Genomic DNA, 57671 nt, shown 5'->3' with positions numbered 1-57671 from the left:
GTAGGCACGCATGGTGGCGGCCGTCTTCAGCAGCATCTCCTCGTACTCATCGGCCGGATCGGAGTCGAGCACGATGGCGCCGCCCGCGCCGATGTGCATCCGGCCGCCGGTGAACACGGCCGTGCGGATGACGATGTTGAGGTCCGCCGCGCCGTTGCAGCTGAGGTAGCCGAGCGCCCCGGAGTAGACACCGCGGGCCTCGGTCTCCAGCGAGTCGATGATCTCCAGCGTGCGCGGCTTGGGGGCGCCGGTCATGGAGCCGCCCGGGAAGCAGGCCCGGACGCAGTCGATGGAGGTCGACTCCTGGCGCAGCCGGCCGCGCACGGTGGAGACCAGCTGGTGGACGGTGGCGTAGGTCTCGGTGTTCATCAGGCGCGGCACATACACGCTGCCCGGTGCGCACACCCGCCCCAGGTCGTTGCGGAGCAGGTCCACGATCATCAGGTTCTCGGCGCGGGCCTTGGGGCTGGAGGCGAGGGCCGCGAGCGCCCGCGCATCCGTCTCCGGGTCCCGGCCGCGCGCGGCGGTGCCCTTGATCGGTTTGGCCTCGGCGGTGCCGTCGGGGGTGATGCGCAGAAAGCGCTCGGGGGAGGCGCAGGCCACATCGGTGCCGTCGAACCGCAGATAGGCGGCGTACGGCGCGGGGTTGAACCGCCGCAGGGCCCGGTAGAAGGCGTAGCTGTCGCCGGGGGCGGGCAGCCAGGCGGAGTTGGTCAGGCAGATCTCATAGCTGACCCCGGCGCGCAGCTCCCGCTGACACGCCTCGATCGAGGCCAGGTACCGCTCCCGGTCCCGCGTCAGCCAGGGCTCCACGGCGGCCGTGGTGGCGAGCGCGGGCGGCGGCGGGGTGGGCCCGGTGACCGTCGGCACCCCGCTGAGCACGGTCACCGTGGTGTCCAGCCAGTCCTTCGCCGACCGGTGGCCGTCGGGGGTGTCCTCGGCCAGGCAGCAGATGTAGGTGACGCCCTCCTGGTGGTCGACCGCGACGAAGCGATCGGCGAAGAGCCAGCAGGCGTCCGGGGTGGTGGCCCGGTGGCGGTTGGGGGAGCCGCAGTCGGCCTTGAGCTCATAGCCGAAGTAGCCCACATAGCCGCCGGTGAAGTCGAAGGGGAGGCCGGGGGCGTTCACCCGGCGGCGGGTCAGCTCCCGTTCGAGGTAGTCGAAGACGCCGCCCTCGACCCGGAGGGCCGGTCGTCCCGGCCGCTCGACCTCGCAGACGCCGGTGTCGGTGTCGTAGCGGACGAACTCGGCGAGCGGGCCCGTGCCGTCCCCGAGGAAGGAGAAGCGAGCCTCGCCGGACTCGGTGCGCGAGCTGTCGAGCCAGAACGCGTGTGGCGCCTTCGCGTACAGCCGGGTGAAGGCCGCCTCGGTGTCGGTGGCGTCGGCCAGCCATCGGGCGTGCAGCCGGTAGACGGGGCCGTCCGGGGGCGTCGGCGGCGGGACGCCGTCCTCGGGGGCGAGCCGCGCCGGTGCGGCTCGGGGGTCCGCTTCCGGGGCGCGAGGGGGAACCACCTCCGCGGTCGGCCGGGGCGCAGTACGGCGGGCGCGGCGCGGCTGCTCGGCGGGCGGGGCCGCGGTGGAGGCCGGGGCCGCGGTGGCGGCGGGCGGGGCCACGGTGGAGGTCACCGACTCGCCGTTGGCGTGCTCGATGGTCAGATCGCGGAAGTTGCCGAGCATACGGTGGCCGTATCCGGTCAGCACCGACTCCGGATGGAACTGGACGCCCCACAGCGGACGGGCCCGGTGCCGCAGCCCCATCAGCACCCCGTCCTCGGACCAGGCGATGCCCTGGAGCCCCAGCGGCAGCGGCTCGGCCACGCACAGCGAGTGATAGCGCACGGCCGTGAAGTCCTGCGGAAGACCACGGAACAGCCCGCGCCCGCCGTGTTTGATCCGGGACAGATGCCCGTGCCTGGCCTCGGGCGCGGCCACCACCCGCGCCTGGGCGCCGAGCGCGATCCCCTGGTGCCCCAGGCACACCCCCAGCACCGGAATATGCGATCGCTCGATCAGCCGGGCGGTGGCGCCGAAGTCCCGTGGATCGGCCGGATGCCCGGGGCCGGGGGAGAGCACGATGTTGTCGAACGCGGAGAGATCGATGTCCACGCATTCCGGCGCGTCATGGAGAAGCACCTCCGGTTCCTCGCCGTTGACCTCGGTCAGCAGATGAAAGAGGTTGTACGTATACGAGTCGTGATGATCGACGAGGAGTGTCCTCAGCGATTCCATCCGGATTTGCCTCCTTGCGATGAGAAAACCCGGCCGGATATCACCCGCCCGGGTCGTCGGGGCGCGAGGTCGCGCCCACCTATCGGCGAGCGCGCGGACCGTCGGTTGCCTCGAACCGGATCCCATCACCCCGCCTCCGACGGCAAGATGACAGGAAGTGTTCCACAGCGTGCGATCGGGAACAGTGGAATGCTCATCAACGTACATAAAAACCCGGAAAGGCGGTCGTGACCTGGGCGTTATCTACGCTTCGCAGTTCTGGCGGGCCGCGAGGAGGGTGCCGAAAAAGAATCTGGGAGCGGGATTGAACATGATGAAGCGCCGGGCCGTATAAAACGTAATGGCCCGGCGCTCCTCGTCGCTTTCGGTCAGCCGAGCACCTTCTCGAGCGCCGCCAGCGCCCCCTCCAGCTCCTCACGGGTGATGGTCAGCGGCGGTGCCAGCCGGATCGTCGAACCATGGGTGTCCTTGACCAGGATCCCCTCGGCCATCAGCCGCTCGCTCACCTCGCGGCCGGTGCCGAGCGCGGGGTCCACATCGACGCCCGCCCACAGCCCTCGGCAGCGGTAGCCCAGGACGCCCTTGCCGGTCAGCGCGGCCAGCCCGTCCCTCAGCACCTCGCCCAGCTCCGCCGCCCGGCGCTGGAATTCGCCGGTGCTCAGCAGGTCCACCACGGCCGAGCCGACCGCGGCGGCCAGCGGATTGCCGCCGAAGGTGGAGCCGTGCTCACCGGGGCGCAGCACCCCGAGCACCGCCGGGTCGGCCACCACCGCGGACACCGGCACGATGCCGCCGCCCAGCGCCTTGCCGAGCAGCAGCACATCCGGCATCACGGACTCGTGCTCGACGGCCAGGGTGGTGCCGGTGCGGCCCAGACCGGACTGGATCTCATCGGCGATGAACAGCGTCCCGGTGCGCCGGGTCAGCTCGCGTACCCCTCGCAGATAGCCGTCATCGGGGATGATGACGCCCGCCTCGCCCTGGATGGGCTCGATGAGGACCGCCGCCGTGGTCTCGTCGACGGCGGCCTCCAGGGCCGCGAGGTCGTTGTACGGCACGATGCGGAAGCCCGGGGCGAAGGGGCCGAAGCCATCGCGGGCGACGGGGTCGCTGGAGAAGCCGACGATCGTCGTCGTACGGCCGTGGAAGTTGTCGGCCGCCACCACGATGGTGGCCTGGTCGGTGGCGACGCCCTTCACCTCGTACGCCCACTTGCGGGCGACCTTGATGCCGCTCTCCACGGCCTCCGCGCCGGTGTTCATCGGCAGCACCATGGACAGCCCGGTGAGCTCCGCAAGCCCCTCGGCGAACCCGGCCAGCCGGTCGTTGTGGAAGGCCCGCGAGGTCAGCGTGAGCTGGTCGAGCTGGCGGTGGGCGGCCTCGATCAGCGCGGGGTGGCGGTGGCCGAAGTTCAGGGCCGAGTAGCCGGCCAGCATGTCCAGATAGCGGCGCCCCTCGACGTCCCACACCCAGGTGCCCTCGGCGCGGGCGACGACCACGGGCAGCGGGTGGTAGTTGTGCGCGAGCGAGGACTCCTCGGCGTGGATGAGTTCCCGCGACGAGCGGGCGCCGTCGGCCGCGGCGGTCCCGGAGGCGATGGGGGTGGTGGCGGTCATCAGCGGATCTCCTGTGTGCAGCACTTGATGCCCCCGCCGGCCTTGTGCAGTTCCGACAGGTCGACGGGGACGGGGACGTAACCGCGGTCGGTGAGCTGGTCGATCAGCCCGGTGGCCCGGGGGGCGACGAAGACATGGCGGCCGTCGGAGACCGAGTTGAGCCCGAAGGCCATGGCGTCGTCGCGGGTGGCGATCAGCGCGTCGGGGAAGAGCCGCCCGAGCACCTCACGGCTGCCGGGGGAGAACGCCTCCGGGTAGTAGGCGATGTTCTGGTCGTCGAGGACGAACAGCGCGGTGTCCAGGTGGTAGAAGTACGGGTCCACCAGCAGCAGGCTGACGGTGGGCACTCCGAAGAACTCCTGCACCTCCTGGTGGGCCGCCCGGGTGGTGCGGAAGCCGGTGCCCGCCAGGACGAAGGGCCCGGCCGGCACCAGGTCGCCCTCGCCCTCGCACACCGACTCCGGCGGATGGACGTCGAAACCGGCCGCCTTGAACCACCGCTCATAGGCGAGCTGCTCCGGCCGGCGCTGGGGCGCGTGGAACCGTGAGCCGAAGACCCGGCCCTCCAGGACGAGGGCCGAGTTCGCCGCGAACACCATGTCCGGCAGGCCCGGCACCGGCTCGATGTGGTCGACCCGGTGGCCGTGGTCGCGGTAGGTGCGGATCAGCGTCTCCCATTGCGCCTGGGCGAGGTCGGTGTCGACCTCGGTGTCCTCACGCATCCAGGGATTGATGGCGTACCGCACATCGAAATATCTGGGGGCACAGGTCAGGAAGCGCCGGGGGCGCGGCACACGCGTCAGGGGCACGGAGATTATTCCTCTCGCTTCCGCGGGCGACCGGGGGGATGAATCAACGGTAGAAAGCGGAGGAGAGGGGAGACAAGCAAGGAAAACTGCGCATGAGCGCATCGATGGTGCGTGCTCGGGCCGGTTGGCGCCGATTCATTGCGCAGCGGTCGCGGGAGGGGCCGCACCGGCCTCCGCACTGCCCGTGAGCAGGTGGGACAGCACCATGTAGCTGATCGTCTGGCGGACGAAGGGCTCGGCCCGGATGCGCTCCAGCACCTCCTCGAAATGCTCCACATCGGTCGCCATGACATGCAGCAGGGCGTCCGCGCCGCCGGTCACCGTCATGGCCGCGATGATCTCCGGATAGTTGCGCACGACCTCCGCGAGACGCCGGGGTGGTGCGGCGCTGTCGCAGTACACCTCCACATACGCCTCGGTCCGCCAGCCGAGGGCGGCCGGGCGCACGGTGGTGGTGAAGCCGGTGATCACATCGGTCTCCCGCATCCGGTCGACGCGGCGCTTGACCGCGGAGGCGGAGAGTCCGATCGCCGCGCCGATCTCCGTGAAGCTGGTCCTGGCGTTGGCCACCAGCGCCGCAACGATTTTGCGGTCCAGCTCGTCGAACGGTACGGACTGCTGTGTCATGTTTTGCCATCCTTTGCTGCTTTCGCGCCCTACGCGAAGGGCTCTTTCGCGCGCTCAATCCGCCCCGTGCTCCTTGAGTGCCTGAGGCGCCTTTTTCTGTACGCTCTTTCAGAAAGGTTCCACAAGAGGGGGCGTGAACCGGGGTGCGAGCCCCCTTTTCACCAGGGTCGCGCGGTATGGGCTCCGGGGGTACGACAGCGGTGCGCCGAACCGGCCGAATCCACCACGGTGATACGACACCACCTACCGGCCCATGTCCTTCCAGGCGTAGCGTCAGCTAATCCACCCGTCCTTTCCGAACGATGAGCGGCTCCCTCGACGGAGACGGCTCACCATCCAACGGGGAAAGGCTTCGAGTACCTCCAACGCCGCGCCGCATACGCCGAATTCGCCGGTGAACCGAATCCGGCCCACCGGTGCCCCCGCGCATTCGGGCGACTCGCCGTACCGGCGGCTCAGGTACTCCGGTGTGAGCGAAAGGGACCACCGTCATGATTCTCTCCAGCCCCGCCAGGGCGCGATGAAAGCGCCCCGGCCGGCCCCGGGCGGCGCCGGAAACCCGCGCGACGCCGTGGTCACCGGCCTCGGTTTCTGTCTGCCGGGCGGCGCCGAACCCGTCTTCACCGCGGCCCAGGTGTGGGACATCGCCTCCCGGGGCCGCTCCGTCCTCGACCGGCACGACAGCCACTACGGCTCGGTCCACCTGAGCGCCGGGCAGTTCGAGGAACGACTCCCCGACCTCCCCGAATTCTTCTCCCGCCACTACACCAACGCCCACCGCTACGGTCTGGTCTCCCTGGTCGAGGCGTGTGCCGACGCCGAGCTCGACCTGGCCGCCGGAGATCTGTGCGAGGCGGCCGTGCTCGTCGGCCGCGGCAGCGTGGACGCCAATGTGGACAGCTATCTCACCCTGCTCGGCGTCGACCCCGACGCCGCCACCACCCTCGACGCCCTGGAGATGTTCGTCGCCGCCGAACAGGCCGTGTCCCCCTCCGACGTGGCCGTCGTCCAGGGCGCGCTGACCCGCACCGTCGGCCCCTGCTTCACCGTCTCCTGCGGCTGCGCCTCCGCCGCCGTACAGATCGGCAACGCCCGCCGCCTCATCGCGGCCGGCGAGACCGACCTCGCGGTGGTGACCGGCGTCGACGTCTTCAACGTCGGTGTGATCCAGAAGGGGGAGCGGCTGCTGCGCGGCGCCCAGCGCGCCTACGACGCGATGGACGCCGCCGGAATGCCCGATCTGCTGCCGTCCTTCGACTCCCTGATGCGCCCCTACGACCGGCGTGCCGACTGCATCAACCACGGCGAGGGCTCCGCCACCGTGATCATGGAGAGCAGGGAGCACGCCGCGCGCCGCGGCGCCCACCTCTACGGCCAGGTGCTCGCCACCGCCATGACCCGCGACGGGCTGGCCAACCCGCTCGCCGCCGACCACACCGGTGCCCAGCTCACCAGGGCCGTCCGGCTCTGCCTGGGCGACCGATGGCGGATCGGGCAGGTGCCGTACATCAACGGCGCGAGCGACGGCGGCGCCGCCGTCACCGCCATGGAGGCCAACACCGTCCGGGAGCTCTACGGCCCCGACCCCACCGTGCTGATGTCCTCCCAGGAGGGCTGCTTCGGCCACCACGGCTCACCCGCCGGCTGCCTCGGCCTCGCCCTGACCCTGATGATGATGGAGTTCGGCGAGGTGTGCCCCACCGCCAACTGCGAACAGCCCGCGGACGGCCTCCCCTTCGACCCCGTCCCCGGCACCCGCCCCCGTCCCCTCGACTTCGACCACGCGCTCAGCTTCAACTACCAGATCGGTGGCGTGAAGCACGCGATGCTGCTGGGCGGCCCGGACACCATCTGAGTCCATGACCCCCGCGGCGATCTCCACCCACGGCCCCTCACGGCCCCCACCCCGGGCCGGGCACCACCCACGGAGACCCCGATGCGTCAGCACACCCCCGCCCCCGGCCGTCCCCCCGGCCGTATCGCCGTCGTCGGCATGGGCTGCCGGCTTCCCGGCGACACCGACTCACCCGCCGCCCTGTGGCGGCTGCTGGCCGACGGACGCGACGCCGTCGGCGAACCGCCCCCTGAGCGCGCCGCGCTCTGGGCGGCCGACCCCGGCACGACCCTCGGCACGACCCCTGGCCCGCCCCCCGGCGCGACCCTCGGTTCAGCCCCTGGCCCGGTCCCGGGAACGACCGCCCGCCCCGGGGCCGCGCCGCCCGTCCGCGGCGGGTATCTGCGCGATGTGTCCGGTTTCGACGCCGACTTCTTCGGCGTCTCCGGACGCGAGGCCGACATCCTCGACCCCCAGCACCGGCTGCTGCTCGAAGTGGTCTGGGAGGCCCTGGAGCACGCCGGAATGCCACCCGACCGGCTCGGCTCCACCGCCACCGGCGTCTTCGCCGGGCTCAGCTACAACGACTACATGAACCGGCTCGACCGGCACCCCCGCGAGCTGGAGGGCTCCGCCCTGGCCAACGGGCACTGCGTCGCCACCGGCCGGATCTCCTACCTCCTCGGCCTCCACGGCCCCTCCGTGGCCCTGGACACCGCGTGCTCGTCCTCCCTGGTCGCCGTCCACCTGGCCGTCCAGGCGCTGCGCACGGGCGAATGCGATCTGGCCCTGGCCGGCGGGGTCACCCTGATGTTCGAGCCGCGCATCACCCGCTCGTTCGACCGGATGGGCATGCTCTCGCACACCGGCCACTGCCACGCCTTCGACGCCGCCGCCGACGGCTTCGTCCGCGGCGAGGGCTGCGGCATCGTCGTCCTCAAACGCCTCACCGACGCCGTGCGCGACGGGGACCGGGTCCTGGCCGTGCTGCGCGGCTCGGCCGTCAACCAGGACGGCCACTCCGACGGGCTCGCCGCGCCCTCGGCCACCGCCCAGCGCGCCCTGTACGAGGAGGCGCTCGGCCGCGCCGGGGTCGACCCGGCCGACGTCGGGATGGTCGAGGCCCACGGCACCGGCACGCCCGTCGGCGACCCGGTCGAATTCGCCGGCCTCGCCCAGGTCTACGGAACCGGCCGGGACCGCTGCGCCCTCGCCTCGGTCAAGACCAACCTGGGCCATCTGGAGCCCGCCGCCGGTGTCACCGGGCTGATCAAGGCCGTGCTGTGCCTGGGGCGTGGCCTCATCCCGCGCAATCTGCACTTCACCGGCTGGAACCCGGCCATCGACGCCGAGGGGACCCGTTTCTTCATCCCCCGCGAGCTCACCCCGTGGCCGGTGCGGACCGGTCCCCGGCTGGCCGCCGTGTCCTCCTTCGGCTTCTCCGGGACCAACGCCCATGTGGTGCTGGAACAGCCGCCCGCCGCACCCGCGCCCGCCCGCCGTCCCGCACCCGGGCCCCGGTCCGCCACCCGCGCCGTACCGCGGGTGTTCCTCGTCCCCGCGGGGTCCCCGGCCGCGCTGCCCGGCGCCGCGCGGCGGATGGCGGACTGGCTGGAGGGCGACGGCGCGGACACCCCGCTGCGCGATATCGCCCACACCCTGGCGCTGCGCCGCGGCGCAGGCCGCGGGCGGCTCGGTGTCACCACCGCGTCGCGCGCCGAACTCATCGGCGCCCTGCGGGCGTTCGCCGCCGGTCGGGCCCATCCCGCCGTGGTCACCGGCGCGGTGGGCGCCGCGGTCTCGCGCAGGCCGATATGGGTGTTCTCCGGGCAGGGCTCCCAGTGGCCCGGTATGGGACGGCGGCTGCTGGAGACCGAACCGGCCTTCGCCGAGGCGCTCGCCGAGGCCGATGCCCTCATCGCCGCCGAATCCGGATTCTCGGTGCTCGACATCGTCCGCTCCGGCGCCCCGGTGACCGGCTGCGACCGGGTGCAGCCCGTGCTGTTCGCACTCCAGACCGCGCTCGCCGCCACCTGGCGCGCCCACGGCGTGGAGCCCGCCGGGGTCATCGGCCACTCCATGGGCGAGGTGGCCGCCGCCGTGGTGGCCGGGGCGCTCTCCCTCGCCGACGGGGCCACGGTGATCTGCCGCCGCTCCGCACTGCTCACCCGCGTCGCCGGGCACGGCGCCATGGCCACGGTGGGCCTCGGCGCCGACGAGGTGCGGGCCGAACTCGACACCGGCGGCGCCGCGGAAGCCGTCACCGTGGCCGTCATGGCCGCGCCCGGCTCGACCGTGGTGGCCGGGGACACCGCACACATCGAACGGCTCGTGGCCGGCTGGCAGGCCCGCTCCGTCCCCGCCGCGCTGATCGCCGTGGACGTCGCCTCGCACTCGCCCCAGGTGGACCCGCTGCTGGCCGATCTGCGCACCGCACTCGCCGACCTCACCCCCCGCCGCCCGGACGTGCCCTTCTACACCACCGTTCTCGACGATCCGCACACCCCGCCCGCCTTCGACGCCGACTACTGGTGCGCCAATCTGCGCCGCCCGGTCCGGTTCTCGGCGGCGGTGGCCGCCGCGGCGGCCGACCGCCACCTGGTGTACGTCGAGATCTCCCCCCACCCGGTCATCACCCAACCCGTCCTGCGCGGACTCGCCGGTCTGGTGGCGGACCCCGTCGTCCTGCCCACCCTCGTCCGCGACGAGGACGAGCCCGCCACCTTCCGGACCCATCTGGCCGCGCTGCACTGCGCGGGCGTCCCCGTCGACTGGTCGGTGCTGTACGCGGACGCCGCACTCGCCGACGTACCGCCCATCACCTTCGACCGCACCCGCCACTGGGCCGACGGCCCGCTCCCCGCGCACCCCGACGCCACCTCGGCCGCCGGGCTGCCCGGCGCGCACCTCGAAGTGCCCGGCGAACCCGTCCGCCACTCCTGGCGCGCCCGCACCGGCACCGCGGCCCTGCCCTGGCTCGGCGACCACCGGGTGCACGGCGCCCCCGTGCTGCCCGGCGCGGCCTCCTACGCCCTCGCGCTCACCACCGCCTGCGAGGTGTTCGGCACCGGACCCGAGGAGATCGAGGTCACCGATCTGCGCTTCCGCGAACTGCTGCGGCTCGCCGACCGCACCGACCTGTCCACCACGGTGACCCTCGCCGCCGCCGACCGCGCCGAATGCGAGATCTACGGGCGCGACGAGGACGGCGCCTGGGTGCGGCAGGCCACCGCGGTGCTCCGCAGACTCGCCGTACCACCGCGCACCCGCGCCGCCTCCGTGCGCACCCTCGCCCTGCGCCATCCGCTGCCCGTCGATGCCGACGCCCTCTACGCCAATCTGCGGGCCCGGGGCGTGGAGCACGGAGCGGCCTTCCAGGGCATAACCGATGTGTCCGCCTCCCGCCACGGCAACAGCTTCTGGGCCCGGGTGCGGATTCCCGAGGCCGCCCGCGAACCGGGGCACGGTCTGCGTGTCCACCCCGTCCTCGTGGATCTGTGCGCCCAACTCCTCGTCGCCGGGCTGCTCGACGGGGACGACCAGCGGCTGCTGCTGCCCGCGCGGATGCAGAGCGTACGCGTCCTCGGCGACCCCGGGACCGCCGTGTACTGCCACGCCCGCCTCGCCGAGACCACCCCCGGAGCCACCGTCGGGCACGTCCGCCTGCTCGACGCGGACGGGCGGCCGGTCCTGGCCGTCGACGGGCTGCGGATCGTGCACCGGGCCGCCGACCGGGCACCCGAGGCCGACCGGTGGTTCCTCGAACTCGGCTGGCGGCGCACCACCCGGCCCCCGGCCACCAGGCCCCCCGGGCGGTGGCTGGTCGTCGGAGAGGCGGACGGCACCGCCCGCGCGGTGGCCGCAGCGCTGCGCGCCGCCGGTGCCACGGCCCGGGTGTGGGAGGCGCCCCTGGCCGACCAGGGGCTCGACACGTTCCGCGACGCCTTCACCCTCCGGCTCACCCGCCCCGGGGAGCGACCGGGCGCCGTGGTGTTCGTATGCGGCCCGCGCCCCGCCAACGGCGGCGCGGAGGACGGGCTGCGCCGCACCCGCCGACTGCTCGCCGCCGCCCAGGCGCTCACCGCCCGCTTCCCCGAACCGCCCCGCCTCTACGCCGCCACCCGGGGCGCCCGCACCGTGACCCCCGGCGATCTGGCCGACCCCGGACAGAGCGCGCTCCGCGGACTCCTGCGGGTGCTCGCCCTGGAACACCCCGAGCTGCGGGCCACCTCGGTGGACACCGATCCGGCCGCCCCGGACCGGCTCGCGGAAACCCTCGCCGCCGAACTCCTCGCCGACGGCCCCGAGGACGAGATCGCGCTGCGCGACGGAGCCCGCTACACCGCCGAACTGGACTACGCGCCCCTCACCGACGCCGAGCGCACCAGCGCCGCCGCCCGCACCGCGCGCTGCGGCACCGACGGCTTCCGGCTGCGCGCGGGCCGCCTCGGCGACCTCGGCAGTCTGGAGCTCACCACCACGCCCCGCCGCCCGCCAGGACCGGGCGAGGTGGAACTGCGGGTGCTCGCCGCGGGCCTGAACTTCCGGGACGTCCTCACGGCCATGGGCCTGCTCCCCGGCGACGAGGACATCCGCTACCGGCTCGGCTTCGAATGCGCGGGCGTGGTGAGCGCGGTGGGACCAGGCGTCGACCAACTCCGCGCCGGTGACCGGGTGGTGGCGGCCGATGTGCACGGCGGCGCCTTCGGATCGTTCACCGTCGTCCCCGCCGACCACACGGCGCCCCTGCCCGAGGGGCTCGACCCGCACACCGCCGCCGGGCTGCCGATCGCGTTCCTCACCGCCTGGTACGCGCTGCGCCACGTCGGGCAGGTGACCGCGGGGGAGCGGGTGCTGATCCACTCGGCCACCGGCGGCACCGGACTGGCCGCCATCGCGGTCGCCCGGCTGCTGGGCGCCGAGGTGCTGGCCACGGCGGGCAGCGAGGAGAAACGGCGCTTCCTGCGCGGTATGGGCATCTCCCGGGTGATGGACTCCCGGTCGCTGGACTTCCGCGACGAGGTCAAGGAGGCCACCGGGGGCGAGGGCGTCGACGTGGTGCTCAACTCCCTCTCCGGAGCGGCCGTCCGGGCCGGTCTCGAGTGTCTGCGCCCCTTCGGCCGCTTCGTCGAGCTCGGCGTTCGCGACATCCTCTCCGACGCCCCGCTCGGGCTCTCCCCGCTGCGGCACAACATCACCTTCGCCACCGTGGACCTGAGGGAGGTGCAGCTGGCCCGCCCACGGGTCTACGCGGCGCTGCTGCGCGAGGTGCTCGGCGCCATCGGCGAGGGCCGTCTCAAGCCGCTGCGGTGCACCAGCTATCCGCTCGCGGAGGTCACCGACGCGTTCCGGCGGATGGCCGGTGCCCGCCACATCGGCAAACTGGTGCTGACCATCCCGCAGGAGGGCCAGGTCGACGCGGTGCTGCCCGACGGACCGCTGACGATACGCCACGGCGGGACGTACATCGTCACCGGCGGCCTGCGCGGCCTCGGGCTCGCCACCGCCCGCTGGCTGGCCCGCCGGGGCGCGGGCCACCTGGTGCTCAACGGACGGACCGCACCGTCAGGCGCCGCCGCCCGGGCACTCGCCGAACTCTCCGCCGCCGGGACCAGGATCACGGTCGTCCGCGGCGATATCGCCCGCCCGGACACCGCCGCCCGGCTCGTGGCCGCCGCCACCGCGCGCGACGGGGCGTCCCCGCACGGTGTCGTCCACTGCGCGATGGTCCTCGACGACGCGGCCGTGGCCAACATCCGCGAGGACCAGCTGCACCGCGTATGGGCGCCGAAGGCCACCGGGGCGTGGCGGCTGCACCAGGCCACCGAGGGACACCGGCTCGACTGGTTCGCGGTGTACTCCTCCATGGCCTCCCTGCTCGGCAACGCCGGACAGGGCGCCTACGCGGCCGCCAACGCCTGGCTGGACGGCTTCGCCGCCTGGCGCTCGGCGCGCGGCCTGCCCACCCTCGCCGTCAACTGGGGGCCGTGGGGCGAGACCGGAGTGGCCACCGGCTTCGCCGACCGCGGCTATCGGACGATCCCCACCGACCAGGGGCTCCACGCCCTCGGCGACCTGCTGGCCCACCGGCGGGTGCAGACCGGTGTGATCCCCGGCGAACCGGCCACCTGGATCCCCGCCACCGGTCGCCGGTCCCCCCTCTTCGCCCCGCTGCTCGCCGGTGACGACACCCCGGCAGCAGCCCGGGAGCGCACCGACGACATCCGCGACCGGCTGGCGGCGCTTCCCGCCGGTCCGGCCCGCCGCACCGCGCTGGAGTCCTATCTGACCGACCACATCCGTGCCGTGCTGCGGCTCAGCGGCACCACCCTCGATCCGCAGACCCCCTTGAAGGCGCTGGGCTTCGACTCGCTGCTCGCCATGGAGCTGCGGGTGCGCCTGGAGACGGGGCTGAGCATCAAGCTCGCGGGCAACTTCGTCTGGCGGCATCCGACCGTGGCGGCCCTGGCCGCCGGGCTCGCCCAGCAGATGGGGCTCGATCCGGCCGACCGGCCGGAGGAGCGGCTGGGCGCCCCGGGCTGACGGGGCCGGCGGTGGCACGGGACGGCGGTGCCACCGGCCGGCGGCTACGGACCGGTGTCCGCGCCAACCGGGGCCGTGCCACCCGGGACCGGATGACGCGGGGCCGGGCGGTCCGTGGCGGGGCGGGCCCAGGCGCTCACGGCCAGCTTGCCGGTGGTGCCCAGATCGACAAGGTCGGGCACGGTCTGCGCGTCCTTTTCGCCGCCGTTCGGCGCGATCCGCACATAGCGCCCGTCGGCGGCGGGGCGGGCGATGTCCGTGACCAGATTCCGCCACAGCAGCCGCGCCACCGCCCGTTCACCGGGCTTCAGCAGCACCGGTCCGCCGACCGTCCCGAAGTCGTCGACGGTGGCGATGTCCGACGCCCGGTGGCTGATCGTGACCTCCAGCGGTTCCAGGTCCTCGTCGAGGACCTGGACGGAGGGGTGGCCGGTCACCGTGTAGGTGCGCTTGCCGCAGTTCACCAGCTCGATCTCCTGCTCCCGCAGCCCCATCGCCGCGTTGGCCTCCGCGGCCCGCAGCAGCACCCCCGAGTCGGGGCAGACCGGGGGAGCGGTGGGCGCCGCGGTGCTCGGAGCGGTGGCGAGGCCCGACGGGCGGGGCGTGGCCTCGTCCGGCACCGCGGCGACTCCCGACGAGGTCTGCGTACCGCATGCGGAGAGCAGAGCGGCCGCCGCGAGCGAGCCGAGCAGCCGTCTTCGGCGGTGACGAGCGGCGCTCCGGGAAACGGGCGCCTGGGGTGTCGCGATCGTCTGCGTGTTCATGCGGCTCATCCTGCCGCAACCCCGGGCGGGATGAGCCGCGTTGGACCGGCCGCCCGGCTACAGCGTCACGACGTCGGCCGTGGCCACGGGTTTTCCATCGGCGAACGACCGGTTGGCCGCGAGCCCGGTGACCAGCGCGAGCGCCCCGTCCTCCTCGGTGGCCGATCGGCGCGAGGCGTCCGAGGCATCAGAGGTGTCCGGGGTTTCGCGGGTGTCCGGGACATCCGCGCCGTCCACGGCGGTCTTTCCGGTGGCCGCCGGATCCACCGGCCCGTACAGCACATCGAGCATCCGCTCGTCCCCGCCGCCGTGCCCCGCGTGGTCGAACTCCGGCAGCGCCACCTCCCGTGGGGGCTCCCACAGCGGCCGCAGCACCAGCCGCGGACCGCCCGCGTTGGCGAGCGCCTGATCGCCGTGGACGGCGCCGCGGCCGGAGGAGGTGCCCAGCACCGGCGGCTGCCACCTGCTCTCCTCGACCTCCAGCTCCAGCCGCCCCCGGGTGCCGTTGAACATCACCCGGTAGCCCTCCCAGGGGGAGTAGGCGGTCAGGTGGTACGTCATGGTGGCGCCGGTGTCATAGCGGACCAGCAGCGCCATGTCGTCCTCGATGGTTATGCCGTCGCCGAACACATTGCGGTCGCGGTGGTAGCCGTCCACGCCCTCGGCGTCCAGATACAGCGAGCGCAGCGCGTCGTTCCCGGCGAGCTCCAGCGCGAACGGGTCGTCCCGCGCGGCGGTGGCGCCGTGTGCCCGCTCGTACTCGCGCCGGTAACCGCTGCGCTCACCCGCCGTACGGCCGTAGAAGCCGAGCCCGCCGTAGCCGAACACCTCCTCTGGACGTGCCCCCAGCCACCAGTTGACCAGGTCGAAGTGGTGGCTGGACTTGTGCACCATCAGCCCGCCGCTGTGCTGCTTCTCGCGGTGCCAGCGGCGGAAGTAGTCGGCCCCGTGGCGGGTGTCCAGCAGCCATTCGAAGTGCACCGACAGCACCTCGCCGATGGCGCCGCCCGACAGCTGCCGGTGGACCTCCTCGTGCACCGGGTTGAAGCGGTAGTTGAAGGCGACCGTCAGATGGTTGCCGGTCTCGCCGACCGTCTCCAGGATGCGACGGCACTTGGCCGCGTCCGTGGTCATCGGCTTCTCGGTGACCACTCGGCAGCCGGCCCGCAGCGCGGGCACGATATACCCGTCGTGCAGTGCGTCCACGCAGGTCACCACCACTTCCTGGATATCGTCCGCGCGCAGCCGCCGCTCGAATTCCGCCGGGCTCCAGGTGGCCGCCTCCGGTTCGCCCGCCTCCTTCAGCAGCCGCTGGTGGTGGGCGATGCGCACCGGGTTCGGATCGCACAGCGCGGCGACCCTCAGGTGCGGGCGGCGGGCCAGCGCCTCGGTGAACATCTGGGCCCGGGAGCCGGTGCCCACCACCACGGCACGGGACGGGGTGCTGCCGACGGTCATGCGTCCTCCAGCGGGAGCGAAACGATTCAATCTATTCAATCCGAAGTCGATCAACGCGTGCGCAGAATAGGTCGATCGGCGCCCCGCCACCATGGCACCCCGCCGCCACGGGGAGTGGAGGGCAGCGCGGGGGCGGATGTGTGCGGGGGTGCGCCGACGGTCCCTGTGCAACGATGAAACAAGTGGACATGAGCTCCGGAGGCCCGGCGCGGCGGACGTGTCCGATCGACGCCGGCGCCCCTCACAGGTCCTGGGAGGACGACGGGCCATGACCGATATCCAGGAGTCGCTGCGCGAGATGATGGAGTGCGAGGGCGCTCTCGCGGCCTCGCTCGTCGACTATCTGAGCCGGATCACCCTGGGCGTGGCCCAGACCGCGCAGGGGCCGGATCTGGAGAAGGTGGCCTACGGGGACACGGATTTCATGCGGGCCAAGCTGTCCACCCTGGAGATGCTCGGTTACGACCCGGAGCGCCTCGAGGACATCGTCGTCACGCTGGACACCGAATATCACGTGATCCGTCCGCTCAGTCAGCGCACCCGCCAGGGTGTCTTTCTCTATCTGGTGGCCGACCGGACCCGGGTCGACCTGGACGCCGTGCGGGCGACGATGCGCGGTGTGGCCCACCGGCTCGACGTCTAGGGCCTGTCTGGCCCTAGAAGCGGTGCATCCGGGTTTAGGGATGAGGAATCCGGCGAGGAGTCCCATAGCCGACTCTGTGTGTGCGTGGTGCCGCACACCGTCGCGGTTTGTATCGAGGACCGGGACGGCCCGAGATCCTGCGCCATCGGGCTTTACGGGCGAAGGGGGATAAATGGTAGGAAGGGTGCGTGGTCGGAGTTTTCAGTCGATCAAGACTCGCCCCGTACACCTCCTCCCGGAAGCATCTCCGCTCCCTGCTCAGCGTGCGCAGCCTGAGCGTGCGCAGCATCGCCGGGCAGGTTTTCGCTGTCCAGGTACTGCTCGTCTGTCTGCTCATCGTCGCGGCCACGACGGCGCTGGTCCTCCAGGCCCGTAACGACAGCGAGCAGGAGGCCCTCAACCGCGCCACCGCCGTCGCCCAGACCTTCGCCACCTCCCCGGGGATCGTGGCCGCGATGCGCACGGACGATCCGACCGCCCTGCTACAGCCCCGCGCCGAGGACACCCGTCACCGGGCGCATCTGGACTTCGTCGTCGTGGCGAACACCAAGGGCATCCGCTACACCCACCCCAAGCCCCAGTACATCGGCAAGGAGCTCGTCGCCGACTGGCGGCCCGTGGTGAAGGGCAAGATCGTCACCGAGTCCGTGCAGGGGCCACTCGGCCGGGAGGTCCAGGCCACCGTCCCGATCCCCAGCGGCGACGGCAAGGTGGCCGGTGTGGTGTGCGCCGGAATGACCGCCGCCGATGTGAGCAGCCGGGTCGAGCGCCAGCTGCCGCTGGTCTTCGGCTCCGCCGCCGGTGCGCTCGCACTCGCCACCGGTGGGACGGCGCTGGTCGGCGGGCGGCTGCGACGGCAGACCCGGGGGCTCGGCCCCGCCCAGATGACCCGCATGTACGAGCACCACGACGCCGTCCTGCACTCGGTGCGGGAAGGCGTGCTCATCGTCGACTCCCACGGCCGCCTCGTCCTCGCCAACGACGAGGCCGGACGGCTGCTGGAGCTGCCCCCGAAGGCCGAGGGCCGCCCCGTCACCGAGCTCGGCCTCGAGCCGCGCACCGCCGAGCTGCTCGCCTCGGGCCGGTTCGCCACCGACGAGGTGCATCTGGCCGGGGACCGGATGCTCGCCATCAACCAGCGCCCCACGCGGTGGGACGGCGGGATGTCCGGAAGCGTCGCCACCCTCCGCGACTCCACCGAACTGCGCGCGCTGTCCGGCAAGGCGGAGGTGGCGGAGCGGCGGCTGAGGCTGCTCTACGAGTCCGGTGCGAAGATCGGCACCACCCTCGACGTCGAGCGGACCGCCGAGGAGCTGACCCGCTTCGCCGTCCCGTGGTTCGCCGACTTCGCCACCGTCGACCTCGTGGACCCCGTGCTGCGCGGCGACGACCCCGTGGGCAGCGCCATGCGCCGCACCGCCACCTCCGGTGTGCGGGCCGACCATCCGCTGTGGCGGGTCGGCAAGGTGATCACCTACACCGGCACCGTGCCCCAGGCGCTGGGCTTCGGCGGGGGCCGGCCGGTGCTCGAGGCGGATCTGCGGACCTATGCGGGATGGCAGGAGCAGGACCCCGAACAGGCCACGAGGATCATCAGATATGGCATCCACTCGATGATTACCATCCCGCTGCGGGCACGGGACGTCACCCTGGGCATCGCCACGTTCTGGCGCTCCGAGGAGGCCGAACCGTTCGACGAGGACGATGTGGCGCTCATCGAGGAGCTGGTCGCCCGCGCCGCGGTCGCCATCGACAACGCCCGCCGCTACACCCGCGAACACGCCATGGCGGCCACCCTCCAGCGCAGTCTGCTGCCCCAGGGCCTGCCCGAACAGGACGCCCTGGACGTGGCCCACCGCTATCTGCCCGCCCAGGCCGGAGTCGGCGGCGACTGGTTCGACGTCATACCCCTGCCCGGCGCCCGGGTCGCCCTCGTCGTCGGCGATGTCGTCGGCCACGGACTGCACGCCGCCGCCACCATGGGCCGGCTGCGCACCGCCGTGCACAACTTCTCCGCGCTCGATCTGCCGCCCGATGAACTCCTGGCCCATCTGGACGAGTTGGTCAGCCGGTTCGACCAGGACCAGGCCGCCGCGGGCACCGACGCCCCCGGCATCAGCGGCGCCAGCTGTCTGTACGCCATCTACGACCCGGTCTCCGGCCGCTGCACGATGGCGGGCGCCGGGCACCCGGGCCCGGCGGTGGTCCTCCCCGACTCCACCGTGACCTTCCCCGATATGCCCCTCGGCCCGCCGCTGGGCCTCGGCGGCGAACCCATCGAGACCGCCGAGGTGGAGCTGCCCGAGGGCAGCCGGCTGGCCCTGTTCACCGACGGGCTGATCCGCGATCGCGGGCGGGACTGCGACGAGGGGCTCGGCGTTCTGCGCGGCATCCTCGCCGGACTGTCCGGTGACTCTCCGGAGGAGACCTGCCAGGCCGTCTTCGAGACCATGGCCTCCGCCCACCCCGGCGACGACATCGCCCTCCTCGTGGCCCGCACCCATCTCCTGGACCCCGGGCACGTCGCCGAATGGGAGCTGCCCTCCGACCCCGCCGCGGTCGCCCGCATCCGCAACGAGGCCGCCGAGCAACTCAGCGCCTGGGGGCTGGAGGAGGCCGGTTTCACCACCGAACTCATCCTCAGCGAGCTGATGACCAACGCCATCCGCTACGGATCCGCCCCCAGCCGCGTCCGGTTGCTGCGCGCCCGCACCCTCATCTGCGAGGTGGCCGACGGCTCCAGCACCTCTCCCCATCTGCGCCGCGCCGCCACCACCGACGAGGGTGGCCGAGGGTTGTTCCTCGTCGCGCAGTACTCCCTGCGCTGGGGGACCCGCTACACCCCCAATGGCAAGATCATCTGGGCCGAACAGCCGCTGACCGCCTCGATGCCCTCGCAGGGCGGGCCCACGGCCGAGGAACTCCTCGACCAGTGGGCCGACATCCCCGGCTGAACCCGCGACCCCGGCCGGGCCCGATTGGCGCGGAGGCGGGGTCAGACGACACCCTCATGGCGTAAAGCGCCGCTCACCAGGGGCCATTGGGCCCGGCGGCGCGATGGGCTATGGAGGAATGCGGCATGCGCAAGAGGCTGCGGGAGCGGCTGCGGTACTGGTTCGACGGGACGATGGACCGTGGTACCCCGGCGCTGATCGGCTGGCTGGGGCTGGCCTCACTGGCCTTGATCACCCTGGTCTCCGGGGTGGTGGTCGCCTTCGCCCACAAGGACACCGAGGACAACGGCGGTTGGCCGGGCATCGTCTGGATGAGCCTGCTGCGCACCCTGGATCCGGGCACGATGGGCGGGGACACCGGGCGGCCGCTGTTCCTGATCCTGATGCTCACGGTGACCATCGGCGGAATCTTCATCGTCAGCGCGCTGATCGGCGTGATGACCACCGGTCTGGAGGCCCGGATCCAGCAGCTGCGCAAGGGCACCTCACGGCTGATCGAGCACGGCCACACCATAGTGCTGGGCTGGTCGGAGCAGGTCTTCACGGTGATAGCGGAGCTGGTGGAGGCCAATCAGAGCGAGCGGCGCTCCTGTGTGGTGATCCTCGCCGACCGGGACAAGGTCGATATGGAGGACGAGATCCGGCGCCGTATCCCGGACACCGGGAAGACCCGGGTGATCTGCCGCTCCGGCAATCCGCTCCAGCGCGGCGATCTGGAGCTGGTGAGCCCGGACAGTGCCAAGGCCATCATGGTGCTCTCGCCCGTCGGGGACGACAGCGACATCGACGTCATCAAGTCGCTGTTGCTGCTCAACGGCCGCACCTGGGCCGGGAGGCGGCCCAATGTGGTGGCCGCCGTGCAGAGTTCGGCGAACCTGGCGGCCGCCCGGCTGGCCGCGGGGGACTCCGCGCTGGTGATCGACGCCGATGACATCGCGGTCGGGCTGATCGTGCAGTCCCATCGCCAGTCCGGTCTGTCCACCGTCTTCAACGAACTGCTCAGCTTCATCGGCAATGAGATCTACCCCTGGCACGAGCCCGCTCTGGCCGGCGCCACCTATGGGGAGTCGCTCAACGCCTTCGAACTCGGTGTGCCCATCGGCCTGCACCGCGCGGACGGCGAGGTGCTGGTCAACCCCGCCATGGACACCGTGATCGGGCGCGAGGACCGGCTGCTGATGGTCGCGGAGGACGATCTGCTCATCAAGGCGGCGGCCGCCCGGCCCCGGATCGTGCGCCCGGCGATGGCCACGGCCGCGGACCGGCCGCCGGTACCGGACCGTACGCTGCTGATCGGCTGGAACTCCCGTGCGGAGAAGATCATCGCCCAGCTCGACCTGCTGGTGAAACCCGGGTCGGTGGTGGACATCGCCGCCCCGCGGCCACCCCGGGAGGAGGCGAACCGGGAGCTGACGAACCTCACGGTCGGCTTCAAGTACTGCGAACCCACCCGCCGCCCGTCGCTGGAGGCGCTCGGGCTGGACGGCTACCGCCATATCGTGGTGCTGACGGACGACGGGATCGACCCCGGACGGGCCGATGACCGCACTCTGGTCACCCTGCTCCACCTGCGCGACATCGAGATCCAGCTCGGCGATCCGTACTCGATCGTGACCGAGATGCACGACGACGCCAACCGCGAGGTCGCGCAGGTCACCAAGGCCGACGACTTCATCGTCTCCACCAAGGTGATCAGCCTGCTGCTGACCCAGCTCACCGAGAACCGCCATCTGTACGCGGTCTTCGCCGACCTCTTCGACCCCCAGGGCTCCGAGATCTACCTCAAACCGGCGCCCAGCTATCTGATACCGGGTGAGGAGGCGAACTTCGCCACCGTCATCGAGGCCGCCGCCCAGCGCGGTGAGACGGCCATCGGCTACCGGCTGGCCCGGCAGAGCGACGAGCCACCGCTCTACGGCGTCCATCTCAACCCGTCCAAGACCGCACCGCTGACCCTGGAGGAGGGCGACACGGTGGTGGTCCTGGCCGAGGACTGAACGAGGGCGCGAAGGACGGCCGGGCGTCAGCCGAGCGCGCGGTGGGCGCCGGGGGTGTGCGCGCCCTCGGCCAGCAGCCGCAGGGCGTGGTGCAGCCGAAGCTGGGTGCGCCACCGCGGGAACGTCATCCCCAGCTCCGCCGCGCACAGCCGGGTCAGGGTGCGCTCGCCGACCCCGGGCGTCGATGCCACCACCGGCGGGGAGGGGACGCATGCCCGTCGTCGCATGGGGAGCGTGGCGGATACTCGGCATCGCCTCTCATGCTGACGACCGCCGGATCCCACCGGCGGCCGCCGGATTCCGCCGCGGCCGTCAGCGGACGGCCAGGGCGCCGTCCACGTTCATGATGGTGCCGGTGGTCCAGCCGGCCCGGGGCGAGGCGAGGAAGGCCACCGCGGCCGCCACCTCGTGGGGTTCGCCGATCAGGTCCGGGGGACGGGCGTCCGGGTCAACGGTATCGCCCCCGGCACCGGGGTCCTCGGCGCCCGTCGGGACGAGGCGGTCGCGTTCACACGCCGGGGCGCGCACGGCGCCGGGGGCGATGCCGTTGACCCGGACACCGGAGGGGCCCAGTTCCCCGGCGAGCGCCCGGGTCATCGCGTTGATGGCGCCGCGGGTGGCGGAGTAGGCCGCGGAGGGGCGGTCGGCGGACATCGCGTGGGCCCAGTAGCTGCTGATGTTGATGATGCTGCCGCGGCCCTCGACGAGCGCGGGCAGCAGCGCCTGGGCCAGCAGGAAGGGCACCCGGACATTGAGGTGCAGCATGGTGTCGAAGGAGTCCGCCGAGGTCTGGGCGAGCGGGCTGAAATGTGCCGTGCCCGCGTTGTTGACCAGCGTGTCCACCCGTTCGGTGAGCGCGAGCACCTGATGCGCGGCGGCGGTCGCGGCGCCGGGGTCGGCCAGGTCGACACGGAGGGTGCGTACGGCGGTGCCATGTCCGGCCAGGGTGTGGCGGGCCCGCTCCAGCTTGTCCCGGTCGTGGCCGAGTAGCACCAAGTCCGCGCCCTCCACGGCGAAGGCGTCCGCGATGGCGTAGCCGAGGCCCTCGCCGCCGCCGGTGATCACCGCGGTGGTGCCGGCGAGATGGCTCATGGCGGCGGTTCCCTTCGACATGCCGGTCCTATCGCGGCGGCCTCCTAAACGGGCAGATCTTGTCCGATTGGATCTTCAGCGTATGTATCCGGACAGAATCTGTCCACTTGGCCCCGGCCATGACCCGGCGTACGACCGGCTCCGATCCCCTCTCCGTGGCGCACACTGAGATGTCATGGAGTTGCAGATCACCGCCACCTCGCCCGAACATCCGGCGTCTCTGCTCGATCTGCCGTGGAACATCCCGCTGGAGGAGTGGCCGGAGGAGCATCTGGTCGCGCTGCCCCGCGGCATCTCCCGCCATGTGGTCCGCTTCGCCCAGGCGGGCGGCGAGATCGTCGCGGTGAAGGAGGTCGGTGAGTGGGCGGCCGTACGGGAGTACGGGCTGCTGCGCGATCTGGACCGGCTCGCCGTCCCCGCGGTGGACGCGCTCGCGGTGGTCACCGGGCGCACCGACGAACACGGCGAGCCGCTGGAACCGGCGCTGATCACCCGCCATCTGGTGGGGTCCCAGCCGTACCGTTCGATGTTCCAGACCACCATGCGGCCCAGCACCATCAGACGGCTGCTCGACGCGCTCGCCGTGCTGCTGGTGCGGTTGCATCTGGCCGGGTTCGCCTGGGGCGACTGCTCGCTGTCCAACACCCTCTTCCGGCGCGACGCGGGCGCGTACGCCGCCTATCTGGTGGATGCCGAGACCGGGCAGCTCCAGCCGAGGCTCACCAGCGGACAGCGGGAGTACGACGTCGAGGTGGCGCGGGTGAACATCGCGGGCGAGCTGATGGACCTGGAGGCGAGCGGCTCCCTGCACCCCTCGGTCGACCCGGTGCTCTTCGGCCAGGCCATCGTCGAGCGCTACTGCGAGCTGTGGCATGAGCTGACCCGTGAGTCGGTCTATCCGCTCGCCCGGCGCCACGCCATCGACCAGCGCGTCCGGCGCCTGAACGACCTCGGGTTCGACGTGGCGGAGATGCAGATCGAGCGCTCACCCGACGGCGACACCGTCACCTTCGTGCCCAAGGTCGTCGACGCGGGCCACCACCAGCGGCAGTTGCTGCGGCTGACCGGGCTCGACGCGGAGGAGAACCAGGCCCGCAGCCTCCTGAACGACCTGGAGACCTGGATGGCCACCCAGGACGACTACGCGCCCGGCGATCCGCTCGGCGCGCGGCCGGAGGTGCTGGCCCACCGATGGGTCCGCGATGTCTTCCGGCCCACCGTGCGTGCCGTTCCCAAGGAGCTGCGCGGTGCCACGGACACCGCGCAGATCTACTACGAACTGCTCGAACACCGCTGGCTGTTGTCCGAGCGGGCCCACCGTGACGTGGGTCTGGACACCACCGTCGAGGACTACATACGCACCGTCCTGGGCCACCGCCCCCACGGCTGAACGGCCCCGGGACTTCCCGGCCGGGCGCTCAGGACCCCGCGGTCAGCACCTTCCGGATCGACTCGATGACGCGCGGCGCCTGGTCGTTGAGGTAGAAGTGGCCGCCGGAGTACACCTGGAGGTCGAAGCCACCGGAGGTGTGCTCGCCCCAGGCGCGCGCCTCCTCGATACTCGCCTTGGGGTCGTCGTCCCCCACATGCGCGTGGATGGGCGTCGCCAACTGCGGGCCGGGGGTGTAGCGATAGGTCTCGGCCGCCTTGTAGTCGCTGCGGATCGAGGGCAGCACCATCCGCAGGATCTCGTCGTCGCCGAGGAGCTGGGTGTCGGTGCCGCTGAGCGCCTTCATCTCGGCGATCAGTCCGTCGTCGTCACGGAGGTGGACGGACTCGTCGCGGTGGCAGGAGGGGGCGCGCCGCCCCGAGGCGAACAGCGCCATCGGCACCACGCCCTTCTGCTCCAGGCGCAGGGCGACCTCGAAGGCCAGGGTGGCGCCCATGCTGTGGCCGAAAAGCGCCACCGGCCTGTCCGTCCAGGGCAGCAGCTCGGGCACCAGCGCGTCGGCCAGGTCGGGGATATTGTCGACGCACTTCTCGTTGCGCCGGTCCTGGCGCCCCGGATACTGCACGGCGAGCACGTCGACCGTGGGCGAGAGCGCCTTGGAGACGGGGAAGTAGTAGGAGGCGGACCCGCCGGCGTGGGGCAGGCAGACGAGTCGCGTCGCGGCGGCCGGCGCGGGGTGGAACTGCCTGATCCACAGGCTTGTGCCGGTGGGGTTTGCGCTCACGTGATGTCCTTTCGTGCCGCTCGCTCTGCGGCGGCTGTCGGAGGGCTGTCGCGCGCGTGCCTCGGTTCGCGCGCAGACCAGTAGACCACCCTGCCTGTCCCATTCGACCTGCGGCCACCCCTATTTCGGACGGGAGTCCCCTAGTATTTCCCTCGTGTCGGTCATGGGCAGGGGACGGTGAGTACGCCCCGTTCGGCCGTCCGCAGCGCGAGGGCCGCCAGCGCCTCGGGGGCGCCTGCCTGACCGCGAATTCCCGGGAAGGCGTTGATGTCCACGATCAGCGGGGCGCCGCCGCCCGTGTCGATCAGATCCACGCCGTAGACGTCGAGCGAGAACACCGCACCGACCCGGAGCACCATATCCAGCCAGCCGGGCGGCAGCGCGTCCAGGGCGAGCGGCAGGTTGGGACCGCGGCCGCCCGCCGTCAGCTCCGACCGGCGCAGCGCGGCGAACACGCTGCCCGCGATCACCCACAGCTTGTGGTCCCAGCCGTCGTTCGGGATGAAGTCCTGCACCACCACGGGCTCATCGGCCCAGTCGGCCGTCAGGTCGCGCAACCGCGCGGCATCGTCGGCACGGGCCACCAGGTCATGGCGCCGGCTGTGGCGGCTCTTGACGACGACGGGGCGGCGCGGCGGCTCCGCCGCCAGCGCGGCGAGCGAGGCCACGGTACGGGTGGCGGCGAACGGCAGCCCGGCGCGCAGCGCCCGTTCGGCCATCACCGTCCGGTCCTGGCAGCGCGCGGTGGCCGCGGCCGAGTTCACCACCGGGGCGCCGCGCCGCTCCAGGGACCGGGCGAGCGCCAGCGCACACGGGGTCCGGGCCTTCAGCAGATACACATCGGCGAGCTCCCCGGAGGAGACGGGGTCCTGCCCCCCGGTCTGGTGGCCGCCCGGGTCGAGCGCCACCACCTCATGGTGCGGGGTCAGCACATCCGCGGTGTCGGCGAGGAGTTGATGGCCGGGGTCGGCGGTGATCAGACCGATCCTCATCGGCCGCCGCTCACCGTCGCGGTCACCCGGCCCCTGGCCGGGACCGGCTCCGGGCCACGCACCGGCCCGTGGAGGGCGCCGACGAGCGCGGCCTTCGACCGGCCGCCGCCCCTGCGCGCCAACTCCAGTATCGCGCGCCCCACCCGGGCCGCCGCGTCCGGCACCTCCGTGAAGCTGGGGAAGTCGTTCACATCGACCACCACCGGCCCATCCGGGCCCAGCAGCACATCCACCCCGTACAGATCGAGGCCGTAGACCGCGCCGACCTCGGCGGCGATGGCCGCCACCTCGGCGGACAGCGGCACCCGGCGTCCGCGTGCGTTCCCGTCGGGGCTCAGCGGTGACACCCGCTCGGTCGCGTACAATTCCCCGTCCACGCAGTAGACCTTGAGGTCGACGCCCGAATTCGGCACATAGGGCTGGGCGATGAGCATGTCCTCCGCGGCCAGTTCGGTACGCAGCTCCCTCAGCCGGTCCGGTGTCGGCACCAGCCGCACGGCCCGCCCCGAGCTGCCGTCCGCGGGCTTGACCACCAGCGGGAACTCGGCCTCCGGTATCTCCTCCAGCGCCTCGGGCCGGGCCGCCGCGTAGGTGGGCGGCATCGGCAGCCCGCCGCCGCGCCCGATGGCGGCCGCCAGCGCCTTGTCCCGTACGCCGCGGATGGAACGGGCGTCGTTGACGGTGGTCAGCCCGACCGCCGCCGCGGCCTCCAGCAGCGTCAGCCCGGGGCCTCCGGACACCGTCTTGAGGACCCACGCGTCATGGCTGCCCGCCCGCACCGTGTCGGACATCCGCATCAGGGATCGGCCCGGCCGGACCACGTCCACCTGGTGGCCCCAGGCGGAGAGTTGACGGATCACCTCACGCGGCATGCCGTCATGGCGATAGCGCTCCTCCACCAGAAAGCAGAGTCTCATCGGCACTTCTTCCTCGTCACCGGACAGTTTCCCGGGCCGCTGCCGAGAGTGTCCGGCGCGCCATGGCCCCCCAGGATGTCATCCGCCGTTCTTTTACGATCTCCTGGGCCAAGGCATGGCGCCCGGTGGCCTGTTTATCGGGCTAAGTTTCCTTTACTCTGCTGAATATGACGCTGACGCGCAGGGAACGAGAGATTCTCGCGCTGCTCCGGCGGGACCCGCTGGCCGGGGCCCAGGCCATCGCCGACGCCCTCGGGACCACCCGGGCCGCGGTCAATGTCCATCTCTCCAACCTGGGCAAGAAGGGCGCCATCCTGGGGCGCGGCTACATCCTGCGCCAGGAGCGCGCGGTGGTGGTCATCGGCGGGGCCAATGTGGACATCAAGGTGCGCAGCCTCGCCCCCGTCGCGTACCGCACCAGCAATCCGGGGCACTCCCACACCAGCCCCGGCGGGGTCGGCCGGAATGTCGCCGAGAACCTCGCCCGGCTGGGCACCCCCACCCATCTCATCGCCGCCGTGGGCCGGGACGCGGCGGGGGAGCGGCTGCTGAGCGAGACCCGGGCCGCCGGGGTGCGCATCGACCATGTGCACCGCGGCCCGCATCCCACCGGCACCTATACGGCGGTGCTGGACGCCGACGGGGATCTGGTCGTGGCCATCGCCGACATGGCCGCCACCGACGCGCTGGGCCCCGAGCATCTGCACACCGCGCGTGAACTCATCGGCCACGCCCGGCTGCTGGTGCTGGACGGGAACCTCGCCCCGGGTGTGCTCTCGTACGTCCTGGACATCGCCTCCGCCACCGGTGTCCAGACGCTGATCGACCCGGTGAGCGTCCCCAAGGCGGCGCTGCTCGCCCCGCTGTTCGCCACCGGGCGCCCGGTCTTCGCCGTCACGCCCAACGTCGCGGAGCTGGGCGCGCTCACCGGCCGGGCGCCCGACGGGGCCGCCGGGGCGGACGACCCGGAGCTGCTCCGGGCCGTGGCCGTCCTCCATGAGCGCGGAGTGCGGCATGTGTGGGTGCGGCTCGGCGCGCGCGGCTCCCTGCTGAGCACCCTCGACGAGGGCCGGGTGCTCCTCGACGCGCCACCGGCCGAGGTGTGCGACGTCACCGGGGCCGGGGACGCGATGCTGGGCGCGTTCGCACACGCCCTGCTCGGCGGCGCCGACCCCGCCGACGCCGCCCGCTACGGCCACGCCGCCGCAGCGCTGACGGTGGCCACTTCCGCCACCGTACGACCCGACCTGACCCCGCGTCTGATCGAGGACGCGCTCAACGCACCGCCGCGGAGGACCACATGACCACGCCCCACCCCCGGATGGCTCTCACCGAGGAGGTCGCGGAGGCGCTGCGCGACGGCCGTCCCGTGGTCGCGCTGGAGTCCACGATCATCAGCCACGGCATGCCGTATCCGCAGAACGTCGAGATGGCCACCGAGGTCGAGCGGATCATCCGCGCCGAGGGGGCGGTCCCCGCCACCGTCGCCGTCCTCCACGGCACACCGCGCGCCGGTCTGGACCGCGCCGATCTGGAACTGCTCGCCACCAGCCCCGACGTCGGCAAGGTCAGCGTGCGCGACCTCGCCCATGTCATCGCCCGCGGCGGCCATGGCGCGACCACCGTGGCATCCACCATGCGGCTCGCCGCGCTCGCCGGGATCCGCGTCTTCGTCACCGGTGGCATCGGCGGAGTGCACCGGGGCGCGGAGCGGTCCTTCGACATCAGCGCGGATCTCACCGAGCTCGCCACCACCCCGGTCGCCGTCATCAGCGCCGGGGTCAAGAGCATCCTCGACATCGGGCTCACCCTGGAGAAGCTGGAGACCCTGGGCGTCCCGGTGCTCACCTACGGCACCGACGACTTCCCCGCCTTCTACTCCCGGGTCAGCGGCTTCCGCTCCCCGCTGCGCGTCGACACGCCCGAGGAGATCGCCGCCACCATGCGCGCCCAGTGGGAGCTGGGCATGACGGCGGGGCTGAGCATCGCCAATCCGGTCCCCGAGGCCGAGGAGATCCCGGCCGAGCGGATGGACGGCGTCATCGAGCGGGCCCTGGCCGAGCTGGCGGAAGCGGGAATCGGCGGCAAGGACGCCACCCCGTATCTGCTGGGCCGGATCGTGGAGTTGACGGAGGGGGAGAGCCTGCGCACCAATATCGCCCTGGTCAAGAACAACGCACGACTCGGGGCGCGGATCGCGATCCACTATGCCGCCGGGGCGCGGAATGTCTCGTGACCGAGGCGGGACCTACAGCGAGCGGACCTCGGAGAGCTCGACCCGGCCGCCGATCTCGATGGAGCCGTCCGGCAGGGGACCGGTGAGGATCTGTGACCCCACACCCTGGGTGATGTTCAGGGCGCGCCCCAGCTCGCCCGAGAGGACCAGGGCGGCGGCGCCGGTGGCCTCGTCCTCGACGATCCCGTCCCCCCGGCGGGGAAACGCCCGCGCCCGCACCCGGCCCGCGGCCTCGTCCTGCCACGCCCATGCGTACAGCCAGCCCTCGCCCTCCGGAGGCGAGGGCAGCGCGTCCACCTCCTCGGGGGAGGCGTATCGCTGAGTGCGTCGCCCGGCCGCCCACGCGGGGCGGCCGGTGATCCAGGTGAACTCGCCGTCCTGGCGCACCGGAACCTCACCGGCGGGCGGCAGCAGCTCGGGCAGGTCCAGCAGCCAGCCGGTGCCCACCAGCGGATGGCCCGCGAAGGGGAGCCGGACGCTCGGGGTGTAGATGTCGACGACGCCGCGCTCCGGATCGTCCACGAACACGGTCTCGCTGAACCCCAGCCGAGCGGCGACCCGTTGCCGCTGCGCCGCACCGGCCACCGCGCCGCCGTCCCGCACCACGCCGAGTTCATTGCCACCGCGGCCGTAGGGCCCGCAGAACACCTTGAGCACGTCCAGATCCGTCACCTGGGCATTCAAACACGGGCGCCGGTACGGCGATCGGCGCGGGAGGCGCGCTCCTGGGGAGGGGGCCCTGTCGGTGGGGTGTTCTACGGTCGGGCCATGACCACGTCCGACGATGTTCGCGCCATCGCCCTGTCGCTGCCGGAAACCACGGAGAAGATCGCCTGGTCGATGCCCACCTTCCGGGTCGCCGGGAAGATGTTCGCCACCTTGCCCGAGGACGAGACCTCGATGGCCGTCAGATGTCCCAAGGTGGAGCGGGAGGAGCTGGTGCTGGCGGAGCCGGAGAAGTTCTGGGTCGCCGCCCATGAGGCGAGTTCGGCCTGGGTGCGGGTGCGGCTGGCCGCGCTGGACGACGTCGATGAGTTGCGGGACATCCTGCTCGACTCCTGGCGGCAGGCCGCACCGGCCTCATTGCTCGAATGACCGCACCACGCGGCCGGTGACTCCTCGAAATGCGGCGATATGCGCGTTCGAGAAGATAACCGACACGGGTGAAAGTCCAGACTTTTCCCGGTAATCGGAGTGCCGTCTTCCGCAGTGCGGGGTTCCCTGGAAGGGGATCAGCGAGGGAGGCCGCATGATGTACGGCCGCAGAACGAACCGCCCCGCGATGTGCGGCGGCCCGTACGCGGCCGCCGTCCTTGTGCTGCTGGCGGTCACCCTGCTGCACGCCGTGCTGGCCCTGGGGATCGTCCGCGACTCGCCGTCCAACGGGCCGGACCAGTGCGCGGCCGGGGCTCCGAACCAGGCCCCGGCCCCCTCCATGCCCGGTGACACCGGCGCTCCCGCCTCGGCCCGGGCCCTCGCCGGGTCAGCCTCCGGGGGCGCTCCGCTTCCCGTAGCCCCGATTCCTGTCGCCCCGGTTCCCGTTGCCCCGGTTCCGGTCGCCCCGGTTTCCCTGGTGCCGGAGGTCGAGGAGGAGCGCTCCATCGCGTCGGCGTCCTCCGTGCTCTCCGCCCGGGACGGTGCCGGGCATCCGGCGCGGCACGCCGGACGGGTGGTTCACGGCGCCTCGTCCGGCGCACATCGATCCCTCTCGACGTCCCTCGGCCCCCTCGTGCTCGTCACGGTCCGCCCCGCCCGCCCCGCGGCGGGTTTCGGCGCGTTCGGCGCCGGGGGCGATGTCCCGGCCGGCCGGCTCTCCTCGCGGTCCGTGGTCCTGCGCTGCTGACCGGGCCCGGGCCGTCCGCCATCCCGTTTCCGCGCCGTACGCGCGGGTCCCGGATGCGGTCCGCCCTGCCCGCCCAGCCGTCGGACGTCCGAGACCGCAGGAGTATCCGCATGCCCATCGATGTCTATGCCGCCATGCGCGCGATGCTGCGCGCGGAGGCCACCAGGCGCCCCGTCACCCCGCAGGCCAGGACCGCCGCCGATCCCTCGCCGCCCGCGGTGGATCCGGCCGCTCCCGCTCCGGTGGACGCCACCGTTCAGGGGGACGCGCCCGCCGAAGAGCCCGTAGCGGCCGTACCGGCACCATCCGCCGTACCGGCACCACCCGCCGCATCCGCACCATCCGCCCCACCGGCCCCGTCGCCCGCGCCGCGCCGCGTCCGCGGGTCCCGCCAGGCCCGGTATCTGTCGCGCTGCCGTGCCGTGCTGCGCGCCGTACGCCACGCCGTGTCGTCCTGCGTCCCCGGGCGCGCGTCACGCCAGGGCCGGTGACCGGCCGCGGAGGGAGAGGAGCCGGAAGCACGGGTGCTGGGAGGTCACACCGGTCCGTCGTTCCGTCCGCCCTCCGGTGAATCCCCGCTCGAGAGCAACCGCTCGCGCTGCGCCACGGCCCAGGCGTAGCCGGGATTCAGCGCCACCGCACGCTCCAGATCCGCCAGCGCCTCCGCGCGCCTGCCCAGGGCCTCGTTGGCCATGGCGCGGCTGCCCAGGGCCCAGGCGTAGCCGGGGTCGAGGGCCAGCGCCCGGTCGTACACCGCGATGGCCTCCTCGTAGTGGCCCGCGAAGCGGTGGACATCGCCGCGTTCGCCCAACGTGCCCGGCACGCCCGGCTCCAGCGCCTCCGCCCGGTCCAGATCGTCCAGCGCACCCGCCGTGTCCCCCAGGGTGCTGCGGACCCGGGCCCGCCGGACCAGCGCCCACGTGTAGTCCCCGTTGAGCTCGATGGCCCGGCCCAGGTCCGCCAGGGCCTCCTGGATCCGGCCGAGCGCCATCTTGGTCTGGCCGCGGCTGCCCAGCGCCACATGGTCGGCCGGATCGGCCTCGATCACCGGGTCCAGCCGGGCCAGCGCCTCCTCGTACCGGCCCGCCCGGCGGCAGGTCTCACCGCGCTCGCGCTGGACCCAGGTCGAGCCCGGCTCCAGCGCGTCCACACGGTCCAGCGCGTCCATCGCCGCGGTGAACTCCCCGGTCGCCCGGTGGACCACGGCACGTCCGAAGTGCGCCCGTACGTTTCCCGGGTCCAGCTCGATCGCCCAGTGGAAGTCCTCCAGCGCCCCCTCGAACTCCTCGACCGACCGGCGGTGCCAGCCCCGTACGACATGGGCCGCGACCCGCCCGGCGGCGTCCAGCCCGGCCCGTGCCAGCAGCAGCCCCATCGCCTCGATCCCGCGCCGCCGTTCATCCGCCAGCGCCTCCACCAGGTGCCACCCCCAGGCGCGCACCGTCTCCGCGTCGGCGTCCTCGCCCGCCTCGGCCAGCGTGGTCGCCCAGCGCCGGGCCACCGCCGGTCCGGCGTCGCAGGCGGCGATCCCGTCCCGCAGCGCTCCGGGCAGCGTCGCCGACGGCCGTGCGCACAGCAGGTGGTACCACTCCTCCAGACGCGGTCCGCTCCAGGCGTCCAGCCGCCACCCGTCGCGCGGGTCGAGCCCTCCGGCGGCCGCCTCGCGCCACCCGGCGAAGGTCTCCGCAAGCCGGGTGTGCGCCGCGCTCCACCGCTGCGGTGAGGTAGTGCGCTGGAGCCGCAGCATCGGGGCGCGGACCACGTCGTGGTAGCGGGCCGCCCCGCCGCGGTCGCCGATGAACGGCAGCGACCGCAGCCAGCCGAACAGCCCGGCTCCGTCGTCGTCCGCCGCCGCCCTGAAGACGTCCTCGTTCAGCCGCCGGGGCAGCGCGCCCGCGAGCGCGGCGGAGCGGCGCACCGGATCGCGCTCCCACTTCAGGAACCGGTCGACGGCGGTGGCGCTGGGGTCGTCCAGGTCGCCGTCGGTTCCGGGGTTCTCGGCGAGCGTGGACACCAGGACCGGCAGCCGGCCGGACAGCCGCAGCACCTCCCGTACCACCGGCTCATCGGTGATCCCCTTGGCGGACAGCAGCTGCCGGGCCTCCGCGTCCGTGAACGGCTCCAGCGGCAGTTCCGCGACCACATCGGCCAGGTCGCCCCAGCAGCCGGGGTCCAGCCGGGTCTGCCCGGCCAGCACCAGCACCGTGTTGGCCGGGAGGGTGCCGAGGCGTTCGCTGGTCAGCAGGGTGCGCAGCCAGGGGTCGAGCAGCGGGCCGAGGCGCTCGTAGGTGTCGAAGAGGAGCACCAGCCACGGCACCGCCGCGGCCGTCTCCGACAACTCCCGCACCAGCAGCGGGGTCAGCGTCTCCACCGGGTCCAGCACCAGCTGGACGTCCTTGTGGTCGCGGAACCGCGAGCCGAGCGCCGCCCGCAGCCGATCGGTGCCTTCCGCGAGCGGCACCGGGTCGACGGCGCCCGCCAGCGCCCCGACACCCGGGACCATGCCGAGACCGGCGAGACCCGCCCGTGCGGCGGCCATGCTGCCGGTGCTCGGCCCCTGTCGCTCGCCCTCAGCCGGTGCCGACTCCGCCTCGTGGCGGCGCTGCCGATAGGTGGCGAGCCGCCGGTCGAAGGCGCTCAACTCCCGTCCCTGACGCGCGAATTGTTCGCTGATCGAGGCCATCGCCTCGGGGACGGAGCTCGCCGTCTCATCGACGCGGGCGGTGAGCGCGCCGTACTCCTGCCGGGAGGTCTGCTCCAGCCGGCGCATCAGCCAGGTCTTGCCCACGCCCGCGTGACCGTGCACATGGAAGACGAAACGATGCCGCTCGTCCTCCGGCGGCAGCCCGAAATTGTCCCGGAACGCGTCCAGTTCCCGGCGCCGCCCCACGAATCCGGCGTTCCTGCGCCCCTGGATCAGCTCCTGCATCGACGGCCGTGCCCGCCCCATCGGCCCCCTCCTCCGGTCCCGGCCCAGTCTGCCAGCGCGATCAGTGTGCGGACTCATCACGTTTGACGTGCACGTACCCAGCTACCGCGGCGGAACCACGCCCCCCGACGACCGGGACGCCGCCCGCGGCACGGCGGGAGGGCGCTTGGCATCGGCGCGCCGTCCACGCTCGTGCTCGCGGTGGCGGCCGGGCGATTGACTACCGCCCCGGGCGCGTCGGAGACTGGCGTTCCGCCAAAGTGAACTCAAGTTCACTCCGCGAACACGCCCTTGGGGCGAGGGACCGCAAAGGACATCCGATATGACCCTTCACCGCGATCTGCTGATCGATGGCAAGGACACCCCGGCCGTCTCGGGGCGCACCGCCGAGGACCTCAACCCCTACACGGGGGAGGTGTTCGCCACCGTGGCGGCCGCCGGGGCCGAGGACGTGGCGCGTGCGGTGGCCGCCGCCGACGCCGCCTTCCCGGCGTGGGCGGAGCTGTCCCCGTTCGAGCGCCGTGCGATCTTCCTGACCGCGGCGGACCTGCTGGAGTCCCGCGCCGACCGGGCCGCCGAGATCATGGCCCAGGAGACCGGGGGCACCGCGCCCTGGGCGCACTTCAACGTGGGCCTGGCCGCGGCCATCCTCCGCGAGGCCGCCGCCGCGATCACCGCCCCGCGCGGTGAGGTGCTCAGCGCACAGGAGGCGGGCGCGCTCGGCCTCGCCGTCCGCGAACCGGCCGGTGTCGTCGCCGCCTTCGCCCCCTGGAACGCACCGGTCATCCTCGGTGTCCGCTCCGTCGCCGCGCCGCTCGCGGCGGGCAATACGGTCGTGATGAAGCCCAGCGAGGACGCCCCGCTCGCCTGCGGGCTCTTCGTGGCCGATGTGCTGCGCGACGCCGGGCTGCCCGACGGGGTGCTCAACGTGGTCACCAACGCCCGCGAGGACGCCGCCGAGGTGGCCGAGGCGCTCATCGCCGATCCCCGCGTAAGGATCGTCAACTTCACCGGCTCCACCGGGGTCGGCAGGGCCATCGGCTCGCTCGCCGCTCAGCACCTCAAGCCGGCCGTACTGGAGCTGGGCGGCAAGAACGCCATCATCGTCCTGGACGACGCCGATGTGGACCACGCGGTGGACGCCGCCACCTTCGGCGTGTTCATGAACTCCGGCCAGATCTGCATGTCCGGCGACCGGATACTCGTCCATGAAAGCCTTGCCGAGGAGTTCACCGCGAAGTTCACCGCCAAGGTGGCCGCCCTGCCGTGCGGCGACCCCGCCGAACCGACCACCGTGGTCGGCCCGCTGGTCGGAGCCGCCTCGGCGCGCCGGGTGGCGGCCCTGGTGAAGGACGCGGTGGACAAGGGCGCCACGGTGCTGACCGGCGGTGGCGAACCGGACGGCGCGGTCCACCCGGCCACGGTGCTGAGCGGTGTCACCCCGGAGATGGAGATCCACCACGCCGAGGCGTTCGGACCGGTCTGCGTGGTCGACACCTTCGCCGACGACGATCGGGCGGTGGCCCTGGCCAATGCCACCGACCACGGCCTGACCTGCGGCATCATCACCGAGAACGGGACCCATGGGCTCAAGGTCGCCCGCCGTATCCGGACCGGCATCGTGCATATCAACGACCAGTCGGTGGCGGATGAGCCACAGGCCCCGTTCGGTGGCATCAAGCAATCGGGGTACGGGCGGTTCGGCGGCCGCTGGGGCATCGAGGCGTTCAGCGACACCCGGTGGATCACCCTCGCCACCCAGCACGCCCACTACCCCTTCTGACGGCGGCGCGCCCCCCCGGCCAGTGACGGCGTCCCGGGACCCTCAGCCGACCCCGGGGATCAGGGGCACGGCTCCGGGGCGGCGCGCCGCCAGCCGCAGCCCCCTGACCGTGGTGCGCACGACCTGCTCCTTGAAGCGGGCGGCCGGGCCGCCGCGCAGCACCGTCTCGCGGGGGGAGTCGTCCGCCCGCACCAGCTGGATCAGCCCGTCCCGGCGGCCCAGGCTCACGCACTGGGCCACGAAGCGGAAGCGCAACGGCTTCGGCTCCTGCCCCCGCGTCTCGGCGATGATCGAGGAGGCGGCGTGCGAACCGGACGGGAGCGCGGTGGCACAGGCCATACGCAGGGCGCCGGCGGCCGGGCTGGTCATGGCGGCGGCGTCGCCCACCGCGTAGATCTCCGGATGGGACACCGAGCGCAGGGTGTCGTCGACGCGGACGCGGCCGCCCGGGTCGAGGGGGATTCCGGCGGCCTCGGCCAGGCCGGTGTTCGCGGTCATCGCGGTGGCCCACACCACCACGTCGGTGTCGATGTCGTCGGGGTCCGCGACCCGGCGGCCCTCCTCGATCCGGACACCGAGCCCGGTGAGCGTCGTTCGGACATGGGCGCGGCCCTTCGCCGACAGCCCCGTGCCCACCTCGTCGCCCGTGATCAGCCGGACCTTCCAGGCGTGGTGGGACTCGGCGAGCTCGGCCGCGAGCTCGATGCCGGTGAGTCCCCCGCCGACCACCGTCAGCTCACCCGGGCCGTCTTGCAGCCGCTTGTGCAGTTCGGCCGCCGTCTCCGGGGTGTAGGCGCGCTCACCGGGGTCGGCGGTGCGGCTGCCGAGCGCGTACACCAGCCGGTCGTACGGGAGCTCGCGGCCGTCGTCGGTGCTGATCCGCCGGGCGGCCGGATCGATCCGGGTGGCGCGGGCGGCCACGTGGTCGATGCCGGTCCGCCGGGTCAGCGTGGCCAGCGGATGGGTGATGTCGGGCCGTCCGGCGGCCCGCTCGTGCAGCCGGACGCGTTCGGTGAACGCGGGGCTCGGATCGACCAGGGTGACCCGGGTGTGCGGGGCCAGGCGCAGGGCGGCCATCAGCCCCGCATAGCCCGCGCCGAGTACCAGGACCTGCTGCTTCTCCATGTCGGCGGCTCCTCGTTGGTCGGTGTTCATGAGGAGGACGACACAGCGGCCCGAGTTGTGACGGTGATGCCGGTCACAGGTTCGGCAGGTCGAGGTGGCGGAGCTTGTCGGGGTTGGCGATCACGTCGATCTCGGTGATCAGACCCTGGTGCACGGAGAACGCGAAGACCACGGCCTGTCCGCCCGCGGTGTCGACCAGGACCAGGCCCGGGGCGCCGTTGACCTCGCGCCGCCGCACCACCATCGTGGCCGGGTCGAACCCCCGGGCGAGACGCTGCGCGAAGCGGGCCACCTTCTCGTCTCCCAGCACCGGGACCCGGGCCGCCGTGACCTTGCCGCCGCCGTCCGAGCGCCAGACGACCTCCGGATCCAGGATCCGGAGCAGCCCGTCCATATCGCCGCCCATGACCGCCCGGAGAAACGCCTCCACCGCCCGCTGATGCTCCCCGCGGTCCACCGAACGCCGCGGCGCCTCCGCCCGGACCCGCTTGCGCGCCCGGGAGGCCAGCTGCCGTACGGACTCCGGGGTGCGGCCCACGACCTCGGCGATCTCGGGGAACGGCACCGAGAAGACATCGTGCAGGATGAAGGCGGTCCGCTCCGCCGGGGTCAGCCGCTCCAGCACGGTGAGCAGCGCCAGCCCCACCGACTCGTCCAGCGTCACCCGGTCCTCCGGACCGCCGGCCGCCACCACCGGCTCGGGCAGCCAGGGGCCGACATACGCCTCGCGCCGCACCCGCGCCGAACCCAGCAGGTCGTAGCAGATACGGCTGATGACGGTGGTCAGATACGCGCGGGGGTCGATGACCTCGTCCGTGGGCAGCGCCTGCCAGCGCAGCCAGGTCTCCTGCACCGCGTCATCGGCATCGGCGACCGAGCCGGTGATGCGGTAGGCGACGGCCCACAGCCGGTCGCGCTGCTGTTCGAAGTCGGTCAGCTCCGCCATGTCCTGATCCTCTCGTCGGCTCGTCGGCCTGAGAGGGAGGACGAGACAGCGGCCGAGAGTGTGACAGCCGTCTTGCGGGGGGTGACTGGGCCCATCCGGGCGGGGCGGGGCTGGCGCGGGGGCCATGGCAGGCGTAAGCAGTATATGTGCATATGCGGCAAGGTCCCTCGGATCTGCGTCGGCCAAGGTGGCGGACCCGCGTCTTGGTCGTGGTCCCCCTGCTGGTCATCGCGCTGATCACGCTGGGCGATGTGGTGTCCCCGGCCAGTATCCGGCTCAGCCCGCTGCTGATCGCGGCTCCCGCCATGACCGCCTCGTTCGCCGGTCCGCTGCTCACCGCGAGCGTAGGGCTCCTGGCCGTCCTGGCGCAGATCGCGTCGAACGCCTCGGAGGGACTCCTCGGACAGCCCGGACGGCTGACCGAGGTGATAACGCTGGCTCTGGTCTCGGCGCTGATCGTGCTGTTCCGCGCGGTTCTCGACCGGCATATGCGGGAGCTGAACCGGGTGCGGGCGGTGGCCGATGTGGCGCAGCGGGTCCTGCTGCGCCCGCTTCCCGTCAGAGTCGGTCCGCTGCTGATCGCCTCGGTCTATCTCGCGGCCGAACCGGGGGCGGAGATAGGCGGCGATCTGTACGCCGCGGCGCGGACCTCCAACGCCACCCGTCTGATCATCGGCGATGTCCGGGGCAGCGGGCTGACCGCCGTCGCGGACGCCTCCCTGGTGCTCGGCGCCTTCCGTGCGATGGCCCACTGGCCCGTACCACTGACCGATCTGGCCTCCTATCTGGACACCGCCCTGTCCGCCGAGCGGAGCGAACCCCTCGACAAGGCGCCCGGGGCGGGGGAGTCGTTCGTCACCGCCGCCGTACTGGAGATCCCCGACGACCTGCCCGTGGTGCGCGTCGTCAACTGCGGACATCCGCCGCCGATCGTGCTGCGCGACTCCGGTGTCAAGACGCTGGAGGGCCATGCGCCCGCACTGCCGCTCGGCCTCGGCCATCTGGCGGCCGGCCATTACCACACCGAGGACTTCGCCTTCGGCGAGGGCGATCAGCTGCTGCTCTACACCGACGGGGTCATCGAGGCGCGGGACAGCGAGGGCACCTTCTTCCCGCTCGCCGAGCGGCTGCCCAGATGGAACGGCGGCGGCCCCCAGTACCTCGTCGACCGGCTGCACCGCGATCTGCTCCGCCACACCGGTGGCCACCCGGGCGATGACGCCGCCATGGTCGTTCTCGAACGCCACCACGTGGAGCGCTGAGGGAAACCGCCCAGGAACGGACATCGGTGCAGATCGCCCTTAAACTGAACATATGGGCAGCGGGAACGAGGGCCCGAATCAGGGCCCCGAGGACTTCGGGCCGGATCCCCTCGGCGACTTTCTCGCACGCTTCCTCGGGACCGGGCCGGCCGGGCAGCGGCCCGATTCGCGCCATGTGGACTTCGGCCGGCTGATGAGCGAGAACGCGCGCCATCTCGTCTCGGCCGCCGCCTCCTACGCCGCCGAACACGGCAGCACCGACCTCGACACCGAACATCTGCTGCGGGCCGCGCTCGCCTCCGAGCCCACCCGGACCATGGTCTCGCGGGCCGGGGCCGACCCCGACCGGATCGCCGCCGAGATCGACCGGGAGGCGGGGGGTGGGCCGCCGCGCAGCTCGGTCGCCGTCACCCCGGCCGTCAAGCGGGCGTTGCTCGACGCCCATGAGATAGCCCGCTCACGCGGCGCCTCGTACATCGGCCCCGAACATGTGCTGATCGCGCTCGCCGCCAACCGGGAGTCCACCGCCGGGCAGATCCTCAACGCCGCCCGCTTCGAACCCAAGGCCCCGGGACCGCCGCCGACCGGCGGCCTCACACCGAGCGCCCCCACGGCCGACCAGAGGCCCGCCCCGGACCAGCGCAAGACCCCGAACCTCGACCGGTTCGGCCGCGATCTGACCGAACTGGCCCGCGAGGGGCGGATCGACCCGGTGATCGGCCGCGACGAGGAGATCGAGCAGAGCATCGAGGTGCTCGCCCGGCGCGGCAAGAACAACCCCGTCCTCATCGGTGAGGCGGGAGTCGGCAAGACGGCCGTCGTCGAAGGGCTCGCCCAGCGGATCGCCGACGCCGATGTGCCGGACATCCTGCTCGGCCGCCGGGTCGTCCAGCTCGACATCGCGAGCGTCGTGGCCGGCACCCGCTTCCGCGGCGACTTCGAGCAGCGGGTCACCAGCATCGTCGACGAGATCCGCACCAACACCGATGAGTTGATCATCTTCATCGACGAGTTGCACACGGTCGTCGGCGCAGGCGGCGGTGGCTCCGAGAGCGGCCAGATGGACGCCAGCAACCTCCTCAAGCCCGCGCTGGCCCGCGGCGAACTCCATGTGATGGGCGCGACCACCCTCCGGGAGTACCGCCAGTACATCGAGAAGGACGCCGCGCTCGCCCGCCGCTTCCAGCCCATCATGGTCCCCGAGCCCACCCCCGCGGACGCCGTCGCCATCCTGCACGGCCTCCGCGACCGGTACGAGGCCCACCATCAGGTCCGCTACACCGACGAGGCGCTGCTCGCCGCCGTCGAGCTCTCCGACCGCTATCTGACCGACCGCTTCCTGCCCGACAAGGCCATCGACCTGATGGACCAGGCCGGGGCCCGGGTCCGGCTGCGCTCCAGCGCCCGGGGCACCGATCTGCGTGCCCTGGAGCGGGAGGTCGAGCAGCTCACCCGGGACAAGGACCAGGCCGTCGCGTCCGAGAGCTATGAACGCGCCACCTCCCTGCGGGACCGGATCGCCGAGCTGAACGGCCGGATCACCCAGGCGTCCGGCACCCAGTACCACGGCGGGCGCGTCGCCGAGGTCACCGTCGAGGACATCGCCGAGATCGTCTCCCGGCAGACCGGAATCCCCGTCTCCAGCCTCACCCAGGAGGAGCGCGAACGCCTGCTGGGCCTGGAGGAACACCTCCAGCGGCGGGTCGTCGGGCAGGAGGAGGCGGTGTCCGCCGTGTCCGACGCCGTCCTGCGCGCCCGTGCCGGACTCGCCGACCCCAACCGTCCGAGCGGCAGCTTCCTCTTCCTCGGCCCCACCGGCGTCGGCAAGACCGAACTCGCCCGCGCACTGGCCGAGGCGCTCTTCGGCAGCGAGGACCGCATGGTCCGGCTCGATATGAGCGAGTACCAGGAGAAGCACACCGTCAGCCGGCTGGTCGGCGCGCCCCCCGGATACGTCGGGCACGAGGAGGCCGGTCAGCTCACCGAGGCGGTGCGCCGCCAGCCCTACTCGCTGGTGCTCATGGACGAGGTGGAGAAGGCACACCCCGATGTCTTCAACATCCTGCTCCAGGTGCTCGACGACGGCAGGCTGACGGACGCCCAGGGCCGCACCATCGACTTCAAGAACACCGTCATCGTGATGACCAGCAACCTCGGCTCGGAGGCCATCACCGGACGCGGCGGCCCCCTGGGCTTCGGCGGCGGCGGGGACGAGGAGGCCGACGAGGCGGCCCGCCGGGAGCGGGTGCTGCGCCCGCTGCGCGAGCACTTCCGGCCGGAGTTCCTCAACCGCATCGACGAGATCGTCATCTTCCGCCGGCTCGCCGACGAGCAGCTGCGGCAGATCGCCGATGTGCTGCTGGAGGAGACCAGGCGCCGGCTGCGCGCCCAGGACGTCGGCGTGGAGTTCGCCCCGGCCGCCGTCGAATGGCTGGCCCGGCACGGACACCAGCCGGAGTACGGGGCCCGGCCGCTGCGCCGCACCATCCAGCGCGAGGTGGACAATCCGCTCTCCCGGATGCTGCTCGGCGGTACGTTGCCCGCGCACAGCCATGTCCGGGTCGATGTGGCGGACGACAAACTGGCCTTCCACACCGAGGAGGCCGAGCGGCCGGAGCGGCCCGGCCCCCCGCCCGGCCCGCCGGAGCGGACGGACCGGTAGACCCATGAGGTGTCCGCCCGGTCAACGGCCCATCGTCAGGCCGTCCTTCTTGGCGCCCCGGCTGAGCACCGCGCCCTGGATGGTGCTCAGCGCGCTGGTGTAAGCCGGGTTGCCGGGGCTCCTCTCCAGGGCCCGGGGAAGGTTCACCAGGGCGATCGGATCGTTGTCCACGGCATGCGGGATGTACTCCGCCTTCTTCACCCCCCACGCCCTGCCCGGGGCGGTGGGCGGGGTGAAGGTGAAGCGCGCGGCCGAGCCCATCTGGCCGCGTTTGTCGGGCATGACCCCCGCGATCTGGTCCCCCATGCCGTACACCACCCAGGTGCCGTTGACCTTCTCGTACGCCTGGGGGATATGGGCGTGGGTGCCGATGATCAGGTCGATGTCGCGGCGCCCCCCGTCCTTGGCGGCGGTGAGCTTCTTGGCGAGTGAGAGCTGGAGCTTGTCCGGCGCCTGCTGCCATTCGGTGCCCCAGTGCACACTGACGACGACCACATCGGCCCCGGCACGCCGCGCGGCCCGCGCGTCCTTGATGATCCGCGCCGGATTGATCAGGTTGATCAGCCACGGTTTGCCCTTGGGCACCGGGATGCCGTTGGTGCCGTACGCGTAGGCGAGGTGGGCGACCTTGGCGCCACCGGCCTCCAACAGCGTGGGACGGGCGCTCTCCGCGGCGGAACGGGCCGATCCGGCGTGCTTGAGCCCGGCCTTGTCCATGGCGTCGAGGGTGCGGACCACCCCCTCGGAACCGGCGTCGAGGGTGTGGTTGGAGGCGGTGGAGCAGGAGTCGTAGCCGAGGCTTTTCACATTCGCGGCGAGCTGTGGCGGTGTCTTGAAGGTCGGGTAGCCGGTGAACGGCCCGTGGGCGGCCCCGTAGACGGTCTCCATATGGCAGATGGCCAGGTCGGCCTGGGCGACGAGGGGCGCGGCCGCCCGGATCATGCGCCGGAAGTCATAGCCGTCGCTGCCCGAGTCGGCCTTCGCCTGCCGGATGACCGAGGCGTGCACCAGCAGATCGCCGGTGGCCACCAGGGTGAACTTCTTCATGGACCCGCTCCGGGCCGCCGCCGAGGTCTTCGAGGGCTTCTCCTCGGCCTTCGGGGTGGCCGGTGTCCCGCTGCCGCACGCGGTGGCGGCGCCGAGCAGGGCGATGGCGAGAAGCGCCGTCAGATGGCGTGGGTGATGGGACACGGTGCACTCCGCACTGTCCGGGCCATGCCGGACCCTTTTGTTCTGATTGTCGGATTGTCATATTTATATGCACGACATCAGGAGGGCTTGCGGAGTGGTGTGGAGCTTCACCGGATCGGCCTACCGGTTGCACTCGATGGGCCCGGTCGCCCACTGTTCGGCGCCCATGGATGAGAAAATGCGCGACCGTCGCGCGACGCCGTGGCCGGGGGGCGGTTCCCGGGTCGGCTTCCGGCGCGTAACTCCCTTGTGAACATGGGCCGTCAGCGGTGCTCCCGGGGTGTGGAGCTGCCACCATGGGATGTGCCGCTCGCGACATACGGCGGGCCCTCGGGGGAGGACGCTCCATGCAGATCGGCCGGCCCAGCACCACCGCCCGTGGCGCGGCCGCGTTCCGCGCCGCCCACCAGGAACTCGAGGGCGGCCGGGTGTTCCACGATCCCCTGGCGCTCCGCATCCTCGCCGCCGACGCGGACGATCCCGTCCTGGAGGCGGCCTTCCACCCCGGGCGCGAGGACGTGCGGCTGTCCGTGGCCGCCCGCGCACGGTTCGCCGAGGACGCCGTGGCGGCCGCCGTGGCGCGCGGGGTACGGCAGGCGGTGGCGCTGGGGGCGGGTCTGGACACCTTCGGCTGCCGCAATCCGTACGAGGCGGACGGTCTGCGGGTGTTCGAGGTGGACCACCCCGCGACCCAGGAGTGGAAACGCGACCGGCTGGCCGTCGCGGAGATCCCCGTACCGCCGTCGCTGACCTTCGCACCGGTCGACTTCGAGCGGCAGGGACTGGCCGACGGGCTGACGGCGGCGGGCTTCGACCCGGCCCGCCCGGCGTTCTTCATCTGGCTCGGGGTGGTGCCGTATCTGACGCACACCGCCGTGCTGGACACGCTCGGCTCCATCGCGGGACTGCCGGACGGCTCCGGAGTCGTCTTCGACTACGGTGAGCCGCCGGATGTGCTGCCACCGGAGCAACGCGCCGTGCACGAGGCCCGCGCGGAGTGGGCCGCCAAGGCCGGTGAGCCCTTCCTCAGCTTCTTCACTCCGGAGGAACTCGCCGGTGAACTGCGTCGGCTGGGCTTCTCGCAGACGGAGGACATCCGCTACCGCGACCTCGCGGCCCGGTACGAGAGCGGCCACCGCATGGGCGATGAGCACCCGGACCTGGGTGCCCATGTGATCCACACCTGGAGCCAGGGGTGAGCGCCTGGAGCCGGGGCTGACCGCCTGGATTCGGCGCTGGGCCCGGACCGCCGGTGGCGGCCCGGGCCCCGTCCATGCGCTGGTGGGGCAACTCGCCTATCGGCGAAGGGAGTTGCGGAGCCCATCGGCGGCGGTCACCGGCACGGTGACCCGGCTGCCGCCCAGGTCCACCGTCACCTTCGCCCCGGTCGGCTCCTCGAAGTAGAGGAAGTCGGCGTCGGTGCCGCCGAGGACCAGCCCCAGCCGATGGCCCGGCTTGATCTCGTAGTCGCCCGGCAGGGTCTTCCAGGTGATCTGGTAGGCACGGCCGGGGGTCAGCGGCTCCGGGGTGGTGGTCGAGTGGCGGTTCTGGGCGTCCATCCAGCCGCGGGCGATCACCTCGGAGGGTTTGCGCGCCGTCACATTGGCGGTCTGCTGGTAGCAGGCGTCGTCCTGGGCGGTGCCCGCTCCGTGGCAGGACTCCTCGTCCAGCCCGCGCAGCCCGTCGTGGATCCTGTTCTGGGGTTCGTTGCGGTTCCAGTCGATCCGCTCGTCCTCGCCGTAGTCCACGAGCAGCGCGGTGAGGTTCGACGTCGGTTTGTCGAGCGTGACCCGCAGGTCGGCGGTGGGCGTCCCGGAGAGCCGAACCCCGGTGCGCAGTGGCGGGGTGAGGAACGCCAGCCGTCCAGGACGGCTCGCCGACGGGTCGGCGGTGAGATCCGCCTCGCTCAGCTTGGTGTCGGTGAAAGTCCCGGTGCCGCTCGTGGGGCTCAGCGCCAGCGAGCCGTCGGGCCCGGGGCGCAGGGGCACCGAGGAGGTGCCCGAGGGCCAGTCCGCCCGGGTCGTCCAGGTGGTCGGGCCGGTCTGCACATCGACCCGGGGCTCGTCCATGATTCCGTTCCGGACGCCGTAGAGCCAGTGGTCGAACCAGCGGTGCACGGTGTCGACCCACTGCGCGCGCCGGCCGGGCCAATCGAACGGATCGGTGTGCCCATAGCGGCCCAGCCACAGCTTGCGTGGCACTCCGCGCTCGGCCAGCGGGGCCCACCAATTGGCGAACTGGTTGATCCGGACGTTGTAGTCGTTGATGTCATGCGCCGCGAGGACGCTCGCACGTACTTTGCCCACCTCGGGTACCGGCCGTGCGATGTAATCGCGCTCGCTCCAGTGGGCGTTGTAGTTGCCGGTGGCGTCGTCCTCACCGGCCTGGAGCCGGTCGCGCACCGCCTGGCACTTCCGGGGCGGATCGGAGTCCAGCGCGGTCGTCAGATAGGAGGCGAAGCCGTTCCAGTGCTTGGCGCCGTTGGTGCGGGCGAATTCGTACCATGAGCTGATCCCGGAGATCGGGACGATGGTCTCCAGCCCCTCCACCCCGGTGCCCGCCACGGCGTTGGCCAGTGTGCCCTCGTACGAGTGGCCGATCATGCCCACCTTGCCGGTGGACCAGGTGGCCTTCACCTCGCTGCCGTCGGCCGCGTATGCCGTGGCGCGGCCGCCCAGCCAGTCGATGGCCGCCTTGGCGGCCGCCACATCGGAGGCGCCGCCGACCGTCATACAGCCGTCGGATCTGCCGGTCCCGGTCACATCGACATCGACCACGGCGTAGCCGCGCGGTACGAAGTAATTGTCGTAGAAGAGAGGGAACTTGACCGGGGCGCCCTGGGCGTCATAGACCTTGCGCTCCGCTTCGAACCCGCGGCCCACGGTGTCGTTGTAGGGGCTGGACGACATGATGACCGGCACCTTGAGCCCCTGCCGGGTCTCCTTGGGCCGGATGATGTCCACCGCGGCCCGGTCCTTGTGACCGTCGCCGTCGCTGTCGAAGGGCGTCTGCACCATGAGGTGCTCACGCACGGCGTCCTGGTACGAGAACACCGGCTGGGTACGGCCGTCCACCACCTCGGTGCCGGCCGGGCCGCCGGGCCCGGCGGATGTCCGGGCCGACGCGGGCCCGGCGGGCAGGGTGGCAAGGGCTGTCGACATCGTGAGCGCGGCGATCACCACCCCGCTCCATCGTGAAGTGCGCATACGGACCTCCTGGCCACGGCCCCCGGCCCGGGATCAGCGGCCGGTGGTGACCGGCCGGCGACCCCGGGGTTCCGGAGCCATGGAGGCTACTCGGCGATTTTCGTACGCATGGTCCAGCGAAAGATCGCTGTGGTGATGTCAGTGGAGTCGTTGACGAGTTCGAAGTGCTCGTATCCATTGCGATGCTGGATTTTGAGCTTCTTGCTGGTGAGGGTCGACCGCCCGGTCCGGAATGCCCGGGGCAGATCCTCCGGTCCGCCTTCGAGGACGACCTCGATCGGGCTGCCGTCGGACACATAACTGATGTGATCGCTCATTGTTCACCCCCTTACGCGGTCTTCCTCAGGCGGGCACATGCAGCTCCAGCCGGTCATCCGAGGTGAGGATGGCCCGCTGCATGTCCTGGAGGGCCCGGCACGGTTCGAGCCCGAGTTCCTCGTTGAGTGTCTTTCGCGCCGCTTGGTACACATGCAGGGCGTCCGCCCGGCGGCCACAGCGGTAGAGCGCCAGCATCAACTGACGGTGCAGTGCCTCCCGTAAAGGATGCTCGGTGGTCAGCTGGTACAGATCGCTCACCAGCTCGCGATGGCGGCCGAGCATGAGCCGGGAATCCGTCAGCATCTCGACGCATTCCAGCCGGGCCTCCTTCAGCCAGGTCTGAAAGCCTTCGAGGATCGGTCCATGGCATACATCGTCCAGCGATGGATCGCGCCAGAGGTCGAGCGCGCTTTCGAAGGTGGCCGTGGCCTGCTGGTAGCGCCGCTCCCTGAGCTGATCCCGGCCCTCGCACACCAGCCGCTCGAAACAGTGGAAGTCGAGGCGATCGGGGCCCAGCCGCAGAACATATCCCGGGGGGCGGGTGAGAACGGGGCTTTCGCTCTGACCGGGCCGGCGCAGGAACTTACGGATCTGGGAGACATACACATGAAGCCCGGCGATCGCCCGCCGCGGCGGATCCTCCCCCCAGATCTCCGTGATGAGCTGGTCGATCGGGACCACTTGATCGGCGCGGACGAGCAGAACGGTCAACAGGACCTCGATCTTCCGCGCCCTGATGGTTAATTTCCGCTCCCCCTCCACTACACGGAGAGGTCCCATGATCTCATATCGCACGATGTGCCCCATCCGAGTCGCCGACGAGTGCGGTAATGGGACAGTCGGCGCCTTTGCCGGAATTGCCCGCGGGGTTATCCGTGTGTTCTCTCGATTTCGAGGGCGGGGTCCATCTGCTTCCGGAGGCGAACGAATGTGCGGGTCGGGCTCTTGCGGTCCATGCCGATCGCCGGCCCCGGCCGTCCGGGCGGTGCGCGGGAATTGCCGCGTCCCCGGCGTTCGGCGATCCCGAAGGGGATGGGAAGTGGGCGCTTGCCGAGCCGCTTGCGTGTGAAAAGTGGTCCGGCCGCGCCTCACTGCACGGGGACGGGCGGTGTCGCCGGATCCACTGCCGCACGCTGTTCGCGACTGCCATTACTCACCCCTCTATTATCGCGGACCTGCCGAGGAATCAGAGGACGGACGAGACCGACGCCTTCGGCAGGTGCCCCACATCGTAAGCGAGTCCTATGACTACCCACCTCACCTAGAATCCAGATATACGCGCCCTCGAGGCGGCGTCCTCGACGGTGCGGAGCGGGTATTCGCAATACGGTCCGGAAGATCGGGGTCCGGATATCCCGCACCTGAGGTGTTGCAGTCCGCGAATGAGAATACGCGGATCACATAGGCCGGGACAAGCACGTCTTGCGAGATCATGGGTCCCTTGTTGCCGCTTTGATGAGGAGCGGAAAATTCCGGCTGCGCGGGACCCATGAAGGTTTCTCGAATAACCGTCAGGTTTGCCGTCGGAGCCGGATTCAGGACTTGTGGGCCACCACGATCGCGCAACCGGCGCTGGGCACGGTGGGCAGTGCCGACTTGGCGGCGTCCAGTACCTCCTGCACGCTGACCCCGTGGCGCGCCTCGAACTCCCGGCGGCAGCGCAGGATGCCGTCGATCATCCGGTTGGCGGTGTCCTTGGTGTTCTCGGTGACATCGGTCAACTCGTCGAGCACCAGCCCCGCGTCATCGACCAGCCGCGGCCAGTCCTCCAGCCGGGTCAGCGAGGTGACCACACCGGGATCGCCGTCCGGCCGGTAACTGCCGTCGCTCGGCGGAGTGACATCCGTGAGCACCAGCCGCCCTCCGGGCCTCAGCACACGGGCCATCTCCCGCAGAGCGGTCGGACGGTCCATGTGATTGATCGATTCGAATGCGAGTACGGCGTCGAAAGCCGCGCCCTCGAAAGGCATGGCCATGGCGTCGGCGTATTGGAATGCCACCCGGTCGGACAGCCCGGCCAACCGGGCGGATTCGGCAGCCTGTTTGACCTGGAGCTCACTGATCGTGATGCCCAGGACATCGGCGCCGGTGGAGGTCGCCACCCGCATCGCCGGTTTCCCGATACCACATCCGACATCCAGCACCCGGTCCCCGGACCCCACCCGCAGCCGCTCGATCAGCAGATCCGTGAAGCGGTCGGTGGCCTCCTGGACCGAACTGGTATCCGACGGGCCGTCCCAGTAGCCGAAGTGGAAGTTGTCGTCCCACGCCATCTGGAGAAGCGGTCCCAGCGAGCTGTAGTAGTCCGACACCGTGTCGCCTGGCGGCACGGCCGATGGAGATGTCATGACACTCCTCCTGTGTGCTCCGAGATCGGGTCGGCCAACGGCACATAAAGGCTCACCCGTCCAGCGATGGTCAGGGGTTCCGGTAACGCGTCTCTAAAGTCACCGGCCGTGGCCCATTTGGTCTTGCTTTAGAGCCGCGCACCACGATGGGCCACGTGCTCGCACCGATCATCAATCCGGAGCGGGAGTGCCGCCCATGACCAAGAACACGCAGAGGTTCTCCGAGCGCCGTATGGGGTGCGATGGATAGCGCCGCGCCCACCCGGACACCCCAGCAAGCGGAGCCCATCGCCGTGGTGGGCATGGCCTGCCGCCTGCCGCACGCACCCAGCCCGTCGGCTTTCTGGCGGCTGCTGCGGCAGGGCGGGAACGCCATCACCACCCTGCCGGACGACCGCCGCCGGACCGCCGCCGCCACCACCGACGGCCCCGACCGGCCGGCCCCGACCTGGTACGGCGGTTTCCTGGACCGCGTCGACACCTTCGACGCCGCCTTCTTCGGCATCGCGCCCCGCGAGGCCACGGCCATGGACCCCCAGCAACGGCTGATGCTCGAACTCGCCTGGGAGGCGTTCGAGGACGCGGGAATCCGCCCCGGAACACTGAAGGACAGCCCCACCGGTGTGTTCGTCGGCGCCATCTGGGACGAGTACGCCACCCTCCTGCGCCAGGACACCGCCACGGCAACCCGGCACGCCATGACCGGCGTCCACCGCAGCATCATCGCCAACCGGGTGTCCTACGGCTACGGTCTGCGCGGCCCGAGCCTCACCGTCGACACCGCACAGTCCTCTTCCCTGGTGGCCGTGCACACCGCCTGCGAGTCCCTGCGCCGCCGGGAGTGCACCCTGGCGCTGGCCGGTGGCGTCAACCTCATCCTCACCGAGGACAGCATGGCGGCCGCCGCCGCCCAGTTCGGCGGGCTCTCGCCGGACGGCCGCTGCCACACCTTCGACGCCCGCGCCAACGGCTTCGTCCGAGGTGAGGGCGGTGCGACGGTACTGCTCAAACCCCTGGCCGCGGCCGTACGCGACGGCGACGCGGTGTACTGCGTCATCCACGCCGGGGCCGTCAACAACGACGGCGCCACCGACGGGCTGACCGCCCCCAGCGCGGCGGCCCAGGAGGACGTGGTGCGCACCGCACACCGCCGGGCCGGAGTCGCACCCGACGAGGTCCAGTACATCGAGTTGCACGGCACCGGAACCCCCGTCGGCGACCCCGTCGAAGCGGCGGCCCTCGGCGCCGCGCTCGGCACCGCCCGGACGGACGGCACACCGCTGCCCGTCGGCTCCGCCAAGACCAACGTGGGCCACCTCGAAGGCGCCGCCGGCATCGTCGGACTGCTCAAGACCGCCCTCGCCATCCGGCACCGCCGGCTCCCGGCCAGCCTCCACTTCACCACCCCGAACCCGCGGATCCCGCTGACCGAGCTCGGACTGCGGGTCCAGGACCGGCTCACCGACTGGCCCCACCCGAACCGGCCACTGCTCGCCGGGGTCAGCTCCTTCGGCATGGGCGGCACCAACTGCCATCTGGTCCTCGGCGAAGCACCCGCGCCGGAGTCCGCGCCCCCGTCAGCGCACCCCTCGCCACCCGTGGTGGCCTGGCCGATCTCCGCGAAGACCCCCAAGGCGCTGCGCGCCCAGGCCGGGCGGCTGCGCGACCACCTCGCGGACCACCCCGACCTCACCCCGGCCGACATCGCACACTCCCTGGCCACCACCCGGACCGCCTTCGGCCACCGCGCAGTGATCCTCGGCGAGGGCTCGGACGAGCTGCTGAGCGGGCTGAACGCGCTGGCCGAGGGCACGGAGACCGCAGGAGTGGTGCGGGGCAGGACCATGGACGGCGGCCTCGCCTTCCTCTTCAGCGGCCAGGGCAGCCAGCGGGCGGCCATGGGCCATGAGCTGTACGCGGCCCATCCGGTCTTCGCCGCGGCGCTGGACGAGGTGTGCGACTGCCTGGACCAGCGGCTGACGGAGCCGCTGCGCGAGGTGCTGACCGCCCAAGCCCCCTCGCCGCGGGCGGCGTTGCTCGACCACACCTCGTACACCCAGCCCGCGCTGTTCGCCATCGAGGTGGCCCTGTACCGGCTGGCCGAATCCTGGGGGGTCACCCCCGGCCATCTGCTGGGCCACTCGGTCGGCGAGATCGCCGCCGCCCATGTGGCCGGTGTGCTCACCCTGCCGGACGCCTGCGCCCTGGTGGCCGCCCGCGGCCGTTTGATGCAGGCGGTCACGGCGAAGGGCGCCATGGCCGCGCTGCACGCCGACGCCGACGAGGCCGCCGGACTTCTCGCCGGATGGGCGGACCGGCTGGACATCGCCGCCGTCAACGGCCCCTCCTCCGTGGTGATTTCGGGCGACCACGACGCGGTCCACGAGGCCGCCGCCGTCTGGCGCGAACGCGGCCGCAAGGCCCGGCTGCTGAAGGTCGGCCACGCCTTCCACTCACCGCACATGGACGGCATGCTCGACGAACTGCGCGCCGTCGCCGCCGGGCTGACCTTCTCCGCACCGGCCATCCCCCTCGTCTCCAATGTGACGGGACGGCTCGCCACCGCCTCGGAGTTCGCCTCACCGGACTACTGGGCCCGGCACGCCCGCCACGCGGTGCGCTTCATGGACGGTGTGCACACCCTTCTGGGCGCCGGGGTCACCACCTTCCTCGAACTCGGACCGGACGCCCCGCTCACCGCCATGACCCGCGAATGCCTCACCGCACGGCCCGAACCGGCTCCCGGGCGGCCGCGCCCGGCCGCCGTGGCGGCGCTGCGCCGCGACCGTCCCGAGGTGCGCACCTTCGCCGCCGCCATGGCCCAGGCGTATGTCCACGGCGCCGAGGTGGCCTGGGACCAAGCCTGCGGCGGGCAACCCCGGCGGCGCGTCGCCCTGCCGACGTATGCCTTCCAGCGCGACCGCCACTGGCCCGGCACCACACCCGAATCCACCGCGCGGGCCACACACACCTCCGGGACGGACGACGCCCCGGACCCGGCGCCGCCCACGGAAGAGACGGCCGGGCCCGGCGACGCGGGGCCGGACCGCGATCCGCTGGACACCGTGCGGACCCATGTGGCCCTCGTCCTCGGGCACTCCGACCCCGGCGCCATCGATCCCGGCCTCACCTTCAAGGAGCTGGGCTTCGACTCGCTCGCGGCGACCGAACTGAGCGAACGGCTCGGCGCGGCCACCGGGCTGCCCCTGACCGCCACGCTCACCTTCGACCACCCCACGCCCCTGGCCGTCGCCGACCATCTGCGCGCCCGGATCGCCCCCGCCACCGGCCCGTCCGCCACCCCAGCCGCGGCAACGGCCCCCGCACCGCGCGATGCGGACGAGCCGATCGCCGTGGTGGCCATGGGCTGCCGCTACCCGGGCGGGGTCGACTCGCCCGAGGCCCTGTGGCGGCTGGTGGCCGAGGGCGCGGACGCGATCGGGGAGTTCCCCCGCGACCGCGGCTGGGACCTGGCCGCACTGTTCGACCCCGACCCGGAACGCCCCGGCACCAGCCACGCCCACGAGGGCGGCTTCCTCCACGACGCGTCCGAATTCGACGCGGAGTTCTTCGGGATCAGCCCCCGGGAGGCACTGGCCACCGATCCCCAGCAACGGCTGCTGCTGGAAACCGCGTGGGAGACCTTCGAACGCGCGGGCATCCGCTCCACCGCCCTCCGGTCCAGCCCGACCGGGGTGTTCGTCGGCGTGACGTCCCAGGACTACGGCCCCCGGCTGCACGAGGCGCCCAAGGGGCTCGACGGCCATCTGCTGACCGGTGGCACCCCGAGCGTGGCGTCCGGTCGGGTGGCGTTCACCTTCGGCCTGGAAGGGCCCGCGGTGTCGGTGGACACGGCGTGTTCGTCCTCGCTCGTGGCCGTCCATCTGGCGGTACGGGCACTGCGGCAGGGAGAGTGCACCCTGGCGCTGGCCGGAGGGGTGACGGTGATGGCCGCGCCCGGCATGTTCACCGGCTTCTCCCGCCAGCGTGGCCTGGCCCCCGACGGGCGGTGCAAGCCGTTCGCGGCGGCCGCCGACGGCACCGGCTGGGGCGAGGGCGTCGGCCTGCTGCTCCTGGAGCGGCTGTCCGACGCCCGGCGCAACGGCCATCGGGTGCTGGCGGTGATCCGTGGCTCGGCCGTCAACCAGGACGGCGCCTCCAACGGGCTGACCGCGCCCAACGGCCCCTCTCAGCAGCGGGTGATCCGCCAGGCCCTCGCCGACGCCCGGCTGTCGCCGTCCGAGGTCGACGCCGTCGAGGCCCATGGCACCGGAACCACCCTCGGCGACCCGATCGAGGCCCAGGCCCTGCTCGCCACCTACGGCCGGCAGCGGCCCGGGGACCGGCCCCTGTGGCTGGGCTCGCTGAAGTCCAACATCGGCCACACCCAGGCCGCGGCCGGAGTGGCGGGCGTCATCAAGATGGTGATGGCCATGCGCCACGGACTGCTGCCGGCCACCTTGCATATCGACGCGCCCAGCCCGCATGTCAACTGGGACGGCGGCGCGGTACGGCTGCTGACCGAGCGGGTGGAGTGGCGGCGCGACGAACACCCCCGGCGCGCGGGAGTGTCCTCCTTCGGCATCAGCGGCACCAACGCCCATCTGATCCTGGAACAGGCCCCCGAGCCGGGGCCCGCCCCCAGTGGCGCGCGGACGGATGAGGACCACCGGCCGGTGCCCTGGGTGCTGTCCGCCCGGAGCGCCGAGGCCCTCCGGGGCCAGGCCCGGGAGCTGGCCGCTCGTACGGCAGCCGACCACACGGCCGTCGATCACACGGCAGCCGACCACACGGCAGCCGACCACACGCCATCGCCTCTGGACGTGGGCTGGTCGCTGATCACCACCCGGACGGCCTTCGAGCACCGCGCGGTGGTGGTCGGCGGGGACCGGGCTGAACTCACCGCCGCCCTCCAGTCACTGGCGGCCGACGAAACCCACCCGGGCGTGGTGGGCCCGGACGTCACCCGCTCCGGTGCGGCGGCCGACCCGGGCCCGGTGCTGGTGTTCCCCGGCCAGGGCTCGCAGTGGGCCGGAATGGGCGCCGGACTGCTGGACGCCTCACCGGTGTTCGCCGCCCGGGTGGCGGAGTGCGAACGGGCGCTCGCGCCCCATGTCGACTGGTCGCTCACCGATGTCCTGCGGGGCGCCGAGGGCGCCGCCGAGCTGAGCCGGGTGGATGTGGTGCAGCCGGTGCTCTGGGCGGCGATGGTGTCCCTGGCCGCCGTATGGGCCGAGTACGGCGTGCGCCCCGCCGCCGTGGTGGGCCACAGTCAGGGCGAGATCGCCGCGGCCGTGGTGGCGGGAGCGCTGTCCCTGGAGGACGGCGCGAAGGTCGTGGCGCTCCGCAGCAAGGCATTGCGGCGGCTGGCCGGAGGCGGGGCCATGGCCTCGCTGGCACTGGGCCGCGAGCGGGCGGAGGAACTGCTGTCCGGGCTCGGCGACCGGGCCGCCGCGGTGGTGGTGGCGGTGGTGAACGGCCCCGAGTCCACCGTCGTCTCCGGGCCGCCGGAGCAGGTGGCCGCGGCCGTGACCGCCTGCCGGGAGGCGGACGAGCGGGCGCGCATGATCGAGGTGGACTATGCCTCACACAGCCCCCAGGTCGATGAGATCGCGGACGAACTCACCGAGTTGCTCGGGGGAGTTGAGCCGGTCGAGGTGTCCGGGTCCGGGGTGGCGTTCTATTCGACGGTGACCGGTGGCCGGGCCGATGTCTCCGTTCTGGACACGGGCTACTGGGTGCGGAACCTGCGGGAGCGGGTGCGGTTCGCCGAGGCGATTCAGGCGCTGCTGGCCGATGGCCACCGGGTGTTCATCGAGGCCAGCACCCACCCCGTCCTCACCATGGCGATGCGGGAGAGCTTCGAGCACGCGGACAGTGGCGCCGCCGCGGTGCCCACTCTGCGGCGGGACCACGGCGACCTGGCCCAGCTGACCAAGTCGGTCGCACGGGCGTTCCTCGCCGGGGCAGAGGTGGACTGGTCGGCCGCCTTCCCGGCCGACCCCACGCCTCGTACGGTCGATCTGCCCACGTACGCCTTCCAGCGGCGACGCTACTGGCTGGACGCCCCCGGCGGGCCCGGCGGGGACCCCCGCGCCCTCGGCCTGGCCGCCGCGGACCATCCGCTGCTGGGCGCCGCGGTGCGGCTCGCCGACGGCAGTGGCCATGTGCTGACGGGACGACTGTCCCCACAGACGCACGGATGGCTCGCCGACCATGTGGTGGCGGGCGTGGCCCTGGTCCCCGCAGCCGCCCTGATGGAGTGGGCGCTGCGGGCGGCCGACGAGTCCGGCTGCGGTGCGCTGGAGGAACTCGCGCTGCGGCTGCCGCTGGTGATGCCCGCGACGGGCGGCCGGTGTGTCCAGGCGATGGTCGGCCCGCCGGCCGACGACGGACGCCGCGACCTCGCGATCTACTCCCTGCCCGAAGAGGCGCTTCGCACGGCCGGGGACACCGACTGGATGTGCCATGCCGTGGGCGTACTCGGCCCCGCCGTACCGGAAAGCGGAGCGACGGAGCCGCCCGGGACATGGCCGCCACCCGAAGCAGAGCTCATGGACACCGACGGGTTCTACGAACGGATCGCCGCATCCGGATACGCCTATGGGGCGGCCTTCCAGGGTCTGCGCGCGGTATGGCGGGACGGCGCGGATCTGGTGGCCGATGTGGAGCTGCCCAAGGCCGCGGGAGAGCCCGGTGGATTCGGCATCCACCCCGCCCTGCTGGACGCGGCGCTGCATCCGACGCTGCTGACCGGCCACCTCGATTCCGGGCCGGAGCACACCGGGGAGCGGATGTGGCTGCCGTTCACCGTGAGCGGCGTGTCCCTGTGGGCGGCCGAGGCCACCGCCGTACGGGTCAGACTCACCCCGGGTTCACGGCCCGCCGAGGGCGAGCGTGAACTGCGGGTCGTCGTCGCGGACGCCGTGGGAGCCCCGGTGCTCACGATCGACGCGCTGGTGCTGCGCCCCGCCGAGGCCGATCAGCTGCGCTCCCTGAACACCGGCCGGGTGGCCACCGACGGCGGGGGCAGCGGTGGTGTACGGCGGCGGGCCGCTGCCGCCGCCGGAGTGTCGTCCGTCGACTGGGTCGCACGGCTGGCACGGCTGTCGGCCGTCGATCGATATCGCACGCTCCTCGGCCTGGTGCGCGACCACGCCGCCACCGTGCTGGGGCACACCGACACCGAGGCGGTGCACGCCGACGCCAACTTCAAGGAGCTGGGTTTTGACTCCCTGACCGCTGTTGAACTGCGCGATCGCCTCGCGGCGGCCACGGAACTGCGGCTGCCCGCGGCCCTGATCTTCAGATATCCGACCCCGGAAGGCATCGCCCACCACCTTGTGCGGCGGCTGTCGACCGACGGCACCGCCGCCACCCCCACCGCGACCGTCCCTCCGAACACGAGCACGCGGTTGCCACGGCAGCCGACGGATGAAATGAGCGCGGCCCAAAGGCTGGAGTCCGCCTCCGCGGATCAGGTCCTTGAGTTTATTGACAACGAGCTTGGTGTGTCCTGAATGTGCCGGGCGCGACGATCGCTGAAGGCCGGGTGACCCCCATGGCGAACGAAGAGAAGCTGGTCGAGTATCTCAAGCGCGTTTCCGCCGATCTGCACGAAACGCGGCTGCGCTTGCGCGAGATGGAGGAGCGTTCCCAGGAGCCGGTGGCCGTGGTCGGCATGGCCTGCCGCTTCCCCGGCGGGGTCACCTCCCCCGAGGAGCTGTGGGAGCTGCTCGTCTCCGGTGTCGACGCGATCGGGGACTTTCCGACGGACCGTGGCTGGGACCTGGAGAACCTCTACCACCCCGACCCGGAGCACTACGGCACCAGCTGCGTCCGCCAGGGCGGATTCGTCGAGGCGGACCGCTTCGACGCGGCGTTCTTCGGCATCAGCCCCAGGGAAGCGCTCGCCATGGACCCGCAGCAGCGGCTGGTGCTGGAGCTGGCCTGGGAGTCCCTGGAGCGGGCCGGTATCGATCCGGTGTCGCTGAAGGGGACACGTACCGGTGTCTACGCCGGTGTGTCCAGCCAGGACTATCTCTCCCGGGCCCCGCGCATCCCCGAGGGATTCGAGGGCTACGCCACCACGGGCGGACTCACCAGTGTGATCTCGGGCCGGGTGGCCTACACCTTCGGCCTGGAGGGGCCGGCGGTGACGGTCGACACCGCATGCTCGGCCTCGCTGGTGGCCATGCACCTGGCGGTGCAGGCCCTGCGGCAGGGGGAATGCGCCCTGGCCCTGGCGGGCGGAGTCACCTCGCTCGCCACCCCCATCATGTTCACCGAGTTCTCCCGGCAGCGCGCACTGGCCCCGGACGGCCGATGCAAATCCTTCGCCGCCGACGCGGACGGCACCGGCTTCTCCGAAGGCGTCGGCCTGGTGGTGCTGGAACGGCTGTCGGAGGCACGGCGCAACGGGCATCGGGTGCTCGCGGTGATCCGGGGCTCGGCGATCAACCAGGACGGCGCGAGCAACGGCCTCACCGCGCCCAACGATGTGGCCCAGGAACGCGTCATCGGCCAGGCGCTGGCCAACGCCCAGCTGGCGCCGGGCGATGTGGACGCCGTCGAGGCACATGGCACCGGCACCAAACTCGGCGACCCGATCGAGGCCGAGGCCCTGATCGCCACGTACGGCCAGAACCGCCCCGCCGACCGGCCACTGCTGCTGGGTTCGCTGAAGTCCAACATCGGCCATACGCATGCGGCGGCCGGTGTGGCGGGCGTGATCAAGATGGTGATGGCGCTCCGGCACCCTCAACTGCCCGCGAATCTGCACCTCGGCGAGCCCACCCCACATGTGGACTGGGACGGCAGCGGACTGCGGCTGCTGACCGAGCCGGTGGAGTGGCCCCGCCTGGAGCGACCCCGTCGTGCGGCGGTGTCCTCGTTCGGCATCTCGGGTACGAACGCCCATCTGATCCTGGAGCAGACGCCTGAGGGGGATGTGGAGTCGGTGTCCGCTGAGGTGGGTGGGGTGGTGCCGTGGGTGGTGTCGGGGCGGAGTGTGGAGGCGTTGCGGGGGCAGGCGGCGGGGTTGGTTGAGCGGGTGGGTGGGGGTTCGGGGTTGTCGGTGGTGGATGTGGGGTGGTCGTTGGTCAGTGCGCGGTCGGTGTTTGAGCATCGGGCGGTGGTGGTGGGTGAGGGGCGTGGTGAGTTGGTGGCGGGGT

At 72.2% G+C, this 57671-nt stretch carries 36 protein-coding genes and 1 pseudogene (1 of these 37 running past the window's edge); 17 read left to right on the top strand and 20 right to left on the bottom strand.

Annotation, left to right across the window (positions count from 1 at the left end; genetic code table 11):
- The 4 genes from pabB to AB0E24_RS22675 form a co-directional block, all read right to left on the bottom strand.
- Nucleotides 1-2229: the 5' portion of an aminodeoxychorismate synthase component I gene (pabB, locus tag AB0E24_RS22690; RefSeq protein ID WP_359379407.1), read on the bottom strand. 96 nt of this gene lie to the left of the window's left edge; the window shows 2229 of its 2325 coding nt (coding positions 1-2229); its start codon is at nt 2227-2229; its stop codon lies off the left edge, out of view.
- A gap of 368 nt (nt 2230-2597) precedes the next feature.
- Nucleotides 2598-3845 carry an ornithine--oxo-acid transaminase gene (gene rocD / locus AB0E24_RS22685; RefSeq protein ID WP_359379404.1) on the bottom strand — a complete coding sequence of 416 codons (1248 nt, stop codon included), beginning with the start codon at nt 3843-3845 and terminating at the stop codon, nt 2598-2600.
- On the bottom strand, nt 3845-4654 hold the full coding sequence (ddaH, locus tag AB0E24_RS22680) for a dimethylargininase (protein WP_093702764.1): 810 nt from the start codon (nt 4652-4654) through the stop codon (nt 3845-3847). The genes rocD and ddaH overlap by 1 nt, the downstream gene beginning before the upstream one ends.
- A gap of 135 nt (nt 4655-4789) precedes the next feature.
- On the bottom strand, nt 4790-5281 hold the full coding sequence (locus AB0E24_RS22675; protein WP_069860538.1) for an Lrp/AsnC family transcriptional regulator: 492 nt from the start codon (nt 5279-5281) through the stop codon (nt 4790-4792).
- A gap of 520 nt (nt 5282-5801) precedes the next feature.
- Here AB0E24_RS22675 and AB0E24_RS22670 point away from each other — a divergent pair.
- Nucleotides 5802-7136 carry a beta-ketoacyl synthase N-terminal-like domain-containing protein gene (locus AB0E24_RS22670; protein ID WP_359379400.1) on the top strand — a complete coding sequence of 445 codons (1335 nt, stop codon included), beginning with the start codon at nt 5802-5804 and terminating at the stop codon, nt 7134-7136.
- An 81-nt stretch (nt 7137-7217) separates the two neighbouring features.
- The gene (locus AB0E24_RS22665) at nt 7218-13658 is read left to right on the top strand and encodes an SDR family NAD(P)-dependent oxidoreductase (protein WP_359379398.1); all 6441 of its coding nucleotides are present in this window, start codon (nt 7218-7220) and stop codon (nt 13656-13658) included.
- A 44-nt stretch (nt 13659-13702) separates the two neighbouring features.
- Here the strand turns inward: AB0E24_RS22665 and AB0E24_RS22660 are convergent, their stop codons facing one another.
- Both AB0E24_RS22660 and AB0E24_RS22655 read right to left on the bottom strand, forming a co-directional pair.
- Nucleotides 13703-14422: a DUF4232 domain-containing protein gene (locus AB0E24_RS22660; RefSeq protein WP_359379396.1), complete on the bottom strand. Its 720-nt coding sequence runs from the start codon at nt 14420-14422 to the stop codon at nt 13703-13705.
- A gap of 57 nt (nt 14423-14479) precedes the next feature.
- Nucleotides 14480-15880: a Gfo/Idh/MocA family protein gene (locus AB0E24_RS22655; RefSeq protein ID WP_167505367.1), complete on the bottom strand. Its 1401-nt coding sequence runs from the start codon at nt 15878-15880 to the stop codon at nt 14480-14482.
- Nucleotides 15881-16148: 268 nt separating this feature from the next.
- Here AB0E24_RS22655 and AB0E24_RS22650 point away from each other — a divergent pair, with 268 nt between their 5' ends.
- The 3 genes from AB0E24_RS22650 (at nt 16149) to AB0E24_RS22640 (ending at nt 21474) form a co-directional block, all read left to right on the top strand.
- Nucleotides 16149-16523, top strand: a complete 375-nt coding sequence (locus AB0E24_RS22650; protein WP_069860541.1) for a hypothetical protein — start codon at nt 16149-16151, stop codon at nt 16521-16523.
- A gap of 263 nt (nt 16524-16786) precedes the next feature.
- Nucleotides 16787-19477: a SpoIIE family protein phosphatase gene (locus AB0E24_RS22645; RefSeq protein ID WP_107474488.1), complete on the top strand. Its 2691-nt coding sequence runs from the start codon at nt 16787-16789 to the stop codon at nt 19475-19477.
- 125 nt (nt 19478-19602) lie between these two features.
- A complete protein-coding gene (locus tag AB0E24_RS22640) occupies nt 19603-21474 on the top strand; it encodes a CASTOR/POLLUX-related putative ion channel (RefSeq protein WP_099015904.1) in 1872 nt (623 codons plus the stop codon).
- A gap of 26 nt (nt 21475-21500) precedes the next feature.
- Here AB0E24_RS22640 and AB0E24_RS22635 read toward each other — a convergent pair.
- Both AB0E24_RS22635 and AB0E24_RS22630 read right to left on the bottom strand, forming a co-directional pair.
- Nucleotides 21501-21650, bottom strand: a pseudogene (locus AB0E24_RS22635) (helix-turn-helix domain-containing protein); the annotation flags it as partial.
- 136 nt (nt 21651-21786) lie between these two features.
- Nucleotides 21787-22566, bottom strand: a complete 780-nt coding sequence (locus AB0E24_RS22630) for an SDR family NAD(P)-dependent oxidoreductase (protein ID WP_359379392.1) — start codon at nt 22564-22566, stop codon at nt 21787-21789.
- 175 nt (nt 22567-22741) lie between these two features.
- Between AB0E24_RS22630 and AB0E24_RS22625 the strand changes: the two genes are divergently transcribed.
- Nucleotides 22742-23956: a DUF4032 domain-containing protein gene (locus tag AB0E24_RS22625; RefSeq protein WP_079260039.1), complete on the top strand. Its 1215-nt coding sequence runs from the start codon at nt 22742-22744 to the stop codon at nt 23954-23956.
- A gap of 28 nt (nt 23957-23984) precedes the next feature.
- Here the strand turns inward: AB0E24_RS22625 and AB0E24_RS22620 are convergent, their stop codons facing one another.
- The 3 genes from AB0E24_RS22620 to AB0E24_RS22610 form a co-directional block, all read right to left on the bottom strand.
- Nucleotides 23985-24740 (bottom strand): thioesterase II family protein, encoded by a 756-nt coding sequence (locus AB0E24_RS22620; RefSeq protein WP_359379388.1) that lies wholly within the window; start codon nt 24738-24740, stop codon nt 23985-23987.
- A gap of 161 nt (nt 24741-24901) precedes the next feature.
- Nucleotides 24902-25732 (bottom strand): ATP-grasp domain-containing protein, encoded by an 831-nt coding sequence (locus AB0E24_RS22615; protein WP_359379385.1) that lies wholly within the window; start codon nt 25730-25732, stop codon nt 24902-24904.
- Entirely contained in the window at nt 25729-26649 is a 921-nt protein-coding gene (locus AB0E24_RS22610; RefSeq protein ID WP_079260042.1) for an ATP-grasp domain-containing protein, read from the bottom strand. Before AB0E24_RS22610 ends, AB0E24_RS22615 begins: the two co-directional genes overlap by 4 nt.
- 167 nt (nt 26650-26816) lie before the next feature.
- On the opposite strand from AB0E24_RS22610, the gene AB0E24_RS22605 reads away from it, so the two are divergent.
- On the top strand, nt 26817-27953 hold the full coding sequence (locus AB0E24_RS22605) for a PfkB family carbohydrate kinase (RefSeq protein WP_359379383.1): 1137 nt from the start codon (nt 26817-26819) through the stop codon (nt 27951-27953).
- Entirely contained in the window at nt 27950-28885 is a 936-nt protein-coding gene (locus AB0E24_RS22600; protein ID WP_206333984.1) for a pseudouridine-5'-phosphate glycosidase, read from the top strand. Before AB0E24_RS22605 ends, AB0E24_RS22600 begins: the two co-directional genes overlap by 4 nt.
- 12 nt (nt 28886-28897) lie before the next feature.
- On the opposite strand, the gene AB0E24_RS22595 is transcribed toward AB0E24_RS22600, so the two are convergent.
- Nucleotides 28898-29557 carry a PhzF family phenazine biosynthesis protein gene (locus tag AB0E24_RS22595; RefSeq protein WP_069860549.1) on the bottom strand — a complete coding sequence of 220 codons (660 nt, stop codon included), beginning with the start codon at nt 29555-29557 and terminating at the stop codon, nt 28898-28900.
- 96 nt (nt 29558-29653) lie between these two features.
- On the opposite strand from AB0E24_RS22595, the gene AB0E24_RS22590 reads away from it, so the two are divergent.
- From AB0E24_RS22590 to AB0E24_RS22580, 3 genes are all read left to right on the top strand, one after another.
- Nucleotides 29654-29980 (top strand): MmcQ/YjbR family DNA-binding protein, encoded by a 327-nt coding sequence (locus AB0E24_RS22590; protein ID WP_069860812.1) that lies wholly within the window; start codon nt 29654-29656, stop codon nt 29978-29980.
- A gap of 154 nt (nt 29981-30134) precedes the next feature.
- Nucleotides 30135-30728, top strand: coding sequence for a hypothetical protein (locus AB0E24_RS22585; RefSeq protein ID WP_359379378.1), 594 nt, complete (start codon nt 30135-30137; stop codon nt 30726-30728).
- Nucleotides 30729-30838: 110 nt separating this feature from the next.
- Entirely contained in the window at nt 30839-31219 is a 381-nt protein-coding gene (locus AB0E24_RS22580) for a hypothetical protein (RefSeq protein WP_147965607.1), read from the top strand.
- A gap of 44 nt (nt 31220-31263) precedes the next feature.
- Here AB0E24_RS22580 and AB0E24_RS22575 read toward each other — a convergent pair whose 3' ends face one another.
- Nucleotides 31264-33678, bottom strand: a complete 2415-nt coding sequence (locus AB0E24_RS22575) for a tetratricopeptide repeat protein (protein WP_359379376.1) — start codon at nt 33676-33678, stop codon at nt 31264-31266.
- A 301-nt stretch (nt 33679-33979) separates the two neighbouring features.
- Between AB0E24_RS22575 and AB0E24_RS22570 the strand changes: the two genes are divergently transcribed.
- Entirely contained in the window at nt 33980-35440 is a 1461-nt protein-coding gene (locus tag AB0E24_RS22570; protein WP_359379373.1) for an aldehyde dehydrogenase family protein, read from the top strand.
- Between the two features lie 42 nt (nt 35441-35482).
- On the opposite strand, the gene AB0E24_RS22565 is transcribed toward AB0E24_RS22570, so the two are convergent.
- Together AB0E24_RS22565 and sigJ are read right to left on the bottom strand one after the other, a co-directional pair.
- Nucleotides 35483-36595 (bottom strand): NAD(P)/FAD-dependent oxidoreductase, encoded by a 1113-nt coding sequence (locus AB0E24_RS22565; protein WP_079260048.1) that lies wholly within the window; start codon nt 36593-36595, stop codon nt 35483-35485.
- Nucleotides 36596-36638: 43 nt separating this feature from the next.
- Complete coding sequence (sigJ, locus tag AB0E24_RS22560; protein ID WP_174885344.1) at nt 36639-37511, bottom strand: RNA polymerase sigma factor SigJ; 873 nt, start codon at nt 37509-37511, stop codon at nt 36639-36641.
- 152 nt (nt 37512-37663) lie between these two features.
- On the opposite strand from sigJ, the gene AB0E24_RS22555 reads away from it, so the two are divergent.
- Both AB0E24_RS22555 and AB0E24_RS22550 read left to right on the top strand, forming a co-directional pair.
- Nucleotides 37664-38773 carry a PP2C family protein-serine/threonine phosphatase gene (locus AB0E24_RS22555; RefSeq protein WP_147965605.1) on the top strand — a complete coding sequence of 370 codons (1110 nt, stop codon included), beginning with the start codon at nt 37664-37666 and terminating at the stop codon, nt 38771-38773.
- A 52-nt stretch (nt 38774-38825) separates the two neighbouring features.
- A complete protein-coding gene (locus tag AB0E24_RS22550; RefSeq protein ID WP_174885346.1) occupies nt 38826-41435 on the top strand; it encodes an ATP-dependent Clp protease ATP-binding subunit in 2610 nt (869 codons plus the stop codon).
- A gap of 21 nt (nt 41436-41456) precedes the next feature.
- On the opposite strand, the gene AB0E24_RS22545 is transcribed toward AB0E24_RS22550, so the two are convergent.
- Nucleotides 41457-42626: a CapA family protein gene (locus AB0E24_RS22545; RefSeq protein WP_069860558.1), complete on the bottom strand. Its 1170-nt coding sequence runs from the start codon at nt 42624-42626 to the stop codon at nt 41457-41459.
- A gap of 347 nt (nt 42627-42973) precedes the next feature.
- Here AB0E24_RS22545 and AB0E24_RS22540 point away from each other — a divergent pair, with 347 nt between their 5' ends.
- Entirely contained in the window at nt 42974-43825 is an 852-nt protein-coding gene (locus tag AB0E24_RS22540; RefSeq protein WP_359379369.1) for a class I SAM-dependent methyltransferase, read from the top strand.
- A 96-nt stretch (nt 43826-43921) separates the two neighbouring features.
- Here the strand turns inward: AB0E24_RS22540 and AB0E24_RS22535 are convergent, their stop codons facing one another.
- The 4 genes from AB0E24_RS22535 to AB0E24_RS22520 form a co-directional block, all read right to left on the bottom strand.
- Nucleotides 43922-45832 (bottom strand): Xaa-Pro dipeptidyl-peptidase, encoded by a 1911-nt coding sequence (locus tag AB0E24_RS22535; protein WP_359379365.1) that lies wholly within the window; start codon nt 45830-45832, stop codon nt 43922-43924.
- Nucleotides 45833-45918: 86 nt separating this feature from the next.
- Nucleotides 45919-46149: a DUF5988 family protein gene (locus tag AB0E24_RS22530; RefSeq protein ID WP_069860561.1), complete on the bottom strand. Its 231-nt coding sequence runs from the start codon at nt 46147-46149 to the stop codon at nt 45919-45921.
- A 25-nt stretch (nt 46150-46174) separates the two neighbouring features.
- A complete protein-coding gene (locus AB0E24_RS22525; RefSeq protein ID WP_237509262.1) occupies nt 46175-46930 on the bottom strand; it encodes an AfsR/SARP family transcriptional regulator in 756 nt (251 codons plus the stop codon).
- Between the two features lie 755 nt (nt 46931-47685).
- Nucleotides 47686-48498 carry an SAM-dependent methyltransferase gene (locus AB0E24_RS22520; RefSeq protein WP_069860562.1) on the bottom strand — a complete coding sequence of 271 codons (813 nt, stop codon included), beginning with the start codon at nt 48496-48498 and terminating at the stop codon, nt 47686-47688.
- Between the two features lie 242 nt (nt 48499-48740).
- Here AB0E24_RS22520 and AB0E24_RS22515 point away from each other — a divergent pair, with 242 nt between their 5' ends.
- Both AB0E24_RS22515 and AB0E24_RS22510 read left to right on the top strand, forming a co-directional pair.
- On the top strand, nt 48741-56018 hold the full coding sequence (locus tag AB0E24_RS22515) for a type I polyketide synthase (RefSeq protein WP_359379362.1): 7278 nt from the start codon (nt 48741-48743) through the stop codon (nt 56016-56018).
- Between the two features lie 41 nt (nt 56019-56059).
- Nucleotides 56060-57671 (top strand): type I polyketide synthase (locus tag AB0E24_RS22510; protein WP_359379358.1); only part of this gene is annotated, 1612 nt, incomplete at its 3' end.

The organism is Streptomyces malaysiensis subsp. malaysiensis (assembly GCF_040653035.1).
GTDB classification, from domain to species: Bacteria; Actinomycetota; Actinomycetes; order Streptomycetales; family Streptomycetaceae; genus Streptomyces; species Streptomyces malaysiensis.
Note: the sequence above shows the minus strand (reverse complement) of the source record. Positions and strands in the feature narration are given on the sequence as shown.

What these genes read in the sequence shown, in the direction of transcription:
- AB0E24_RS22580 (WP_147965607.1), top strand. Translation starts at nt 30,839, where the DNA reads ATGCCCATCGATGTCTATGCCGCCATGCGCGCGATGCTGCGCGCGGAG.
- AB0E24_RS22650 (WP_069860541.1), top strand. Translation starts at nt 16,149, where the DNA reads ATGACCGATATCCAGGAGTCGCTGCGCGAGATGATGGAGTGCGAGGGC.
- AB0E24_RS22525 (WP_237509262.1), bottom strand. Translation starts at nt 46,930, where the DNA reads ATGGGACCTCTCCGTGTAGTGGAGGGGGAGCGGAAATTAACCATCAGG.
- AB0E24_RS22625 (WP_079260039.1), top strand. Translation starts at nt 22,742, where the DNA reads ATGGAGTTGCAGATCACCGCCACCTCGCCCGAACATCCGGCGTCTCTG.
- AB0E24_RS22575 (WP_359379376.1), bottom strand. Translation starts at nt 33,678, where the DNA reads ATGGGGCGGGCACGGCCGTCGATGCAGGAGCTGATCCAGGGGCGCAGG.
- AB0E24_RS22675 (WP_069860538.1), bottom strand. Translation starts at nt 5,281, where the DNA reads ATGACACAGCAGTCCGTACCGTTCGACGAGCTGGACCGCAAAATCGTT.
- AB0E24_RS22655 (WP_167505367.1), bottom strand. Translation starts at nt 15,880, where the DNA reads ATGACCGTCGGCAGCACCCCGTCCCGTGCCGTGGTGGTGGGCACCGGC.
- AB0E24_RS22515 (WP_359379362.1), top strand. Translation starts at nt 48,741, where the DNA reads ATGGATAGCGCCGCGCCCACCCGGACACCCCAGCAAGCGGAGCCCATC.
- AB0E24_RS22610 (WP_079260042.1), bottom strand. Translation starts at nt 26,649, where the DNA reads ATGAGACTCTGCTTTCTGGTGGAGGAGCGCTATCGCCATGACGGCATG.
- AB0E24_RS22605 (WP_359379383.1), top strand. Translation starts at nt 26,817, where the DNA reads ATGACGCTGACGCGCAGGGAACGAGAGATTCTCGCGCTGCTCCGGCGG.
- AB0E24_RS22530 (WP_069860561.1), bottom strand. Translation starts at nt 46,149, where the DNA reads ATGAGCGATCACATCAGTTATGTGTCCGACGGCAGCCCGATCGAGGTC.
- AB0E24_RS22665 (WP_359379398.1), top strand. Translation starts at nt 7,218, where the DNA reads ATGCGTCAGCACACCCCCGCCCCCGGCCGTCCCCCCGGCCGTATCGCC.
- AB0E24_RS22570 (WP_359379373.1), top strand. Translation starts at nt 33,980, where the DNA reads ATGACCCTTCACCGCGATCTGCTGATCGATGGCAAGGACACCCCGGCC.
- AB0E24_RS22540 (WP_359379369.1), top strand. Translation starts at nt 42,974, where the DNA reads ATGCAGATCGGCCGGCCCAGCACCACCGCCCGTGGCGCGGCCGCGTTC.
- AB0E24_RS22565 (WP_079260048.1), bottom strand. Translation starts at nt 36,595, where the DNA reads ATGAACACCGACCAACGAGGAGCCGCCGACATGGAGAAGCAGCAGGTC.
- sigJ (WP_174885344.1), bottom strand. Translation starts at nt 37,511, where the DNA reads ATGGCGGAGCTGACCGACTTCGAACAGCAGCGCGACCGGCTGTGGGCC.
- AB0E24_RS22615 (WP_359379385.1), bottom strand. Translation starts at nt 25,732, where the DNA reads ATGAGGATCGGTCTGATCACCGCCGACCCCGGCCATCAACTCCTCGCC.
- AB0E24_RS22660 (WP_359379396.1), bottom strand. Translation starts at nt 14,422, where the DNA reads ATGAACACGCAGACGATCGCGACACCCCAGGCGCCCGTTTCCCGGAGC.
- AB0E24_RS22550 (WP_174885346.1), top strand. Translation starts at nt 38,826, where the DNA reads ATGGGCAGCGGGAACGAGGGCCCGAATCAGGGCCCCGAGGACTTCGGG.
- AB0E24_RS22535 (WP_359379365.1), bottom strand. Translation starts at nt 45,832, where the DNA reads ATGCGCACTTCACGATGGAGCGGGGTGGTGATCGCCGCGCTCACGATG.
- AB0E24_RS22520 (WP_069860562.1), bottom strand. Translation starts at nt 48,498, where the DNA reads ATGACATCTCCATCGGCCGTGCCGCCAGGCGACACGGTGTCGGACTAC.
- AB0E24_RS22555 (WP_147965605.1), top strand. Translation starts at nt 37,664, where the DNA reads ATGCGGCAAGGTCCCTCGGATCTGCGTCGGCCAAGGTGGCGGACCCGC.
- rocD (WP_359379404.1), bottom strand. Translation starts at nt 3,845, where the DNA reads ATGACCGCCACCACCCCCATCGCCTCCGGGACCGCCGCGGCCGACGGC.
- AB0E24_RS22585 (WP_359379378.1), top strand. Translation starts at nt 30,135, where the DNA reads ATGATGTACGGCCGCAGAACGAACCGCCCCGCGATGTGCGGCGGCCCG.
- AB0E24_RS22670 (WP_359379400.1), top strand. Translation starts at nt 5,802, where the DNA reads ATGAAAGCGCCCCGGCCGGCCCCGGGCGGCGCCGGAAACCCGCGCGAC.
- AB0E24_RS22630 (WP_359379392.1), bottom strand. Translation starts at nt 22,566, where the DNA reads ATGAGCCATCTCGCCGGCACCACCGCGGTGATCACCGGCGGCGGCGAG.
- AB0E24_RS22600 (WP_206333984.1), top strand. Translation starts at nt 27,950, where the DNA reads ATGACCACGCCCCACCCCCGGATGGCTCTCACCGAGGAGGTCGCGGAG.
- AB0E24_RS22640 (WP_099015904.1), top strand. Translation starts at nt 19,603, where the DNA reads ATGCGCAAGAGGCTGCGGGAGCGGCTGCGGTACTGGTTCGACGGGACG.
- AB0E24_RS22590 (WP_069860812.1), top strand. Translation starts at nt 29,654, where the DNA reads ATGACCACGTCCGACGATGTTCGCGCCATCGCCCTGTCGCTGCCGGAA.